Origin of the sequence: Bradyrhizobium sp. WSM3983 (assembly GCF_000473045.1) — a bacterium.
In the GTDB taxonomy this organism is placed as follows: domain Bacteria; phylum Pseudomonadota; class Alphaproteobacteria; order Rhizobiales; family Xanthobacteraceae; genus Bradyrhizobium.
In genome coordinates this window covers 171092-227804 of record NZ_AXAY01000011.1, presented here as the reverse complement: position 1 = coordinate 227804, position 56713 = coordinate 171092, and the positions used below count along the sequence as shown (strand labels likewise).

Genomic DNA, 56713 nt, shown 5'->3' with positions numbered 1-56713 from the left:
TCGAGGATGGCGCGTTGGATCAAACCGCACCTGTTCATTCACCGTTGTTATTTGCGACGCCGGCGCTATCGTGCGTATGCGGCGCAGCCGCGACATTCATCCGATAATTTCTAGTGACGGGAGAATCGCATGAAATTCATAACCACCTGGAGCGTACCCCAAGGAACCTTCAATGCAGCCGTCGCACGCTTTCTGGAGACCGGTGGCGCGCCACCCGAGGGCGTCAAGATGCTGGGTCGTTGGCATGGCATGAATGGACAGGGATTTGCGATCTCTGAATCCAGTGATCCAAAAGCCATGTATCGTTGGCTTGCGCAATGGTCTGACCTGCTCCCATTGACCGTCACGCCTTGCCTCGAGGACGGAGACGCGGGCGAGGTGATGGCGTCACTCCCCAAACGTTGACCATCAAGCGTTCATCATCGATACACACGTCACTGCCGCCGCCGAAACCGGCGGTAGTGACATGCTCACCATTGATGACGCCCTCACCAGTGATGACGTCGCCGCTAGCGCTCAGACGGGGACCGAAGCTTCCATTGCTCGAGGTGGTCGATCGACGCGTGCCGTTCGTGCTGGCCCATCCAAATCGTGAGGAGAACCAGCGCGCCGGGCGGCGGCGATGTGCCGCCCTTCAGCTCGGCAGTTGTGACTTTGCAGTCCGCGGTGCGACGGCTCGCGATGCGCGGACCGTCACTTCGCCTCCTTGTTCAGTTCGATCGCGACCTCCGACATCCAGGACCCCGGCGCCTCCATCAGGAACGATTGATGATTGGCTTTGGTCTGGATCGTCACCAGCGCAGCCACGGTGTTTCCGTCAATGCGCGCTTCAATCAAGCCGTCCTTGTTGGTGCCGTAGACCTTGCCGCCCTGCCGGTACTCGCTCTCGAACCAGTTGCCCGAGAGCTCGGTCCCGTTCTGATCGATATTCGCGGACAGGACCATCTTGTACGCATCGCTCGCACAACGCAGGTCAAGGCTCACGGAACGTCCGGGCTTGGTGATGGTATACCCCACCTTGCAACGGACCTTCTCACGCGGGCCGTCCGACGGCTTCATCGTGCCGGCGCCCGACCATGTGCCGCCCAGACTGTCGAACACCGGTTCCGCGCGCACGGGGTTGCTCACCAGCACCAGGCAGGCAGCACCTGCGCCGAGACGTGCCGCCAACAAAGAGTTCAGTCGCATTCTGCCAATCCTGATCCATAAAATCCGGGCCCCTCCTAGGCCGAGACCGGCGCAAGATGTTGGCGAAGATGTTGAGAGATGTTGCGGGAAATTGTCCCGGTGTTACCGATATTGCCGTTAGACTTCGTGGCCCAAACGTGGACAATGCGGCCCAAGCGCTTCGCGCGCGCAGTGCACACCAAGATGCGCCAGGGGAAACAAAATGCCGACTGCCTTCCCGTCGCCCGTACCCACCATTCCGACCGCTCCTTTGACCGCCGAAATGCGCGACGCGCTGCGCGCGATCGTGGGCGACAGAGGTTTCATCGAGGACGAGCACGGCAAGCAGCCGTTCGTTACGGACTGGCGCGGCCTGCTGGTCGGCGGGGCCGGCGCCGTCATACGTCCTGGCAGCACCGAGGAAGTCTCGAAAGTGGTTCGGCTTTGCCATGAACACGGCGTCGCGATCGTGCCACAGGGAGGCAACACCGGGCTGATGGGCGCCGCTACGCCCTGGCCTGCGCACACCGGCATCGTGCTGTCCCTCGGCCGCATGAACCGCGTGCTGGACGTCGATCCCGTTGGCTATGCGATGACGGTCGAGGCCGGCTGCGTTTTGCAGACGCTTCAGGAGACCGCGGCCGAACACGACAGGTTCCTGCCGCTCAGCCTTGGCGCCCAGGGCTCCTGCATGATCGGCGGCAATCTCTCGACCAACGCCGGCGGCGTGCAGGTGCTGCGCTATGGCAACGCGCGCAATCTCGTGCTCGGGCTCGAGGTCGTGTTGCCGAACGGCGACGTCTGGAACGGACTACGTGCGCTGAAGAAGGACAACACCGGCTACGACCTAAAACACCTCTTCATGGGCGCCGAGGGGACGCTCGGCATCATCACCAAGGCGGTCCTCAAGCTATGGCCGGCGCCCAAGGACGTCTGCACCGCGTGGCTGGCGATCCGCGATCCGCGCGCGGCGCTGGAGATCCTCTCCGAAGCGCATGCGGCCTCCGAAGACAATGTCGGCTCCTGCGAACTGCTGAGCCGCGCGGCCGTCGACCTTGTGATGCGCCACATTCCCGGCGTCCAGGATCCGCTCAAGGCGGATACGCCGTGGTACCTGCTGCTTGAATGGTCGTCCTCGCGCCCACGGCAGGACGGGGCCGATGGCATGTCGGAGAAGCTGGAGCAGTTTCTCGCCGATCAACTCGAGGCCGGTCGCGTGCTGGACGCGGTGATCGCGCAGACCGTCAGTCAATCGCGCAACATGTGGCGCATCCGCGAAGCCATGGCCGAGGCCTCCCGGGCCGAGGGACCGGGGATCAGCTACGACGTGTCGGTGGCGATCTCCAGGATTCCGGAGTTCATCGACAAGGGGCTCAAGGCCGTGCTCGATATCCTCCCGTCCATTCGCCCCTATCCGCTGGGCCATATCGGTGACGGCAATCTGCATTTTTCGTTCATGGGACCGAAGAACATGGATCAGCCGACGCTGAATCAACACACCGCTGCCATCACCCGCGCCGTGAACGATCTCATCACTTCCATGGGCGGCTCGATCTCGGCCGAGCACGGCATCGGCATCGAAAAGCTCGACGAGCTCAGCCACTACCGCTCGAAGACCGAGCTCGACATCATGCGCACCATCAAGCGCGCGCTCGATCCGCAGAACATCATGAATCCCGGCAAGGTGCTGCGGGTGTGATTGGCCGGTGGCGCCGCGCGCGCTCGACGCCGTCCCGGATGGTGCGCAACCGCACACCGAGGGCTAGATCGACGACGGAGTGTCAGTACGTTACAACAAACTCGTCATTGCGAGCGCAGCGAAGCAATCCAACTGTCTCCGTGGCGGGACTCTGGATTGCTTCGCTGCGCTCGCAATGACGGCCCGGGCTCGAACTGCGCGCGTGTGCCGCGAGTTCGAACCCCCTCTGCCGCGATCGGGCTTACAGGCCGGCCAGCGACTGCGCCGCAGCGAGCAGTTTGAGACCTTCCCCGATCAGCTGCCCGGAGTGTCCATTGGGGCCGAAGCGGGCTTCGTCGTGCTCGCCGCGGCCTTCCCCGATCGGTTGCGGGTCGAGCACGTCTTTCATCTGCTGGGCAAGTGCGTCGCGCTGCGTGGTCAACGCCTGGATCTTCTGCTCGGTGGACAGGTAGGTCGCATCGTCCGCCTTGATCGCGGCCGTCGAGGCGACAATCAGCGCGTGGGCGAACGCGCCGTAGGGTGCATTGAGCTGCTTGTAGATGTCACCCAGTTTCGCAAACAGCTCGCCGTTCCCGGCCCTCGCCACCGACGGATGGAGGATCTGTGTGATCACGCGCCCGTCCGCCTGATAATCCGGCCTCAGCCCGAGCAGGGTATTCACTGTCGGGACGATGTCCGTGTGATCGGTCCAGGTCGTGTCGTCGATCGCGCCGTTCTTCACGCCGGGGCCGGCCATTCCGAGCCAAGTCTGACCGATATCGTTCGAGTAGTCGCCGTGAATCCAGGCAAAGGCGTCGTTCAAACAGCCCTGACTCTTTCCCGGGCAGGGGCTGGACGTCTGGAAGTAGAAATCCGGCTTTGAGAACATCGTGAACGACATGGTCCGCTGCGGATCGGCGTTGATCATGTGCAGCGCCTTCAGCGTCGGCCCGTCCACGAGGTAGTTCGCAACCGGCGTCAGCTGCGTCGCGTCGACATAGGGATCGAACGCCTTCAGGCCCGCCGCTGCCTTCTCGAAGGCGCGCAGGACCGGGTTGACGACAACGTGCCCGCTGGCATCGACCGCCTGCGGCTGGCCGTAGATGTAGAAGCTCGGTGCCGAGTCAAACGAGATATCGTAGCCGGTGCCGTTGATCTTGGAACCGAGTAGCCAGAACATGCTGTAGCCGACCTCACCGACAAGCGGTCCGTTGCTGGCCGGCGGCCATGTCGACGGCCCGGTCCAGGTCGAGACGTCCTGGCCGCCGTTGGTCAAGTCGAACCGGCCATGGCGCGGGTTGCCGGAGACCGTGTTGTAGAGACACGGGGTCGTCACGCCGTCGCAGTTTTGCGCCTGCTGGCCGGCGAAGTGATCGTTCTCGTCCGCCGTCACGATAAACAGCGTGTTGCTCTTGTTGATGCCGGCCGCCGCGAGCCGGTCGAAGAATTTCGCGAATGCGTCATCATAGGTCTTCAGCGCCGCGACATAGTCGGCCTCGCCGGGTCCATAGGCACCGCCGCCGGCGTGGTTGTCATGCAGGTCCGAGATGTAGGCGTAGGTGACCGGAATGCCGGCCTCCTGCATCTGGGCCACATAGCCCAGCGTGATCGCCGCCGACATGCCGTCGAAGCCCGGGAAGCCCGGATGCCCGAACTGATCGGTAATCGGTGCGCCGTTGATGTCATTCACCGACGGCGAGCCATGCGTGATCACCGGGTTGACATACTTCGCCCCGAACAGAGCGCGGAAATTCCGATACCCGCCCGGCTCGTCCGGCAGCAGATCGGGCCGCGCGGTGGGAGCGGTCGCGCAGAGGCTTGACCCACCATTGCCGCAGTGCACTGCAATGCCGACGAAGTCGGTCGTTGCCTTCGCCGCCGCGGCCGAGCCGAATGGCGCTTCCTGCGAGTCGAGCGCTTCGAGCCATTCGGACGAGTTGGCGCCGAAGATCGTCGTGATGTCCCCGGTGCGGTCAATCGGATCCGCAGCGGGTTCCCAGACGCTCACGTTCTGCGCGTGGTCCTTGGCGAGCGGGCTCGTCAGGAACGTGAAGAAGCCGGAAAAATGGTCGATCGTGGCGGTCTCCTGATTGGCGCCCTGATCGATGACGATCGTGTCCCCGACGTTAAAACCCTTGCTGCTGAACAGGTCGATCTTGGTGTCGCCGGCCTTGGCCGCGGCGAAGAGATCGGTCGGACCGGCCTTGAACGCGCCGGCCACAGCGTTCTCGAGCACGGCATTCGCGGTCGGGACGTAGCCGACGTCGCACCCGGCCCGGGTGTAGGTCACCCACGGGGCGGGCGTGTTCTTGCCGCCGGTCGTGATCATGTTCGGGTGGGGGTCGACCAGCGAGGCGACCGGAGCGGTCCAATACTTGAACGCCGACGTGAAGGTCGGAATGCCGGTGGCGGGGTTGTAATAGTCGTAGGAGTTGGTGACCGTGAGCCCCATCCGGTCAGGATAGAGGCCGGTCAACGAGCTCGTGATGCCAGCGGTGGTATGCGAGATCAGCACGGTGTAGTGCTTGTTCAGGAGCGTGCCGTTGTCCTTCAGGAAATTGTAGAGATGCGGCATCTGCTCCAGATCGGAGGGAACGCCGGGGTTGTCCCGCGTGAGGTGCACGTTGTCGAACTGGAGATAGATAACGTGCTTAACCTCGTGTCCCGGAGATCCGAGGCGGCAGGATTTGCGGTCGTGCTCCTCGGCGCTCGCCGGCGTCAGCCACAACATTGTCGCGGCAATCGCCGCCACCCCATACAGCCGATTGTGCAGTGACGAAGTGTGATTCAGAAATCTGTTCACCGTTTCCTCCGCTTCTTAACAGGGCCATAGCAAGCCGTTCCCCTGACGCATGAACGTCAGAAGGTGTCGATCGGGCCGACTAAGCTCGTGCTGGACTCTCGCGGAGACACAATAAGTCACGCTATGTAACATTACGATAAACGATATATGATGCGGAGCTGTCCACGCTGGTTCCGCTCGACGTCATGCGACCTGGACCGCCAACAGCGGGAACAGCGACCGCGTCTTGCCCGGATCAATGATCTCCTCGACCCAGAATTTTTCGGCCGAGCGGAGCGGCGAACGCTGCTTGTTGAGCCGCTCCTGGATATCGTTGAGCTTGGCGGCCTTCTCGCAATTGCCTCAGCCGCGCGGGTTGACGACGGCGTAGCCCCTCAGCGAACGCGCATGCATGCGCGTGGCGTGACCGCCCGAATTGGCGTCATAGGCCATCCACATGTCGCCTCCCAGGTGCTGCTCCAGAACGAAGACGTGCCCGCGGCGCGCCGCAACCATTCCCGGTGCCGGCGAGGTCCGCGGAAAGCGCAGCCAGTTGGATGCGAGATTCAATTCGGGCACGACATGGCCGAACACACGTAGCGCCGCACCGCAGCCGCAGAAGGACGAGGGACAACCGGCCGGGCGACCGCCAATGACGCGATCGCCGGAGACGCTGATTGTCGTGGCGGTGTTACCCCCGTCCGTGACCGTCATTTGCGTTGCGCGATAGGCTTGCAATGACGGCCTGGGCGTCCGCTCGCGGCGCGGCTGCGCATACGAGAAGTCGCAGGGCATGGTGACGTTGCACTCAGACGCTTGAAAACTGCGAGAGGGCCGCGCTTCCGAGGCAACTGAACTAACGGCAACGAAGAAACACGCAGAAATTACTGGCTTGATCATTGCAGGACTCCAGCTGGAGGGCCTGCCCCGGCCGCGAGCTACCAATATCGGTTTGGCCGAAATGGGCCTGAAACGCGGCGGAAAGTGGCTGGATTTGGGCGGTCTTGACCTGGATTGCCCCTCCGGCAAGTAGAACGCACATCACGCAGCAACCGTCGTTGCGAGCGCAGCGAAGCAATCAGACTGTCTCCGCAGAAACAGCCTGGATTGCTTCGTCGCCAGCGCAAAATTGCTTCGCAATTTTGTCGCGAGCTCCTCGCAATGACCGCTCGGCGCTACGGCCTGGTCGTCATGTTCTCCGGCGGCCCTGCCTTGCGCAGCGGCTCGGCGAGGCGTGCGAATTCGCAGAGCAACGAGCGCGTCTTCCTGGGATCGATGATCTCCTCGACCCAGAATTTCTCGGCCGAGCGGAACGGCGAACGCAGCTTGTTGAGACGCTCCTGAATCTCGCTGAGCTTGGCGGCCTTGTCCTCGGCCGCGTCGATGTCGGCGCGGTAGGCGGCTTCGATGCCGCCTTCGAGCGGCAGCGAGCCCCAATAGGCCGACGGCCAGGCGTAGCGGATCGAGAAACGGTCGGCCGGCTGATGCACGACGCCGGCGACGCCGAAGGCGTTGCGCAGGATCACGGTGCACCAAGGCACGGTGGTCTGATTGACCGCGGCCATGGCGCGCACGCCGTGGCGGATGGTCGCCGCCTTCTCGGCGTCGAGACCGATCATGAAGCCCGGGCAGTCCATGAGATAGACGATCGGCAGATGGAAGGTCTCGGCGAAATCGACCCAGCGCACCACCTTCTGGCAGGCATCCGCCGTCCAGGAGCCGCCATAGTGGAAGCTGTCGCTGGCGAGCAGCATCACCGCCCTGCCCTCGAGCCGCGCCAGACCGACGATGATCGGCTTGCCGAAATTGGAGGCGACTTCGAAGAACGAGCCCTTGTCGACGACCTGCTCGATGATCGGCCGCATCTTGTAGACCTGCTTGCGGTTGCGCGGCACCGCATTCATCAGCGCTTCTTCGCTGCGCTCCGGATTGTCGATGCAGGGCAAGGTCGGCGGCAGCTCGTAGACCGATGACGGCAGATAGGACAGGAAGCGGCGCGCGCAGGCAAAAGCCTCCTCCTCGGTGTCGACGGCATGATCGACCGCGCCGGCCCTGGTCTGAATCTCGGCGCCGCCCAGTTCCTCCTTCGAGAGATTTTGGCCCAGCGCCTTCACCACCGGCGGGCCGGCGACGAACATCGCGGAGTTCCGGGTCATGATGGAATAGTGGCTGGCGGCCAGACGCGCGGCGCCCAGGCCCGCAACCGAACCGAGGCCGAGCGCGACCACCGGCACGCGCGACAGGTTCTCCGTCGTGAAGCGATACCAGCGCGTGCCGCCGATGCCGCCCGGCAGATTCGCCGCGCCCTTGGTCTCGATGGTCTTGACCGAGCCGCCGCCGCCGGAGCCTTCGATGATGCGGACGATGGGCAGACGGAAGTCGTGCGCCATCTCCTCCGCCATCAACGGTTTTGCGGAAATCGACGCATCCGCGGAGCCGCCGCGCACGGTGAAATCGTCGCCGACCACGACCAATGTGCGGCCGTCAACGCGCGCGCGGCCGAACACGCAGTTCGCCGGCGTCACGGTTTTGAGCTCACCGCTGGGATCATACTCACCGATGCCGGAGACGGCACCGATCTCGTGGAAGCTGCCCTTGTCGATCAGTTTGTCGATGCGTTCCCGAACAGTCAGCCGGCCCTGGTCATGCTGTCGCTTGACCTTGTCAACGCCGCCCATCTCCCGCGCGAAGGCTTCGCGCCGGGCGAGCTCGTCGAGTTCCGGCTTCCAGTTCATTCACTCCCTCCGAATTGATCGGCTTGTTATTGTTGTGCACGGCCATTGCGACCGGTTTGCGCGAGATGCGGTTGGTGAAGACGTCGCCTTCCGCGCCCTCCATCAGGCTGCCGAGCGAACGGCCGAGCGCGACCATGATTGGCGCGACTTCGGCATGCAGACGCTGCTCATCATACATCGCCGAGAGCAGCCCGATCGTGACGACCACGAAGGTCTGATACTGCGGCGACCAGATCGGCACTGCGAGCCCGTTGATGTGCGGGCTCCACAGGCCGCAGGCCACGACATAGCCGCGCTCGCGCAGCGACTGCCGGTTGGCCTCGATACGAGGCCGCAGGATTTTTGCAGCCTCGGGCGCTTCGCGCTCCATTTCCGCGATGTAGGCATCGCCGACTTCCGGCGACAGCGCCGCGGTGTAGGCCGCGCCCGCAGCGGTCGAGGCCATCGAGATGCGGCTGCCGGTCCCCTCGTGCAGACCAAGCGCAGAGGCCGAGCGCGCGAACTGGAGATAGACGAGATGGAAGCGATCGGGGACGACGAAGCCGACCGTGCCCGGCAATTGCTCGGCGACTTCCTGCAGCCGCTGGCGGATCATGCTGCGCAGCTGCGCGCCCTTCATCATCGAGGCGCTCATCGCCACCGCGCTCGGACCGATGCGATACTTCTGGTCACGCGGCAGATAGACCAGCTGGCCCATGCGCGTCAGCGTGTGCGTGAGCCGCGACACCGTCGAGCGCGGCAGGCCGCAGCGATTTGAAATTTCGAGATTGCCGAGCCTGCTATCGTGGCCCTCGAAGCATCGCAACACATCGAATGCGCGCGACACCACCTGGATGACATCACCTTCGCCGGCGTCGCCAGCGAGTGCACCTTGCCTACTCAACCGCTCTGAACGTCGTCCCATGTTCCCTACCAGTTGTTCCGCTGTGCGGAATTAAATTCCGCTTGCAGACGACGCTACCTCAGGCATTTTGCGACGACAACAAAAAGGCGATGGCATGCCAGAAATAAAGATCGTCACTGAAGTCGCTGGACGTATCTGCGCAACGCCCGTGCAAGTTGGAGGAACCGTGGCCGATGGCGATGAAATTGTGCTCGTCGAAGCCATGAAGATGGAGATACCGGTGGCCTCGCCTGCAGCCGGCACGCTCACATCACTGCTCGTGAAGATCGATGATCTCGTTGCCGAAGGCCAAGCCATCGCGATCGTCGCAAGCTGAGCACGCGCCGCCGCCCGCGGCTTCTCATCCGCGACAATCTGAAACACATGATACCGCGATGGCGCGCGACATCTTGCGTTCGGGCGTTACGACAAAGCCGGACGGGTTGCGCGTGCCTTGATTGCGTTGCACAAGGGAGGCGATGAAAGCGCAACCGCCGCCCGCCTCCGCCTGGACCCGCTCGAAGCCACCGCTGCTGCGGTTTCTCGACACTTGCCTGAATGAATTCTCCGCAGAGACCTCGGGCCAAGTCGCCGACTACATTCCCGAGCTGAGCAAGGCCGACCCTGCCTCTTTTGGCATCAGCCTCGCGACGCTCGACGGTCATGTCTACGAGGTCGGCGATAGCCGGGTGCCCTTCACCATCCAGTCGATGTCGAAGCCGTTCGTGTTCGCGCTGGCGCTGGATCTTCTGGGTGCAGGCAAGGTCGAGAGCGCGATCGGCGTGGAGCCCTCCGGCGATCCCTTCAATTCGATCCGGCTCAATGCCGAAAATCATCCGTTCAACCCGATGGTCAATGCCGGCGCGATCGCCTGCACCGGGCTGATCCATGCCAGCAAGAGCGCTGACGCTTTCGAGCAGATCCGCCTCGCGCTTAGCCGCTTTGCCGGGCGCGATCTCGCCGTGGACGAGGCCGTGTACACGTCGGAAAGCCAGACCGGCGACCGCAACCGCGCCATCGGCTATCTCCTCAAGACCAATGCGGTGATCTCGGACAATGTCGCCGGCGTGCTCGACGTCTATTTCCGGCAATGCGCCGTGCTGGTCACTGCGCGCGACATCGCGGTGATGGCGGCGACGCTCGCCAATCGCGGCGTCAATCCGGTCACAGGCGAGCAAGTCCTGAGCGCTTACGCGATCTCGCGCACGCTGTCGGTGATGACGTCGTCGGGCATGTACGACTATGCCGGCGAGTGGATCTACCGGATCGGCATCCCCGCCAAGAGCGGCGTCGGCGGCGGCATTCTGGCGGCGCTGCCCGCTCGCCTTGGGCTCGGCAGCTATTCGCCCAAACTGGATAAGCACGGCAACAGCGTGCGCGGCATCAAGGTCTGCGAGGCGCTGTCCTCGCATTACGACCTGCACATGCTCAACCGCAGCGACGACGCCCGCAACGCCGTGATCGCCGACTACGACATCGGAAAGAGCCCGTCACGCCGCGTCCGCCGTCAGCAGGAACGCGACATCCTCGCAGCGCACGAGCAGGAGGTGCGGGTCATCGAGCTGGTCGGGACGCTGTCGCTCTCGGCCGTCGACTACGTCTCGCGGCGGCTGGCCGAGCGGCCGCGGCCGCAATTCGTGATCTTCGATCTGCACCGCGTCACCGCCACCACGCGGGCCGGCGCGCGGCTGATCGCCGAAGCCTTCGAGGACCTCGCCGCACTCAACGTCACGGTGGTGATATCCGGCGTCCGCCGCGCCTCCAGGGAATGGAATACACTGCGGGAGTGGACTACCGAGCTGAAGAATGTGCGCGACTTCTACCTGCTCGACACCGCGATCGAATGGGCCGAAGACCAGATCGTCTACCGCTATGGCGGCTCGATCGATTTTCACGAGACCACCGAGCTGTCCGAACAGCCGCTGCTCGACGGCCTCAGTGCCGAAGAGCTGACGGATCTCGCCTCGATCTGCACGATCCGGACCTATCAGTCCGGCGCAAGGATCCTCACCACGGGCGATCCCGCCGATTCCCTGTTCTTCTTGCGGAGCGGCGCCGTGCATGTCACCCTGCCCGATGGCGTGCGGCTGGCGACGCTGACCGCCGGCATGGCCTTTGGCGAGATGGCGCTGATCGAGACCGCCCGCTCCGCCAATGTGTTCGCGGACATGGCGGCGACCGCCTTCGAAGTCCCGCTGAAACATTTCGAACGTTTTCGCAGGCAGCACCCGCGGGCCTCCGAGCGCATCATGCGCAACCTCGCGCAGTTATTGGCCGATCGCCTGATCGTCGCCAACACCAAGGTCGACATCCTGACGTCGCCGTGAGTGGGGCCTAGCGGCTCGCCGCCTCGCTGAGCCGCCGCTTGATCTTGGCGGCGCTGGCCTTGAGCAATTCGGATGGCTGCTGGCCCGTCGCGGCGCACAGGCAGGCCCAGTAGTAGATGACATCGCCGAGCTCGTCGACGAGACCCGCCTTGTCGAGCCAGTCGTCGCGCAGCAGCTTCTTGATGTGGTCGGCGACCTCGCCGGATTCACCGGCGAGGCCTAGCCCGAGATAGGACAGCCGCTCGTTCGAGGGATGCTCATCGACTTTCGCAATGGTCGCGGCCCAGGCCGCATATTCATCGATCGTCATGGCCATTCCTCGCAAGCCAAGCCTTGGATCAGCCCACCACTTCGGTGACGGGCTGGAGATCAATCTCAAAAGTCTCCAGGAACTTTGACGTCATGATGTAGAAGCCGACCGAGAGCTGCAGCTCGACGAGTGCGGCCGGCGTCAGTTTTGCGGCAATCGCCTTGAAGGTCGCATCCGTCGGCTTCTTCAGCCTCACGATCTCGTCGGTGAAGGCGAGCGCGGCGCGCTGGGTTTCGTCGAAACAGGTCGCAGCCTGCCAGTTCTCCAGCGCCTCGTTCTGTGCGTCGGTGACGCCGACATTCTTCCCGATGCGCTTGTGCGCGACGATCTCGTACGGGGCCTCGCACAATATGCCGGTGCGCGTGATCGCGAGCTCGCGCACGATCGGATCGAGCTCGCCCTTGTGACGGATGGCACCGCCAAGGCGACAGTACTGCTCAAAATAGCTCGGCGAATGCGACATCATGCGGAAGATGTTGGCATTGCGGTTCTTGTCGAGGATTTCGCGGGTGCGGTCAGACGCCTCGGACGGATCGCTGTAGTCGATGCGGGCCATGATTTACCTTGAGTTTTTCCCAGAGATTTTCCTGGAGCCTTTGATGCTTGTTGTCGTTGTCGGGCCAAGTTCCCCGAAACTGTATTCGCGCTCGACCGCAGGAGCAACATTATCGAGTCAAAATGCCGCCGCATTGCTGATCGACCTTGGCACAGTCGATATTCGCCGCGTGGGGACACATTGCAGCGAATACTCGAAGTGGGGTGTTCCGAGTAAAAGCAATTGGCCGTCGGGTGTGAGTAGCGCACAACGATGAGTCACGCCCAAGTCTAGGGAGAAAACGGCATGAAGGAAGCCACCAAGGGGGCGGCCTCGGGAGCGCTCGCGCAAATGCTGGCGGTGACAGCGATGCTCGTCATCGCCAGCATCTTGTTCTACGGGCATTGAAGTAGAGTTGTAAGAGTTTTCGTCATTCCGGGGTGGCTCTCGCACAGGCCAGGCTCAGAATACCCGTTCCAGGCTCGGTCCTCTGGACCGCCCCCGAATGACGAAATCCGATTGGAGTCTGGAGTCACTGAGGAGAGCAAGCATAGCGCGGACTGACGAGCCTCCGCCAATTCTACTCAGATCGCTTGCCCGCCAGAGACTTCGATTCGCTGCGCGTTGACCCAACGGTTATCTTCGGACAGCAAGCTTGCGATCATCGGCCCGACATCGTCCGGCAGGCCGACACGGGCCAAGGCGGTAAGGTCCGCAAACTGCTTGTTGATCTCCGGATTGTCGCGGACGAGGCCGCCGCCGAAATCGGTCTCGATCGCTCCCGGAGCCACAGCATTGACAGCAATCCCGCGACGGCCCAGCTCCTTGGCCATGTAAACGGTCAGCACCTCAACCGCGCCCTTCACCGCAGCGTAAGCCGCGAAACCGGGATAGGACACCCGCGTCAGCGCAGAGGACAGATTCACGATGCGGCCGCTGTCGGCGATCAGCGGCAGGAGCGTCTGGGTCAGAAAGTAGACGCCCTTGAAGTGGACGTCGACCAAGCCGTCGAATTGGGTCTCCGACGTCTGCCCGATCAGGGCGTAGTCGCCGTGACCGGCGTTGTTGATCAGGTGGTCGAAGGTCTCGCGGTGCCACCGCTCACGCAACGTCCCCCGCAGCAGGTCGGCGAAGTGCGGGAAAGTTGCGACCTTGCCAGCGTCGAGCTGGAGGGCAACGGCTTTCCGGCCCATGCCCTTGATCTCCGCGACGGCAGCTTGCGCCTGGTCGGCACGGCTCTGGTAAGTGAGGATCACATCACCGCCGTGGCGAGCAATGCTGAGCGCAGCGCTGCGGCCAAGGCCACGGCTGCCGCCGGTGACGAGGGCGATTTTGGTCATGAATTCAGCTCCTGTTGCATGACCGTCGTGATATCGGAGCACGGCGTCGCCCGTCTTTGCCGGAATGTCGACGATGCTTGCCTAATCCTCCAAAACGCCTTGCACGCGCGACGCATCGCGCTAGGCTCGGCATATGACCACGCTGCTCGAAGCTGTTCACCGATACACAGAGGCCCATGCGGATGCCGCCGGTCTTGCGCAAACCACGATTCCCGGCCTCAGCATGGTGCGCGCAACCGTGCCGAGCGGCCTCGTGTATGCGATTGTTCGTCCGCTCGTCTGCCTCGTCCTGCAGGGAAGCAAGCGGGTCGGCATGGGCAAGGAATGCTTCGCATTCTCTGGCGGTCAATCACTCGTGATCTCCGCCGATGTGCCGACGGTGAGCCAGATCATCCGCGCCACTGCATCAGTTCCCTATCTCGCACTGGTCCTGGAGCTGGATCCGGCCGTGATCGCGGAGCTGGTCATGCAGATGGATGCGGCGCCGGTCGCCAGCGCCCCCCTGCCGGTCGATCGGACAGACGCCGAAGTCGCCGACGCGGCGCTGCGGCTGTTGCGGCTGCTCGATCGTCCAGCCGCGACGCCGCTGCTGCAAGCGCCACTGCTGCGTGAATTGCACTACTGGCTGTTGGCTGGTGAGCACGCCGCAGCGATCCGGCGCTTGGGCTGGCCGGACAGCCACGCACAACGTGTGGCGCGTGCAGTTGCGGTGCTTCGGGCCGAGTTTATGCGGCCGGTGACGGTCGAGCGCCTCGCGGCAGTGGCCGGAATGAGCCCGTCCTCTTTCCACCAGCACTTTCGCGCCGTGACCTCGCTGTCGCCGCTGCAGTTCCAGAAGCAATTGCGGCTGATTGAGGCAAGGCGACTGATGGTGACGCAGGGCGCTAGCGCGAGCGGCGCCGCCTTCGCAGTCGGCTACGAGAGCGTGCCTCAGTTCACCCGGGAGTACGCAAGGATGTTCGGCGTGCCGCCCGCCCGCGACAAGGAGACAGTGAGAGGCAGGGCGCGGGCAGCTGCTCCTGCAAACGCGTCCCGGGAATGACTTGAGAGCGCTTCGTGGCTTTGAATTATTTCTTCTGGCGGGATTCGCGGATCTTGATGAGACGGTCGAGCTCGTCGTTCTGCTGATTGATGCGGTCGGCGATCCGCGACTCGTTCTGCTCGCCCGAGGCGGCGGCGGCCTGCTCGATCAGCTGGCGGATATTGTCCTCGAGGATCGCGATGCGATCGTTGAGTTGGTCAGTCGAGAGATAGTCGTAATCGCTGCTCATGGTGTCGTCCTAGCAATCAGGAGACGCAGGGTGGGCCAAGCGAAGCGGGCCCACCATGATCTGGCGCAAGGAAAGATGGTGGGCGCGGCGCATAGCGCCTTTGCCCACCCTACGAGACCTACTTCAGCGGCTCAAGGACGGAGACGTAATTGGCAACGGCGGCGCCGCCCATGTTGAAGATGCCGCCGAGTTTTGCGTTCTTGAGCTGCATGCCCTCGGGCGCTTGCCCTGCGAGCTGCATCGCGGTCATCACATGCATGGAGACGCCAGTGGCACCGATCGGGTGGCCCTTGGCCTTCAACCCGCCGGACGGATTGACCGGCAGCTTGCCGTCCTTGAGCGTCCAGCCTTCCTTGATGGCGCGGGCGCCCTGCCCCTTCGGCGTCAGGCCCATCGCTTCGTACTCGATCAATTCGGCGACCGTGAAGCAGTCATGGGTCTCGACGAAGGAGAGATCGGAGAGCGTCACGCCCGCCTGTTCCAGCGCGCGTTGCCAGGCGACCGTACAGCCCTCGAACTGAAGGATGTCGCGCTTGGACATCGGCAGGAAGTCCTGGGCGTGCGCGGTGGCGCGGAAGCCGATCGACTTGCCCATGCCCTTGGCGGTCTCGGCATCAGCCAGCACCAGCGCGGCCGCGCCGTCGGAGACCAGCGAGCAGTCGGTGCGCTTCAGGGGACCCGCGACATACGGGTTCTTCTCGCTCTCGGCGCGGCAGAAGTCGAAGCCAAAATCCTTGCGCATCTGGGCGAAGGGATTGGCGACGCCGTTCTTGTGGTTCTTGGCGGCGATCAGCGCCAGCGCATCGGACTGGTCGCCGTATTTCTGGAAGTAGGAGCTGGCGATCTTGCCGAACACGCCGGCGAAGCCGCCGACGGTGTCGCCGTCCTCAGGCAGATAGGATGCCTTGAGCAGGTTCTTGCCGATCTCCGGCCCCGGCGTGCGCGTCATCTGCTCGACGCCGACGACCAGCACGATCTTGGCCGCACCTGCGGCGATCGCGCGCAGGCCCTGGTGGACCGCGGCGGAGCCGGTGGCGCAGGCGTTCTCGACGCGGGTGGCCGGCTTGAAGCGCAGCTTCGGGTCGGCCTGGAGCACCAGCGAGGCGGTAAAATCCTGCGCCGAGAAGCCGGCGTTGAAATGGCCCAGCACGATTTCGTCGACGTCGGAGGCCGAGATGCCGGCATCGGCCATCGCCTCATTGGCGACACGGGTGACGAGGCTTTCGACGGTTTCGGTGTCAAACTTGCCGAACGGCGTATGCGCCCATCCGACGATGCTGGCGGTCATGGTCTTTTCTCCCTCGCGGTCTCTTACTGACCTAAGTCTTAGCCCAGGGATGGCAAGACTTCACGCAGGTTTAAGGGCCTGGAGGGTGCGCTGGCAGATGGCAGTTATGCCGGCCCAGTTCCCGGCCTTGATCTCGGCCATCGGGCACAGCCAGGAACCGCCGACCGCGACCACATTGGGCTCGGCAAGCCAGGTCGCCGCATTGGCCTCGCCGACCCCACCGGTCGGGCAGAACCGCACGTTCGGGAACGGCCCGCCAAGTGCGCGCAGGCCCTTGATGCCGCCGGCCTGCTCGGCCGGGAAGAACTTTGCGACGTCGAAGCCGTAGGACAGCGCCAGCATCAGCTCGGACGCGGTGGCGATGCCCGGTGCAAAAGGCAAGGAGCTGTGGGCGGCGGCCTTCAGGAGATCGGGGGTCATGCCCGGGCTGATGCCGAACGCGACGCCAAGCTTCTCGACACGGGTGAAGTCGGCCGGATTGAGAATCGTGCCGATGCCGACGATCGCCTCGGGGACTTCGGACATCATCGCCCGCGCTGCCTCGATCGCAACAGGGGTGCGCATGGTCACCTCCAGCGTGCGGACGCCGCCGGCGACCAGCGCGCGCGCCAGCGGCACAGCATCCTGGATACGCTCGATGGTAAGGACGGGAATAACGGTCGCAGCCTTGAACAGCGCGACGAGGTGGTTCTGTTGGGCGGTCGTGGTCATCTTGGCTTTCGTTTCACTTGGTCGCTTGGCGCGAGGTCGCCGGCCGGTGCCGCTTCTTCGGCGGCATGGCATAACCCGGAATGATGGCGCCGGGATAGCAGATCACGAGGCTGGCGAGGCGATGCCCGGCCTGGGCGGCCTCAACCGGATCGGAACCGCCGAGCCGGGCCGCGATATAGGCCGCGGCAAAGCTGTCGCCGGCCGCCGTGGTGTCAACGACCGGCTTGGTCATTGGTTCGGCGCGGACCTCGCTCGTGCCGCCAGGGAAGCGCAGCAGGCTGACGGGTTCGGCAAGCCGGAACACCAGCTCCGGCGTGGGGATGCGCGCCATCAATTGCTCGGGGCTCTCGCCGGAGTGGAGCGCGAGCAGATCCTCGGTCGAGGTCAGCACGATGTCTGCGGCCGCAAACGCCGCGGCAAACACCTCGCGCGCGACATCGCGATCGGGCCAGCCGCGTGCGCGAAAATTGGTGTCGAACACGAAACGGGTGCCGAGCAGCCGGGCGCGCTTGATCGCCGCGAACAGGCGATCGCGCCCGGCCGCGTCATAGAGCGAGAGCGTGATCGCGGAGAGATAGACGATGTCGTAGCTCATCAGCGAATTGAGCAGCTCGTCCGTCTCCGGCAGGCTCATCAGTTGCCGCGCCGCCGCACTGTCACGCCAGTGGAAGAACTGGCGCTCGCCTTTGGCGTCCAGCTGGATCATGTAGAGGCCGGGCAGCTTGCCCGGCAGCCGCACCACGCGCCGCGTGCCGACGCCCTCGGCATTCCAGGCCGCGATCATCTCCTCGCTCATGCCGTCGTCACCGAGCGCAGTGAGATAGTCGACCTTGACCTCAAGCCGCGCCAGATACACCGCCGTGTTGAGGGTGTCGCCGCCAAAGCCACGCGAGAACAGGCCGCCGCCCTGCCCGGCAGACTGCCCCGAGGAATGTCCTCCCTGGGCCTGCCGGAGCTCGACCATGCATTCACCGATGCAAGCCACGCTCGCCATCGTCATATCCACGCTGTTCATCTCTAACGATCAGGCGACGAAATTGCCGCCGAGCTCGTCGTCGATGTGAATGCGGATGATATCGTCGAAAGTCTTCTCTTCGGTGGTGAAGCCGAGCTCGCGCGCCCGCTTCGCCTCGAAATTGCGCGGCCAGCCGCCGACGATGCCAACGATGAAGGGATCCGGCTCCCGCTTGATGCGCGCTGCGACCTTTTCGCCCGCGACCCGCTTGAGCGCAGCGATCTGCTCACCGACCGTGGCCGACAGGCCCGGCATGGTCAAATTGCGGCGCGGACCGACCTTGGCGAGGTCCATGGTGCCTGCGTGGAGCAGGAAGCCGACAGCGGAGCGCGGCGTGGCGTGCCAGTGGCGGACGTCCTCGGACACCGGGAGCACCGCTTCCTTGCCGGCGAGCGGCTCGCGCAGGATGTTGGAGAAGAAGCCCGATGCCGCCTTGTTGGGCAGGCCGGGCCGGATGCAGATGGTCGGCAGGCGGATGCCGATGCCGTCGAGGAAGCCGCGGCGCGAATAATCCGCGAGCAGCAGCTCGCCGATCGCCTTCTGGGTGCCGTAGCTGAGCAGCGGCGTGTGGAAGAACTCGTCGCCGATCGCATCCGGGAACGGCGCGCCGAACACCGCGATCGAGGACGTGAACACCACGCGCGGCTTGTAACCGCCGCCAACGAGCCTGACAGCGTCGAGCAGCATCCGTGTGCCGTCGAGATTGATGCGGTAGCCCTTGTCGAAATCGAGCTCGGCTTCACCGGAGACGATCGCGGCGAGATGGAAGATCACGTCGGGGCGGCCGGCGATCAGCTTTTCGGCAGCACCGGGGACGGCGAAATCGCCCGAGACGGTCTCGACAGGGAAACCAGCCTTCTCCGGCTTCTTGGGTTCGACCACGTCATGCATGGTCAATTTGGTGATGTCGCTCTTGCCGAGCCGGCCGTCGCGCAAGAGACGTTCACACAATTTGCGGCCGACCATGCCGGCAGCGCCCAGAACCAGAATGTGCAAGAGCCTACTCCTTCTTATTGGCCGGAACGCACCGCTCTTGAAAGGTGCGGTGTGTTCTCAGGCAGGCCCCGCAATCATTCCTTCACGGCGCCGGTCATCGCCGACACATAGTACTCTACGAAGAAGGAATAAAGGATAACTACGGGGACCGAGCCGGTCAGGGCCGCCGCCATCAGGGCGCCCCAATGGTAGACGTCGCCATTGACGAGCTCGGTGATGGCGCCGACCGGAATCGTCTTGTTCTCCGAAGAGGAGATGAAGGTCAGCGCGTAGATGAACTCGTTCCAGGACAACGTGAAGGCGAAGATGCCCGCCGAGATCACCCCCGGCAGCGATAGCGGCAGCGTGATCTTGGTCAGGATCTGCAGCCGCGTCGCCCCGTCGATCAGCGCGCATTCCTCGAGCTCGTAAGGAATGGTGCGGAAATAGCCCATCAGGAGCCAGGTGCAGAACGGGATCAGGAAGGTCGGATAGGTCAGGATCAGCGCCAGATTGCCGTCGAACAGGCCGAGCTGGAACACGATCGCCGCCAGCGGAATGAACAGGATCGAGGGCGGGACAAGATAGCCGAGGAAGATCGCAAGGCCGACATAGCGCGAGCCCTTGTAGCGCAGACGCTCGATCGCATAGGCCGCGCAGACGCTGGCGAACAGCGAGATAAAGGTCGAGGACACCGAGACAATGACGGTGTTCCACATCCACAGCGGATAGTCGGTCTCGAAGAACAGCTTCTTGATGTGCTCGAGCGTCGGATGCGCGATCAGGAACGGATTGTACTTCTCGTAGTCGTACATCTCCGCGTCCGGCTTGAACGTCGTCACCGCCATCCAGTAGAACGGGAACAGCAGGAAGAAGATGATCAGGCCAAGCGGAAGGTAGACGCGAAGGAATTTCCGCGGAAAACTTTCCAGATAGTCCATTCCGACGCTTTGGTCGTCCATCGTGGTCATGGTCAGTCCCTCCCGCCCTGCTGCCAGCGGGAGCGCTGAAGCCCGAAGAAGCTCAACAGGATTGCCGCGACCAGGAACGGGATCATCGCGTTCGAGATCGCCGCGCCCTCGCCGAGATTGCCGCCGGTGATGGCGCGCTGGAACGACAGTGTCGCCATCAGATGCGTCGCGTTGATCGGCCCGCCGCGCGTGATGGTGTAGATCAGCTGGAAGTCGGTGAACGTCATCAGCACCGAGAACGTCATCACCACCGCGATGATCGGCGACAGCATCGGCAGCGTGATGTGGCGGAAGCGCTGCAGATTGGTGGCGCCATCGAGATTGGCGGCCTCGTAGAGCGAGGGCGAGATGGTCTGCAATCCCGCCAACAGCGTGATGGCGACAAAGGGCACGCCGCGCCAGATGTTGGCGAGCACGACCGACCAGCGCGCATTCCAGGGATCGCCGAGGAAATCGATGTAGTGGGTCAACAGGCCCGCCTTGATCAGCACCCAGGAGATGATCGAGAACTGGCTGTCATAGATCCACCAGAACGCGATCGCCGACAGCACGGTCGGCACCACGAAGGGCAAGAGCACGATGGCGCGGACCATCGACTTGAACGGCAGCCGCTCGTTGAGCAGCAAGGCCAGGTAAAGTCCGATCGCGAATTTCACGATGCTCGCGAACACCGTGTAGAAAATGGTGTTGAACACCGACAGCCAGAATACGGAGTCCTTGGAGAGCGAGATGAAGTTTGCGAAGCCGATGTAACGGCCGACGCCCCCGATCTTGGTGTCGGTCATGCCGAGCCAGAAGCCCAGCGCGAGCGGATAGGCCAGGAACAGGATCAGGATGGCGATGGCCGGCACCATGAACATGGCGCCGAGAAAATGTCGGCTTTCGAACGCCCTGGACCAGAGGCTGCTGCGCTTGAGAGGCGCGGCGACGGGCTCGGCCAAAACTGCCATGTCGGACTCTCCTCAACGAACGACAACGGCGGCGCCCAGCAAACCGGACGCCGCCGCTTGTGGCTGATCAGACCTGATAGTAGCGCTTGGCACGCTCGGCGGCGCGCTTCGCTGCTTCTTGCGGCGTCGTCTGTCCGGAGGCGGCCTCCGCGAACATGTCGACCACCACGAAATCGCCCATGACGGCGGCCGAGGCGTAGCCGAGATCGCCGGCATAGCCGTTGTCGCGGCAACGCTTCAGGCAGTCACGATACGGAGTGATCTTGGGATCGGAGGTCCAGACCGGGTTGTCGTTATAGGCCGGGAGCGGCGGCGAGACGTAGCCGTTGGAGGCGACCTCCCACGCGTCGTAGTTCTCCTTGTCCATCATGAACTTGATGTATTCCTTGACCGCCTTCGGATACTTCGAGTGCTTGTAGCCGTAGTAGACCAGGACGTTCTGCTGCTCGGTCGGCACGCCCACGGGCCCGATCGGCATCGGCGCGTGGTTCATGTCCTTGGCGATCTCCTGCTGCTTGGGATCGGTGGAGTTCTTGCCGACGGTCCAGATCGAGATGCCGTTCAGGGTCAGGCTGAGCTCGCCGTTGAGGAAAGCCTTGTTGTTGTTCGAGTCGTTCCACGACAGCACGCCCGGAATGAAGGTCGCGTAGAGCTGCTTGACGTATTCGAGCGCGGCGATCGTCTCCGGAGAATCGATCACGACCTCGTTCTTGTCGTTGACGACCTTGCCGCCGAACGCCCACAGCGCCCACTGGCACCAGCCGTTGGCATCGCCGGTGGCATGGCCGAGCGCGAAGCCGGCCGGTGTATTGTTCTTCTTCAAGGCCTGGCACAGCTTGAGGAAGCCGTCGGTGTCCTTGGGGAATTCGTCGAAGCCCGCGGCCTTCACGTGGCTGATGCGGTAGTTCAGGCAACCGCCGGTCGCGCCTTGCGGAATGGCGATCCAGCTGTTGCCCTTCTTGCCGTAGCGCTCGGCCACCGGGTACCAGCCGCCATATTGTTTGCCGAGATAATCGGCAACGTCGGTCACGTCGATCAGCTTCTCGGGGAATTTGAAGGGATCGTCGAGCGTGCCGATGATGAGATCGGGGCCCGCGCCGACATTGGCGGCGACCGCGGCCTTCGGCCGGATGTCTTCCCAGCTCTCGGCCTCGAGCTTCACCTTGATGCCGGTCTTCTCGGAGAACTTCTTGGTCTGCTCGGCGAACTTGTCGAACTCGGCCTGGATGAACTGCTTCCAGCGCAGCACGCGAATGGAGGCATTCGGCTCCGGCGTGTTGGTCCACTCCGCGGCACGCACCGGGACGATACCCGGGCCGGCAAGCAAAGCTGCGCCGCCCAGGCTGGCTTTAAGCACACTACGCCTGTCGAAATGGCTCATCATTCTCTCCCTGAGTTTTATATTTGTTTTTGGTCGTTTTACGTCACGAAACGCCGCTACATGCGTTTACCCGTCGCCTCGTCGAACAGATGCACCAGGGTCGGATCGGGCTTCAGCTTGACCCTGTCACCCGGGTTGAACTGGTGACGCTCGCGGAAAACCGCGACGACCTGCTCGCCACCGACCTTCGCGAACACCTGGGTCTCCGAGCCGGTCGGCTCGACCACGACGATCTCGGCGTCGGCACCATCGTCGGCAATCGTGAAATGCTCAGGGCGGACACCGTAGACCACTGGCTTGCCGTCCGACCCAGCCGGCGCGCTCTTGAGCGGCAGCTTGACGCCGTTCGGCCCCTCGAAGGTCGCAACGCCGTTGACCCGCACATGGCCCTTCAGGAAGTTCATGGCCGGCGAGCCGATGAAGCCCGCGACGAACTGGTTTTCCGGCTTGTCGTAGAGCTCGAGTGGCGTGCCCATCTGCTCGACGATGCCGTCATGCATCACGACGATCTTGTCGGCCATGGTCATGGCCTCGATCTGGTCGTGGGTGACGTAGACGGTCGTGGTCTTGAGCCGCTGATGCAGCTCCTTGATCTCGGTGCGCATGGCGACGCGCAGCTTGGCGTCCAGGTTCGACAAGGGTTCGTCGAACAGAAACACCTGGGGATCGCGCACGATGGCGCGGCCCATGGCGACGCGCTGGCGCTGGCCGCCGGAGAGCTGGCGCGGATAGCGTTCGAGCAGCGGCGACAGCGCGAGGATCTCCGCGGCGCGCTTGACGCGCTTGTTGATCTCGTCGGAGCCGGCGTTGCGCAGCTTCAGAGAGAAGCCCATGTTCTCACCGACCGTCATGTGCGGGTAGAGGGCGTAGTTCTGGAACACCATCGCAATGTCCCGCTCCTTGGGCTGGACATTGTTGACGACGCGGTCGCCGATCGAGATCGTGCCGGAGGTGATGTTCTCGAGGCCTGCGAGCATGCGCAGTAGCGTCGACTTGCCGCAGCCGGAGGGGCCAACCAGGACGACGAATTGGCCGTCCTCGATCGGGATCGACACGCCGTGCAGGACTTCAAAATTGCCGAACGATTTCCGCACGTCGCGGATTTGCACAGACGACATCTAGCTCCCTCCTCCGACTTAGACGGCGCAACTGTCGCGCCGCCACCGTCTTGTTTTTCTGAACTTCGCCGACCCGAAGTCCCTCTATAACAGGCGACATTGTCGGCAGTTTATGCGGCTTTGGCAATTTGTCTTTGGTTAGTCGTTGCTGGTAGCGCTGTCAACGATCCTTTGTTTGCGGGAGTGGCTGTGTTAAGAGCAACAAATGGGTCGAAAGCGCACCAAGTCGGGCAAGATTCGATTGGCGGAAGTCGCCGAGCTCGCCGGCGTCAGCCCGATTACGGCGTCCCGCTTCTTCCGTAATCCCGAGGCGCTGTCGGTCGCCAAGCGGACGCGGGTCGAAAGCGCGGCCCGGGAGCTCGGCTATGTGCCCAACCTTGCGGCACGCGCGCTGGCCTCGCAGCGCACCGAGGTGATCGGTGTCTTGATTCCGTCACTGACCAACAACGTGTTCTCCGATGTGCTGCGCGGCATCTATGACGCCTCCGAGAACAGCCGTTACTCGATCCAGTTGTCCAACACACGCTACAGTATTCTCCAGGAGGAGAAGCTGCTGCGCCTTTTTCTGGCGCAGAAACCGGCGGGACTGATCGTCACAGGCATCGACCAGACCACGGAATCGCGCGCGATGCTGGAGGCGGCCGATTGCCCGATCGTGCAGATCATGGAGATCGGTCCCAACCCGGTCGACATGATGATCGGCTTTTCCCATTTTGATGCAGCGCGCGCGGCGATTGCTCATTTGTTCGCGCAGGGCCACCGCAAGATCGGCTTCGTTGGCGCGCGCATGGACCCGCGGGTGCAGCGCCGGCTCGACGGCTATGTCGCGGCCATGAAGGACGCGGGCCTCCACGACCAAAGGCTGATCGTGACGACGGCGACGCCGACCTCTGTGACGCTCGGCGGGGCGCTGTTCGCCGATTTGCTCGCGCGCGAGTCCGGCATCGACTCGGTGTTCTGTGCCAATGACGACCTCGCGCTCGGCGTGCTCTTCGAATGCCGACGCCGGGAGATCGCGGTCCCCGAACAGATCGCGATCATCGGCTTCAACGACCTCGAATTCATGGCCTCCTCGGTGCCGACGCTGACGAGCGTGCGGACCAACCGTTACGAGATGGGCAGCACTGCAGCCGCGATGCTGATCGAGGCGATCGAAGGCAAGCGACCGGAAGAGCCCGTGCTCGATCTCGGCTTTACCGTGATCGAGCGGCAGAGCTCGCAGGCACAGCGGGCCGCAGCCAGCTCCCGTGCGCCGGAATGGGCGCCAGCCGTACAAAATGATAGCGTTACCAACGACCCATGAGTAGTATCGCACTTGTGAGGAAACGTTCGCCAGCAGGCGGGCCGTCATTACATGCTCGCGCTGCCGGGCATCGCACCGTTCGACATCCCGGACGTCGATCCGTGCGTTTGCATTGAAGGAGAAACCAGTGACAGAAAAGCCAACCAATGGGCATGCGCCCTCCGGTAACGGCACCCGCCGCCACCTTCGCTCGCAGGAATGGTTCAACAACCCGCATAATCCGGGCATGACAGCGCTCTATATGGAGCGCTACCTGAACTACGGCCTCACCCGCGCCGAACTGCAGTCCGGCAAGCCGATCATCGGCATCGCCCAGACCGGCAACGACCTCTCCCCCTGCAACCGCCACCACATCGAACTCGCCCACCGCGTCCGCGAAGGTATCCGCGAGGCCGGCGGCATTGCGATGGAATTCCCGACTCATCCGATCCAGGAGACCGGCAAGCGCCCGACCGCGGCGCTCGACCGCAACCTCGCCTATCTCGGCCTGGTCGAGATCCTCTATGGCTATCCGCTCGACGGCGTGGTGCTGACCACCGGCTGCGACAAGACCACCCCGGCCTGCATGATGGCGGCGGCGACTGTAAACCTGCCCGCAATCGTGCTGTCGGGCGGCCCGATGCTCAATGGCTGGCATGCCGGCGAGCGCACCGGCTCCGGCACCATCGTCTGGAAGTCGCGCGAGCGGCTTGCCGCCGGCGAGATCGACTATGAAGAGTTCATGGAGATCGTGGCGTCCTCGGCGCCCTCGGTCGGCCATTGCAACACCATGGGCACGGCGTCGACCATGAACGGGCTCGCAGAAGCGCTCGGCTTCTCGCTGCCGGGCTGCGCGGCTATTCCCGCGCCCTACCGCGAGCGCGGCCAGATCTCCTATGAGACCGGCAAGCGCATCGTCGAGATGGTCTGGGAAGACCTCAAGCCGTCGGACATCCTCACCCGCAAGGCGTTCGAGAACTGCATCGTGATCAATTCGGCGATCGGCGGCTCGACCAACGCGCCGATCCACATCAACGCGCTGGCCCGCCATATCGGCGTGGAGCTGTCGATCGACGACTGGCAGAAATTCGGCCACGACGTGCCGCTGCTGGTGAACATGCAGCCGGCCGGCTTCTATCTCGGCGAGGAATTCCACCGCGCCGGCGGCGTGCCGGCCGTGGTGCGCGAATTGATGAAGCACAAGCGCATCCATGAGGACGCGGTCACGGTGAACGGCCGCGGCATCGGCGACAATTGCAAGGATGCGCCCAAGCCCGACAACGACGTGATCTGGGCCTACGACAAGCCGCTGGTGAAGGACGCCGGCTTCCTGGTGCTGAAGGGCAATCTGTTCGATTCCGCGATCATGAAGACCAGCGTGATCTCCAAGGAATTCCGCGACCGCTATCTCAGCAACCCGAAGGACCTCAACGCCTTCGAGGGCCGCGCCATCGTGTTCGAGGGTCCTGAGGATTATCACGCGCGGATCGACGATGCCTCGCTCGATATCGACGAGCATTGCGTGCTGTTCATCCGCGGCGCCGGGCCGATCGGCTATCCCGGCGGCGCCGAGGTCGTGAACATGCAGCCGCCGGCCGCGCTGATCAAACGCGGCATCCTCGCCCTGCCCTGCATCGGCGACGGCCGCCAGTCCGGCACCTCGGGCTCGCCCTCGATCCTGAATGCCTCGCCCGAAGCCGCCGCCAATGGCGGGCTGGCGATCCTCAAGACCGGCGACAAGGTGCGCATCGACCTCAACAAGGGCAGCGCCAACATCCTGATCTCGGACGACGAGGTCAAGAAGCGCCACGCCGAGCTCAAGGCCAATGGCGGCTTCAAGCATCCGCCGAACCAGACGCCGTGGCAGGAGATCTACCGCAACACTGTCGGCCAGCAGTCGACCGGCGCCTGCATGGAGCTCGCCACGCGCTACCAGAACGTTGCCGGCGCGTTTGGCGTCGCGCGGGATAATCACTGACAACAGGTGTCATTCCGGGATGCGCCGACAGGCGCAGACCCGGAATCCATCAGGCCATAGGACGCGTCGCACAATGGATTCCGGGCTCGCGCCAAGAGGCGCGCCCCGGAATGACGAATTCAAGGTGAGGAGAACAAGAACATGGCAGACCGCCTCAAGGGTAAGCGCGCCGTCATCACGGCTGCAGCCGCTGGCATCGGGCGCGCATGCGCTCTCGCATTTGCGCGCGAAGGCGCAACCGTCATCGCCACCGACATCAACGAGGCCGGCATCGCGGGCCTGACCAAGGAAGGCATCGCCGAGGTCGCAAAGCTCGATGTCCGCAACACCGCCGACGTCAACGCCTTCGCCAAGCGCATCGGCAAGATCGACATCCTGCTCAATGCCGCCGGCTTCGTGCATCACGGCACCATCCTGGAGTGCTCGGAAGAGGATTTTGATTTCTCGTTCGACCTCAACGTCAAATCGATGCACCGGACCATCAGGGCGTTCCTGCCCGATATGCTGGCCGGTGGCGGCGGCAGCATCGTCAACATCTCGTCCTGCGCGGCACTGCGCCCGCCGGCCAATCGTTATGTCTACAGCTCCTCGAAAGCTGCGGTGTCGCTGCTGACGCGCGCGGTCGCGCTCGACTTCATCACCAAGGGCATCCGCTGCAACTCGATCTGCCCCGGCACGGTCGAGACCCCCTCGATGCTCGACCGCGCCGCCGCGCAAGGGCCGCAGGGCAAGGAGATGTTCGTCTCCCGCCAGAAGATGGGCCGGCTCGGCACCGCCGACGAGATCGCCAACATGGCGATCTATCTCGGCAGCGACGAGAGCGCGTTCACCACCGGCGTCGACCTCGTCGTTGACGGCGGTTACATGCTCTGACGCCCAAGGGATCGAACCGGATCACATCTCATGAACAAGATTGATCTCAACGGCCGCGTCGCTGTCGTCACCGGCGGCGCGCAGGGTTTTGGCCGTGCCATCACCGAGCGCTTTGTTGCCTCCGGCGCCAAGGTCGCGATCTGGGATTTCGATGCCCCGCTGGCCGAGAAGACCGCAAAAGAGATCGGCGACAACGTCCGCGTCTTCAAGGTCGACGTCACCGACACCGCCGGCGTCGAGCAGGCGCGCGATGCGACCTTGGCTGCGTTCGGCAAGATCGACATCCTCGTCAACAATGCCGGTATCGCCGGCGTCAACAAGCCGGTCTGGGAGACCGATCTCGAGGAATGGCGCAAGGTGCTCCGCATCAACCTCGACGGCCCCTTCATCGTCTGCAAGGCGATCGTGCCCACGATGCTCAAGCAGAAATACGGACGGATCGTGAACATCGCTTCGATCGCCGGCAAGGAAGGCAATCCGAACGCCTCACACTATTCGGCGTCCAAGGCCGGCCTGATCGCGCTGACGAAGTCGCTCGGCAAGGAGCTCGCCGCGCATGACATTCTCGTGAATGCGGTGACGCCGGCAGCGGCGAAGACCGCGATCTTCGACCAGATGACGCAGCAGCATATCGATTTCATGCTGTCGAAAATCCCCAAGGCACGTTTCGTGCTGGTGGAAGAGCTCGCCGCGATGGCCGCGTGGCTTGCATCCGAAGATTGTGCCTTCTCCACCGGCGCGGTCTTTGATATTTCCGGGGGCCGGGCGACCTACTGAAGCATTGGCCGCCCGAGGAGGCGAACCATGTCCCTCGGACGTCGGGATTTTGTAAAGCTCGCAGCGAGCGCAGGCGCGCTGCCTTTGTTTTCGCACGGTGCGCTGGCGCAGCTCGCGCCCAACCCGCCGAACATCCGCCCGCCCTCGCCGGCCGAACGCACCGCGATGGGCCGGCTGGCGCAGACCCTCATGGACAAGTTCGGGGTGCCCGCGCTGTCCTTTGCGATCGGCTATGCGGGTGCGATCGTCCATCAGGCCGCCTTTGGCGTTGCCGATCGCGAGCAGAACGAAGCCGCGACGCCGCAGCATCTGTTTCGCATCGCCAGTATCAGCAAGATGATCACCTCGGTCACGCTGTTTCGGCTGATCGAGGAGAACCGCGTCAAGCTCACCGACCGCGTGTTCGGCCCCGGCGCGCTGCTCGGCACGGATTACGGCGCGCCGCCCTACTCGCCCGGCATTGACCAGATCACGCTCGAGCATCTCCTGACGCATACCAGCGGCGGCTGGACCAACGACAACCGCGATCCCATGTTCACCCATCCGCACATGGACCACGCTCAGCTGATAACTTGGACGCTGGCGAACCGGCCGCTGGACCGTCCGCCGGGCCAGCACTACGCCTACTCCAATTTCGGCTATTGCGTGCTGGGCCGGGTCATCGAGAAGCTCACCGGCCAGCGCTACGCCGAGCACGTCCGCACCGAGGTGCTCGGCCGTTGCGGCGTCACCGACATGACGATCGCCGGCAACACAAGCGATCAGCGCCAGGCCGGCGAAGTCGCCTATTACTGCAAGGTCGAAAGTCCCTACGAGATGAACGTCCGGCGGATGGATTCCCATGGCGGATGGATCGCGACGCCGACGGACCTCGTGCAATTCCTGATGCATGTCGACGGCTATGCGCGGCCTGCCAACATCTTGCGTCAGCGCAGCATCCAGATCATGACCACGGCACCAAGCTACAGCCCGGACTACGCCAAGGGTTTTTGCATCAATAAATCAGGCAATTGGTGGCACAATGGCAGCCTACCCGGCACCAGCACCATTGCGGTCAGAACCCATGGCGGCTTCTGCTGGGCCGCCTTCACCAATGTCAGCCGGCCGAATACCAAGATGGATGACGAACTCGATGAGCTCAATTGGAACATGGCGCGCCAGGTCAGCGAATGGCGGGTGGCCTGAGCCATGACCCGGGAAGGTGGATGCCTGTGCGGCGCGGTGCGGTTCAAGGCGGAGGGCGAGCCGCTGAACGTGCGCATCTGTCATTGCCGCATGTGCCAGAAGGCGATGGGCTCGCCGTACTTCGCCCGCGCCCAGTTCGACCAGAAAGCACTGACCGTCGAGGGTGACATCGGCCGCTATGCATCGTCCGAAAACATCGATCGCGTGTTCTGCAAGAATTGCGGCACGCGGCTGTTCTCCTGGCGGCGCAACGGCACGCTGGCGGGCGTGGCGCTCACGACCTTCGACGACCGCAATGCCTTCGTGCCGACCGAGCACATCTGGGTCTCGGAAAAGCTCGCCTGGCTGAGGCTCGACGACGGCCTGCTGCAATACGAGACGACCATCCCGACGTGAGGTCAGGGCTGATTTGAAACGGTCATGCTGGCGGCCTGAAGCGCCGTCCCGCCGTCGTGGCCAACCAGATCCCGGCGGACACCGCGACGATGCCGGCCGCGAGATTCCAGCGCAGCGGCTCGTTCAGCAGCCAGGCGCCGACCAGCGATGCCGTGATCGGATTGACCGTCACCGAGATCGCCACGCGCGTCGGCGTGGTCCGCTCCAGCGCGAAGGCCCAGAGATAGAAGGTCAACGCCGCGCCGAAAGCGCCCAGATAAAGCGCCGCCAGCCATTGCGGCGTGCCGAAATTTGCGACGGGCGCGAAGCTGCCTCGGAAACACGAGAGCAGGATGAGGCAGGCAGCACCCGCTGCCATGCTCATGGTGGTGAAGGCGATCGGGCTGGAGCGTCGGATCAGCGGCTTCGACCAGATGCCGTACAGCGCCATGCACAGCGCAGCCGCCATCATCAGGAGATCGCCGCGCCAGGCGCCTGACGGCGCCGAACTCAAATCGGTAAGCAGCGCGACGGCAACGCCAAGCGTTGCCACCACGACGCCGATCGATTTGCGCCAGCTCAGGGCCTCGCTGCCGAGCGCCGCGCCGATCACCAGCGTCAACAGCGGCAGCGTCGACAGCGCGAGCGCGCCGCGCGCGGCTGTCGTGAAGATCAGCGACGCGTTGAACAGGATCGGAAACAGCGCAAAGAACAGGATGCCGAGCCCGATAGCAGCAGCCCAGTCGCCGCGCCCCGGCCAGCGATCTCCACGCAGCAAGGTCAGCGGCAGCAGCAGGAGAAAGCCGATCCCGAACCGGAACGAGCCGATCGCCAGCGGATCGATGCTTGTCACGAGATAACGCGTGGCACCGATCGAGCTGCCGCCCAGCGCGCTCGACAGCACCGCAGCCAAAACGCCAAGAATCTCGCCCACCACCTCTCCCGTCGAACGCCTGGGTGTGAACAGCATACGGGCCGTGCCGAAACTGGGAATGGAATTTCCGTCATGCTGGGATAACGTTTGGTGATGACCGCGCCCGACCTCGATCCCGATCTGCTCAAGGCCTTTCTGGCCGTCGCCGAGCACCGCTCGTTCACGCGCGCGGCGGATCAGCTCAACCGGACCCAGTCGGCCATGAGCGTGCAGGTCAGGCGCCTCGAGGAGCGGCTCGGTACAAAACTGTTTCAGCGCGGCCGGGCTGGCGTCGTGCTGACCGCCGCAGGCCATGAGTTGCGCGCCTACGCGCAGCGCATCTTGGCTCTCCATGCGGAAGCGGTCGGCGCGCTGCGTGGGCGCAAGCCGGAGGCCGTCATCCGCCTCGGCGTGATGGACGATTATGGCACGATCGTCGTTCCGCCGCTGCTCGCGAGCTTTGCCAAAAACCATCCGACGGTGCGTGTCGAGATCGATACCGGGCTGACCGCGACCATGCCGGCCCGGCTGGGCGAGGCCTATGACCTCGTCATCGCCATGCATCCGCAGGGACGCGGCGACGGCGAGCTGTTGCGGCGCGAGCAAGCCGTCTGGGCGGCCGCCGCCTCTTGCCGCGCCACGCAAGAGCACACCCTGCCCGTCGCGCTCTACCCGCCCGGCTGCCTGTTTCGCCAATGGGCCGCGGAGGCACTTGATCGCGCCGGCCGGCCGTGGCGGCTGGCCTTTGTCAGCCGGACTCTGGCGGCGGTGGAATCGATCGCCGCGCAGGGCCTCGCGGTCACTGTGGTCAAGGCCGGCACCCTGCCGCCTCGCCTGCGCCCTCTCGGCCCGCGCGACGGGCTGCCGCCGCTGCCCGTGGCGGACATCCGCCTCCACCGCACGCGCGACCTGTCGCGCCCGGCGGCACTGCTCGCCGATCATTTGCAGCGTGGCATTTCGGAACCGGCCACCCTATGTTGAGCTGAAGCGTTGCTGCACCGCCGGTTCGGCCAGGTCGTCTGCAAGGCGACAGGCAAAACCGGGACAGATGCGACGTGAACATTTCCTACTATGACCTCTCGGTGTGGGTGCTGCCGCTGGTGCTCGCCATCACCTTTCACGAGGCCGCGCACGGCTTCGTCGCGCACCGGCTCGGCGACAACACCGCCTGGCAGCTTGGCCGCGTCAGCTTCAATCCGCTCCGGCATATCGACCCGTTCGGCACCCTGATCCTCCCGGCGATGCTGCTATTTGCGCACGCGCCGTTCCTGTTCGGCTACGCCAAGCCGGTGCCGGTGAATTTTCGCAACCTCAACAATCCGAAGCTGGACATGGTCTGGGTCGCCTTGGCCGGCCCCGTCACCAACATCCTGCTGGCGCTCGTCGCGGGCCTCGCCCTCCATGCCCTGCCCTGGGCGCCTGCCAATTCGGCGCAATGGATATTCGACAACCTCAAGAATGCCCTGCTGATCAACGCCGTGCTGGCGGTCTTCAACATGATGCCGATCCCGCCGCTCGACGGCGGTCGGGTCGCGGTCGGGCTGCTGCCCCGGCCGCTCGCCCTGCCCCTGTCACGGCTTGAGCCGTTCGGCATGATGATCCTGATTGCGCTGTTGATCCTTCTGCCGCTGGCGGGTTCTCAGTTCGGTCTAAATCTTGATGTTATTTCAGCAATACTGCGAACGTTGACCGGTTATGTGATTCAAGCTGTTCTCTTGCTGACCGGCAATGCGTAGTTGAAGCCGTACCCTTCAAGATTCCGCACCTTGAAGATCCTGCATTTGAAGACAAAGCCGAAGGGCCAGAGGCCAACTTGGTCAAAGCTGCCGATATGCTGATCGCGCGACGCGCCGACACCCGTGCCCGCGCCGATTTCGCCACCTGGAAGATGATGGCCAAGCTGAATGGGTTGTCGGCGCTGCCTCCGGACGCACAGGGCTTCCTCGACGGCTACAAGAAGCTACTGGAGCGGATGAGCGAGGGCGAGGCGGCCGAGGCTACGATCGCCGAGGTCTACAAATCCTATTATCTGGAGATGGGCGGCGCCGGGAACCCGCCCGATGTGCGCACGCGGCCGGCTGAGCCGGCGGCGGACAATGTTACCGCCTTCCGGCGCCCGGCCCCCAAGCCGAAGAAGGCCGCCATGTTCGGGGCGACGATGTTCGGTGGAACCGAGAAGCGCCCGCTCCCGGTGGCGCTGATCTTCGCCTGCCTGGTCGTGGTCTACGTCTCGATCAAGTTCTACTGGCGCTGACGACCACGCCGCTTATTTCGACGGCTTCTTGAAATTCACCGGCAGGCTGAAGGCGAACTGATCGTCCGTGAGGTCGGCCGGCGGGACCGGCACGGGATCCGAGCGGCGCACCATTGATATGGCCGCATCGTCGAAGGCGGGATCGCCTGAGGACTCGGCGACGTCGACGGACACGACATTGCCGCGGCGGTTCAGGACCAGGCTGAGCTTGACCGTCGTCGTCTTGGTCTTGTCCTTGGGATAGCGCTTGTGAAGCTCGAAATAGGCGCTGATCCGCTTGCCCCATTCGGCCGTCAGCTTGCGAAGGTCCTTGCCGATGCCCTGGTGGGGGGCGGCCGCCTTCTCGTCCTCACGCGCGTTCTCGTCCAACGCCTGCCGCGCAGACTCCTGCGCATTGGGCATTTCCTCGACCGCCTGGGTTTCGACCTTGGCCACCTTCGTGGTGTCCTCGACCGGCTTCTTGGAGTCGTTCTCGGTGACGAGGCGGTCTGGATCTTCGGCTTCCTGAGGTAATTCCTTCGGCAGATCGGTCTCTTTCACCTCAGCCTGCTGCTGCATCTGCTGCGGCTGGAACTGCGACGCTTCGCTGTCCGGTCCCGGCGGCAGATCCGTCTCTGGGAGCTTCGGCGAGGTCATTTCGACGGCGTATTCGGCGCCGTTGGCGCCGAGGCCATCGTCACCGTCGTCAGCACGAAGGTTGGCAAGCGCCAGCGCGGCCCCGCCAAGATGCAGGCCAATCGCGGCAATCGCGGCCAGAATCCAGAGCCGCCGGGACGGTTTCGCGTCGATCACAGGGTCGGACATCGCGCTGCCATCAGGGTTGGACTGCCCCCTGCGCCGGCCCAGCCGCCGCGGGAGGTGCTTCGAGCGCCACCAGCTTGATCCGAGAATAGCCGCCGGACCGCAGGATTTCCATGACGCCCATCAACTCGCCGTAAGGCACAGCCTTGTCGGCGCGCAGGAACACGTATTTGTCCTTGCTCATGTCGGCGATCCCGTCGAGCGAGCTGACCAGGTCGGTTCGCTTGACCGCGTTTTCGCCGATCGCAAGCGTCAGATCGGGCTTGATGCTGACATAGGTCGGCTTGTCCGGCTTTTTCTGCGGCATCGCGCTCGACGTCGGCAGGTCGATCGGCAGATCGACCGTCGACAGCGGTGCAGCGACCATGAAGATGATCAGCAGCACCAGGATGACGTCGATGAACGGCGTGACGTTGATGTCATGCGTTTCCGAGAAGTCGTCGTCGTCATCGTTGTCTGTGAGCGAAACAGCCATGGCCTACTCCGCCGCGCGCGAATGCGCGCTGCCGTGGCTGCGATCGAGATCGCGCGACAACAGCCGGGCCGCCGCACCCGAGGCGCGGCTGACGAGCTCGAGATAGCTCTTCGTCACGCGCGAGAAGTGATTGTAGATGATGACGGCGGGGATCGCCGCAACGAGGCCGATTGCCGTGGCGAGCAGCGCCTCGGCGATGCCGGGCGCCACCACGGCGAGGTTCGTGGTCTGCGACTTCGAGATGCCGATGAAGCTGTTCATGATGCCCCAGACCGTGCCGAACAGGCCGACGAAGGGCGACGTCGAGCCGATGGTCGCAAGCACACCCATGCCGATGCGGATGCGCCGTGCCTCCGCACGCACGATCTCGGCGAAGCTCGATGCCGCACGCTCCTTGATGCCGCTGTCGCTGGACAGGCCAGCCGACATCCGCGCCTCACGCAGCGCGGCCGCCAGGAACGACGGCAGGATGCCCTCCTTGCTGCCGAGCGCCATCTGCGCTTCCGCGAGCGAGCGCACCTCGGAGATCTTCTTCAACGCCGAACGCAGCTTGGCGGAAGCGACCGACAGCTCGATCGACTTCGCGATGAAGACGGTCCAGGTCACGAGCGAGGCGAAGGCAAGACCGATCATCACCGCCTTCACGATGATGTCCGCGGACATGAACATCACCCAGGGCGACAATTCCTTCATGGCCGGTGCAATGCCGGCCTTCGGCGCCGCGTCAGATGCCGGGGCCACGACGGCCTCGGTCGCGGGCGCGCTGGGCGCGGCGGCCACAGGCGCAGCAGCCGCGGTCGATGGCGCGGGTGCCGCGACGGCCGGAGCAGCCAAAGGCGCCGGTGCCGCAACAGGCCGGGCCGGCGCGGCCGGCTGGGTTTGCGTCTGGGCAGAAACAGGAACTGCGAGCCAGGCGGCCGCCAGCAGCACGGCTGCAGCGAGGCTTGCTTGGAAAGATGTGATCTTCATACTTCGGCCCAGGTGCGAATGAGGTTGTGATAGATACCCGTCAATTTGACCGTTTCGGGATCGTCACGCCCGAGCCGGGCCACCAATGCCTGAATGGCGGTGTCGAGGTCAAAGATCATGCTGCGGGCTTGATCGTTTCGTATCATGCTCTGAAGCCAGAAGAAAGACGCAACCCGCGCCCCCCTTGTCACCGGGGTGACCAGATGCAGGCTGGTCGAGGGATAGAGCACGCAGTCCCCGGCTGGCAACCTGACTTCGTGCGAGCCGTAGGTGTCCTCGATCACAAGTTCGCCACCGTCGTAATCCTCGGGCTCGCTGAGGAACAGCGTGACCGAAAGATCCGTGCGGATGCGAAGGCCGGTCAGCCGGTCGCCGCGGATCGCGTTGTCGACGTGCAAGCCGAAATGATGGCCGCTGTCTGCCGCGTAGCGGTTGAACAGCGGCGGAAAGATCTGGAGCGGGATGGCGGCCGCCAGAAATCGCGGGTTCGCCGTCAACGCCGAGATGATACGATTGCCGAGCTTGCGCACGACCTCGCTATCCGGCGGCAACTGCTCGTTGCGCTTGACCATTGCTGACTGCGCGCCCGCGGTGGAACGGCCGTCTTCCCATTCGCTGGCGTCCATGATGCGGCGGAACTCCGCCACATCATCCTTGCTCAGAACGCCTTCTATGCATGTCAGCATGGCACCTCGTCAGTTCTCCATCAGTAGCGCGCCGAGATCACCAGATAGGCGGCGCGGCCCGGTGCTTCCAGCACGAACGGCGCAGCGCTCTGGTACAACGCGTCGTAGTAGCGTTTATCGAAGATGTTGTTGACGAACAGCTTCACCTGCCAGTTCTTGTTGATCTTGGCTTCCGCGAACGCGTCAAATCGCCAATAGCCCGGGATCGACGTGCCCTGGTTGGCCGCGAGCAAGGTGCCGCCATAAATTTGCGAGCGGTACACCGCCTGCCCGCCCAGTTCCCAGATATCGTTGACCTGATACTTCGAGAGCAAGCTGAACGATTGATGCGCGATGTTGGCGAGCGGCCGCCCGACATTGGTCGGATAAAGCGCCTTATTGGGCGACGGCGCCAGCGACTTGGTAACCTCCGACTGCATCAAAACGAGGCCGCCGAACAGGCTCCACTTGTCGGTGATATTGCCGCCCACGCCGAGATCGATTCCGCGGATGCGGTATGCGGCGCCGGCCGTGATGCACGATACAGTGGTCGCGGGAGCCACGGGAGCGAAGGTGCAGCCAAGTGGCGCTGCGACAGCTGCACTACCGACATTCTGCGCCTCTCGCGCGTTTTCCTTCTCGGTCTGGAACAGCGCCGCCGTAACCAGCAAGTGACGGTCGAACAGCTCCCATTTGGTGCCGAGCTCGATCGCCTTGTTCTTCTCCGGCCCGAAGATCTGGGTGTTACCGCCAGCCAAAGTGGGATTGATGCCGCCATAGGCCGTACTGGTGCCGTCGAACTCGGCGCCGACGGGATTCGAAGACGTGGCATAGGCCACGTAGACGCTGCCGTTCGGCAAAGGCTTCAACGTGAGCCCGAGATTGAAGCTTGGGATCAGGAATTCCGCCGATTGCTGACCAGGGGCGCCAGTCGTCGAGTATCCGGACGTCTTGATGCTGTAGTCGTCATAGCGAAAGCCACCGTTGAGGATCAGCACATCGCGGTAGTTGGCGGAATCAACCACGTATCCGCTCGTGGTGTCGATGCCGATCCTGGTTGGCCTGCCTGTGAGGCCATTCGGGATCGGGAACGGATTGTCGGTGGCTTGCGGATAAAAGACGCTGACGCCGGACGTCGATCCGCCGCCCGTGAAAGGCGTGGTCCCCGTCGTGATCTCGGAGCTAAGCCCGGTGTAGCTATCGATCGACGATCGTTCCCTGTCGTATTCGATGCCGCCAAGCAGGGTGTGCTTGAAGCCGGCGACATCGTTGAACTTGTACGTCGCCTCGGTCTGATTGGCGAACACGTCGGTGGCCTGGTAGCGGCTCTGCGGGTTGGCGGTGAGCGTATAGGCCGTGAACGGAGCTCCCGCGGCAAGCGTCGGCGACTCCGGCAGTGTGCCGATATAGTTCTGCGTGGAGTGCGACTCCCGAATCTTGTTGCTGAGCATCAGGTCGGGCGTGATCTGGACCTCGGCGTTGATCGTGCCGATGTCCTGGCCGGTTCTAAAGAAGTCGCGATTAACGAAGCCGTAGAAATTGTTGCGGTTCACGCCAAAGTCCGGGAACGGACCACCTGATGTCGACGACGTGCTCGGCCGATAGTACGGCACGCCAAAATCCGGAATACCGGTCTGTTCGGTATGGATGTAATTGCTCGTAATCTTGATCGTATCGGTCGGCTTCCAGGTAGTCGCCACGAAGGCACCATCGCGATTGTCGGTAACCCGGTCCCGGCCCGCAACCTTGGCATCCTGGAACAGGCCGACGGCGCGAATCGCGAATGTGGGATCGACGACCTGGTTGACGTCCAACGTCACACGCTTGGTCTGGTCGGTGCCAAACGTGGTGTCCATGTTGTAGAAGCTCTTCTCCGTCACCGCCTGCTTGGTGACGATGTTGATCGCGCCACCTGCCGTGCCGCGGCCGGCGAAGGAAGATGCCGGGCCGCGCAGGATCTCGACCTGCTCGGTGAAGAAGTTCTCTCGAACGCTGACGCCGGCATCCCGCATGCCGTCGATGAAGATGTCGTTACGCGCATCGAAGCCGCGAATGAAGAAGCGGTCGCCGAAGGCATTACCGCCCTCGCCGGTGCCGAGCGTGACGCCCGCGGTGCTCAGGATCGCCTGCTTCAACGACGTGGCGCCCTTGTCTTCGAGCACCTCTTTCGAGAGCACCGTCATCGATCGCGGCGTATCGACCAGCTTCTCCGGAAATTTTCCGGAGGCCTGCATGTGATCGACCTTGTACGGTGCGGCGGGATCCGCATAGGGATCGCGGTCGGGAGCACCCGGGCTCGGGTTGACCACCGGCGCTGTTGCAGCCTGCTGACGCTGGGCGGCGCGACGCAGCGCGTTGCGAGCGCGGATCTGCTCCGGCGTCGGCTTGGCGGCGGTGGAGCGCGGCCGCTCCTTGGGCGCGTCGACGTTCACGGGGGGCAGAGTCGATTGTTGTGCCTGCACGCCGGTCGAGACGGACGCGACCGCAATCAGACTCGCAACAGTGGAAACAGTCTTGCCGGCGGCAATATCGAAATTGCTGCCCAATGCTTGCCGTGCCGCGGTCGACCGCAACGACCGCGGAGCGCTCACCATACCCATCCGACGCCCCATTCCGTTTCTGCAATGTGTCGCATTGCGACAATGCGACACATTGGTCGTATCGAGCGTGGTAAAGTGGGTCAACGCAATCACGGCTGTCGCATCCTTGAATCGGTCCAGATCAAAACGATTCTAAACTCGAGCTTGAAATGGTTCTAAACTCGAGTTTGTAAGCGTTCTAAACTGGCCTCGATATCTCTCGTCGATACCGCGCATCGCGATCGGTTAGGAGTAGCGGGATGCCTGCCGTGGCAAGCATCCCCGATTTGGATCGGCGCAATCAGAACCTAATCAGAACTTGGCGGTCGTGATCAGATAGAACGCCCGCCCCGGCGCGACCGCGACGAACGGCACGGCGCTGCGATAGAGCGTGTCGTAGTAGAGCTTGTTGGTGAGGTTCTGGGCGTAGAATTTCATGGTCCAGTTCTTGTCGATCTTCTTCTCGACGAACGCATCGAAGCGCCAGTAGCTCGGCAGCTCGTTGCCGGTGTTGGCCGCGAACGTGCCGCCATAGACCTTGGAGCGGTACACCGCCTGCCCACCGACTTCCCAGTCGCCGTCGAACTTGTACTTGGTCAGCATGCTGAACGACTGGTGCGCGACGTTGGCGAGCTGAAGGCCAATATTGGAGGCGATGTTGCTCTGCGTGACCTTCGACTGCATCAGTACCAGGCCGCCAAAAATGCTCCAGCGATCCGTGATCTTGCCCTCGGCCTCGATGTCGATGCCCTGGATGCGGTAGGCTGCGTTCGAGGTGAGCAGGCCCGCAGCGTTGGTCTCGCGCGCGTTGTCTTTCGTCGTCTGGAACAGCGCCGCGCTGACCAGCAGGTGACGATCGGCGAGCTCCCATTTGGTGCCGAGTTCGGCCGCCTTGTTGCGCTCGGGTCCGAGCAGAACGGTCGTGTTGGCGGGAACGCCGCCGTAATCGGTGCCGGTCGCGTCAAGCTCCGAGCCGAATGGATTGGCCGAGGTCGCATAGGCCGCATAGATGCTGCCGATCGACGTCGGCTTGTAGACCAGGCCGACATTGTAGTTGACCAGATCGGAATTCATTTTCAGATAGGCCGAGTTGCTCGACGAGCTCATGTTATAGCCGTCATAGCGGATGCCGCCATTGACGATGACGGTGTCCTGCCAGTTCGCGGTGTCCATGACGTAGACGCTGCTGGTGTTGACGCCATAACGCGTCGGATTGCCCGTCAGCGACGGTGTACCGAAGCCACCGACATAAGTGGACTGAGGGGAGTAGAGATTGATTCCCGAGAGAGCCCCGTTGCTCGTGAAGCCGGAGCCGGCCAGCTCCGATGCCAGACCCGAATAACGGTCGATCGAGATGTTCTCGTTGGTGTATTCGACGCCGAACACCGCGGTGTGCTTGACCCCGCCGGTGTCGAGCTTGAACGTGGCCTCGTTCTGGTTGGCCCAGACGTCCACGGTCTGGTAGCGGCTCTGCGCGCTGGCCGTCGTGGTCCAGAGCAGCGGATTGATGTTGGTCGTCACCGGGTTCTGCGGCAGCGTGCCGATATAGTTGAGCAGCGAATGCTCGCCGCGCACCTTGCTGCTCAGGGTGATGGCCTCGTTGACCTTGTACTCCGCAGTCGCAGTACCGAAATCCTGCCGCGCGGTCTGGAAGTCGCGGTTGAGGAAGCCGTACCAGGTCCCGCGCGGAATCCCGGCCGACGTCACCGGAACGTTGCCCCGCTTGTAATAGGGCACGCCGAAATCCGGCAGGCCGCTGAGATCGGTGTGGACGTAGTTCGTCGTGATCTTGATGTCGTTGGTCGGGGTGTACCTGGTCGACAGGAACGCGCCCCAGCGATCGTCGGTCACGTAGTTGCGGCCGGCGACATTGGCGTCCTGGAACAGGCCGCCGGTGCGCACCGAGAACGAGGGATCGACGACCTGGTTGACGTCAAGCGTGACGCGCTTGGTCCTGTCGGTGCCGAACTCGGTATCCATCCGCTTGAAGTTCACGTCGCCGGCCTGCTTGGTGACGATGTTGATGGCGCCGCCGGCCGTGCCGCGGCCGGCATAGGACGATGCCGGCCCGCGCAGAATCTCGATCTGCTCGGTGAAGAAGTTCTCGCGGATCGACACGGCGGGATCGCGGATGCCGTCGATGAAGACGTCGTTGCGCGCATCGAAGCCGCGAATGAAGAACCGGTCGCCGAAGGCGTTGCCGCCCTCGCCCGACCCCAGCGTCACGCCGGCGGTGGAGCGGCCGATCTCCTTCAGCGTCGTTGCGTTCTTGTCCTCGAGCACTTCCTTGCTGAGCACCGTGATCGTCTTCGGCGTGTTCAGCATCGGCTCGGGAAACTTGCCGGACGCCTGGACGTGGTCGACCTTGTAGGGCGCGGCCGGATCGGCATAGGGATTGCGATCGACGGCGCCGGCTGGCGCCGATGCGGCGGCGGCAGCCTGCTGCTGCGCCTGCTGGCGCTGCGCGGCACGGCGAAGCGCGTTGCGCGCGCGGACCTGCTCCGGCGTCGGCTTCGAGGCTGCCGGACGCGGGCGCTCGACCGGCGCGTCGACATTCACCGGCGGCAGGCTCGACTGCTGCGCTTGCGCACCGCTCGACACCGACGCCACTGCAATCAGCCCGGCGACGGCCGACACCGCCTTGCCGGAATTGCCGTCGAGTTCAAATGAATTTCTTGCCGCGATCGCACGCAACGATCGCGGAGTCACCGCCAGCCCCATTGCAACACCCCATTCCAAATTCGTCGATCCGCAACATGCGCGACGAACGATGAGGCGGTGCTATCGATCGCAAAAAATCAGGTCAATGCGCGGAGGCCTGCGCAACCACTTGAATTGCTCTAGTTCAAACCGATTCTAATATTACGAATTTTAAATTGCCGAAATGTCGCGCGACACATTGAAGCAGTCGGATACAGCAGCGCTTGTTCTCGCGCATCATTTTGCGCAGCACGTCAGTCGCTGCTCGGCGGCTTCATCAGCGAGAACAATTCGTCGATAGTGCGCTGCGCGGTGGCTCGCACGCGATCGGAATTGTCCATGCCGGCGATGTTGACGCCGTTGACGACGGCTTTGATCTCGTCGCGAAAGTCGGTGAGGAAGCGCAGGGGATCGCGCTGTTCATTGGCGACGCGCGCGATCAACCCCGTGATCAGAATCTGACACGCGATCAGCTTGCCGTTCAGTTCGTCCATTCCGCACTCCCATTGTGGCGCGCCGATATGACCGATGCTGATTTTGCTGACAACCGAAACGCTGCATTGCGGATTTAGAACCGTTCTCGCGGAGGTTAATCCACTCCCTCGCGCAGCGCTTCGGCTCGCGCCTCGCGCCGGCGCCCACGCCACCTGCGAGCATTTCCCGTCTCTTGCACGCTCCTCGTTAAGGTCGGGAAAATGCAGCACTGCACACCGCGGCATCACCCGTTGCCTACGGGGTGCAAAGCTTTCCAATTGTTTAGGATTCTCAACTGATAGTGCTGTTTACACTGGAACTTGGCGTGTATTATACAAGCCCTGCTGGAACTCTTTGATAGCCCCGCAATTCGTTGTTTTGGGCATAAAGCCGATACGCTCACATATGAAAAAGTCACGGCCGATCCTGTGGATTCTCATCATCGCAGCTGTGGCCGGTGGCGGCTATTACGGCTGGCAGCGATTCTCGGCATCTGAGGCCGCGAAAACCCAGGCCGCGCAGAAGGGTGCGCCGCGGGTCGCCGCCGTGCCCGTCAGCATCGCGCCGGTCCAGAAGGCCGACTTCCCGGTCTACCTGACCGGTCTCGGCACCGTGCAGGGCTTCAACACCGTACAAGTCCGGACCCGGGTGGACGGCCAGATCGACAAGATCGCCTTCACCGAGGGCCAAATGGTCAACCAAGGCGATCTCCTGGTCGAGATCGATCCGCGCCCGTTCCAGGCCGTCCTCGATCAGGCCAAGGCCAAGAAGGCGCAGGACGAGGCCAATCTCGCCAACGCCAATCTCGATCTTCAGCGCTACACCAAGCTCGGTGAATTCGCGACGCGGCAGCAGACCGATACGCAACGCTCCACCGTTGCCCAGCTCACCGCCCAGATCGCCGCCGACGAAGCCGCGATCTCCAACGCCCAGACCCAGCTCGACTACACCCAGGTCAAGTCGCCGATCACCGGCGTCGCCGGCCTGCGTCAGGTCGACATCGGCAACATCGTCAACGCCTCGTCCCAGACCGGCGTCGTCACCATCGCGCAGGTCGAGCCGATCACGGTGATCTTCACCGCGCCGGAAGACCAGCTGCCTTATATCAGCGAGGGCCAGAAGTCCGGCGCGCTCAAGGTGATCGCATTCACCACCGACGGCAAGAAGACGCTGGCCGAGGGCAAGCTCGCCGTCATCAACAACCAGGTTGATACGACCAGCGGGACTATTCGGCTCAAGGCGGTGTTCGACAACAAGGAGCACACGCTGTGGCCGGGACAATCGGTGTCGACGCGCCTCTTGGTGCGAACCCTGAAGGATGCGACCATCGTCCCCGATGACGCAGTGCTGCATTCGACCAACGGCCTCTACGCCTATACCGTCGGCCAGGACAACAAGGCGGAGGTTCGCAAGCTCAAGGTCAGCTATTCCATCGACGGCCGTTCGGTTGTCGATGAAGGTTTGAGCGCCGGTCAGCAGGTGATCACCGGCGGTCAGTACAAAGTGCAGCCCGGCAGTCTCGTCTCGACGGCCGTGGCGAGTTCGGATCCGGTTCAGAAAAACAAGGTTAAGCAGGAATGACCGAAGGCGGGATTTCGGCACCTTTCATCCGTTATCCCATCGGCACGTCGCTGCTGATGGCCGGCATTCTTTTTGTCGGTCTCGTCGCCTATCCCCTGCTGCCGGTCGCCCCGCTGCCGCAGGTGGACTTCCCGACCATCCAGATCACGGCTAATCTGCCGGGCGGCAGCCCGGAGACCATGGCCTCGTCGGTCGCGCAGCCGCTGGAGCGACAGTTCGCCCAGATTCCCGGCATCGCGCAGATGACTTCGACGAGCTATCTGGGCACCGCCTCGATCACCATCCAGTTCGACCTCAACCGCAGCATCGATGGCGCCGCCAATGACGTGCAGGGCGCCATCAACGCGGCAAGCGGCCAGTTGCCGAAGAACCTGCCCTCGCCGCCGACCTACCGCAAGGTCAACCCGGCGGACTCGCCGATCCTGCTGCTGTCGGCGACCTCAGACACGCTGCCGCTGACCACCGTCAGCGATTCCATCGACGCCCAGCTCGCCCAGCAGATCAGCCAGATATCCGGCGTCGCGCAGGTGTTCATCGGCGGCCAGCAGAAGCCCTCGGTCCGCGTCCAGATTGATCCGGCGAAACTCGTGGCCAAGGGCCTGTCGCTGGAAGACGTGCGCAGCGCGATCGGGATCACCACGGTTGACAGCCCCAAAGGCAATATCGACGGCGACAAGCGGGCCTACACGATCTACGCCAACGACCAATTGTTGCAGTCCAAGGACTGGAACGACGTCATTATCGCCTACCGCAACGGCGGACCCTTGCGGATCAAGGACATCGGCCAGGCGGTCACCGGTCCTGAAGACGCCAAGCAGGCGGCCTGGGCCAACGGCAAGCGCGGCGTGTTCCTGGTGGTGTTCAAGCAGCCGGGCGCCAACGTGATCGAGACCGTCGACCGGATCAAGGCGACCCTGCCCCGCCTCGTTGCGGCGATTCCGCCCGCAGTCAAGATCGAGGTCATCAGCGACCGCACCACGACCATCCGCGCCGCAGTCGAGGACGTGCAGTTCACGCTGCTCCTGACCATTGCGTTGGTGGTCATGGTCATCTTCGTCTTCCTGCGGAGCTTCTGGGCGACGGTGATTCCCGCCATCACGGTTCCGCTGGCGCTGCTCGGCGCCTGCGCCCTGATGTGGGTGTTCGGCTACTCGCTCGACAATCTGTCCCTGATGGCGCTCACGATCGCGGTTGGCTTCGTCGTGGACGACGCCATCGTGATGCTCGAGAACATCACGCGCTACATCGAGGAAGGCGAGAAACCGCTCGCCGCCGCCTTCAGAGGTTCCAAGGAAATCGGCTTTACCATCGTGTCGATCAGCGTCTCGCTGGTCGCGGTGCTGATCCCGCTGCTGCTGATGGGTGGCATCATCGGCCGCCTGTTCCGCGAATTCGCGGTCGTGCTGGCGATGACCATCTTCGTCTCGATGTTCGTGTCGCTGACCCTGACCCCGATGATGGCCTCGCGCTTCCTGCGCGCCCATGGCGAGGTTACCCACGGCAAGTTCTACCAGTGGAGCGAGAGCGCCTTCGACGCGATGCTGCGTGGCTATGAACATGTGCTCGACCACGCGCTCAACTGGCGCCGCACCACGCTGGTGATCTTCTTCGCCACCCTCGCTTTGTCGGTCTATCTCTTCATCCTGATCCCGAAGGGCTTCTTCCCGCAGCAGGACGTCGGCCTGATCACCGCGACCTCGGAAGCCTCGCAGGACATCTCGTTCGCCGAGATGCAACGTCGTCAGGTCGACCTTGGCCAAATCGTAATGGCGGATCCCGACGTCGCTTCGGTAGCGATGAACATCGGCGGCAGCGGCCGCGCCGGCAATAACGGCAACATGTTCATCACCCTGAAGCCACGCAACGAGCGCGAGGCGTCCGCGCAGCAGATCATCGCGCGGCTGCGTCCCAAGCTCGAGAAGGTCGCCGGCGCCCGCCTCTATATGCAGGCGGCCCAGGACGTCCGCCTCGGTGGCCGTCCGACGCGCACCCAGTTCGAGTTCACCTTGCAGGACGCCGATCTCGGCGAGCTCAATTCGTGGGCGCCCAAGATTCTCGCCAAGATGCAGACGCTGCCGGAGCTGCGCGACGTCGCGACGGACCAGCAGACCCAGGGCACCACGGTCCAGCTCAAGATCAACCGCGACACCGCCTCACGCTACGGCATCCAGCCGCAGCTGATCGACGACACGCTCTACGACGCCTTCGGCCAGCGCCAGGTCGCGCAGTATTTCACGCAGCTCAACAGCTATCACGTGATCCTGGAAATCCTGCCGGAGATGCAGGGCAACCTCGATTCCCTGAACAAGCTCTATCTGAAATCGCCGCTGACCGGCGATCAGGTGCCGCTGTCGACCTTTGCGACCTGGTCCACCGATCCGGTCCGGTCGCTCTCGATCAGCCATCAGGGCCAGTTCCCGGCGATCACGATCAGCTTCAACCTCGCCCAGGGCGTTGCGCTCGGCCAGGCCACGGAGGCCGTGCAGAAGGCGATGGCCGATCTCGGCGCGCCGGCAACGCTGAACTCGAGCTTCCAGGGCACCGCGCAAGCATTCCAGCAGTCACTCGGCACCGTGCCGCTCCTGATCCTCGCGGCGCTGGTCGTGGTCTATCTGATCCTCGGCATTCTCTACGAGAGCTACATCCATCCCATCACGATTCTCTCGACCCTGCCCTCGGCCGGCGTCGGCGCGCTCGCGATCCTGATGGCGGCCGGCTTCGAGTTCAGCCTGATCGCGCTGATTGGCGTCATCTTGCTGATCGGCATCGTGAAGAAGAACGGCATCATGATGGTCGACTTCGCCATCGCCGCCGAACGCGATGGGAAGTCGCCGGAAGAATCGATCCGCCAGGCCGCGCTGCTCCGTTTCCGCCCGATCATGATGACGACGATGGCAGCGCTGCTCGGCGGCGTGCCACTGATGCTCGGCCACGGCACCGGCGCCGAGATTCGCCAGCCGCTCGGTTACGCCATGGTCGGCGGCCTGATCGTCAGCCAGGCGCTGACGCTGTTCACCACGCCGGTGGTCTATCTCTATCTCGACAAGTTCTCGAACCTGTTCAAGAGCCATTCGGCCGAGGACGAAGGGCACGATGCGACCGGGCACGGCACCGTCAAGGAAGCCGCCGAGTAAGCTTGCGCCGCGGCTCCCGCGACGCTACAGCGAGGCCCTCGGTTCACGCCAACGCGGTCTCGCCATGCTCATGCAATCCAGACTTGTCGCTCTCGCCGCCGCTGCGCTGTTGTTCACGGGTGCCGCGTATGCCCAGCAGGGCGCCAAGAAGAACGCAGCTCCCCCTGCCACGCAGCCCGCGCCCGCACCGACCCAGCCGCAGGCCGAGGGCGCTCCGGCGCAGCCCGGCTGGATCGCGCGCTGCACCAGCGCGAGCCGCGACGCGCCGCTCGAATGCGCGATCGAGCAGAACGCGGTGCTGACCAAGACCGGCCAGACCATCGTGCTAGTTAACATCCGCATCGCCCCCGACACCCGCACGCCGGTGGCGTTGCTGCAATTGCCGCTCGGCCTCAATCTGCCGGTCGGTGCGAAACTCCAGGTCGACGAGGGCAAGACGGTCGATCTCCAGATCCAGACCTGCGAGAACCGCGGCTGCTACGCCTCGACGCCGATCGCGCCGGATCTGCTGGCGAGCCTGAAGTCGGGCAAGCAGTTGAAGGTCTCCTTCCAGAACATGGCCAAGGAGACGATTGCAATCCCGATGCCGCTGAACGATTTCGCGGCGGCCTACGACAAGATCAAGTAGCTCGCGGCCATCCTTCGAGACGCCCGCTTTCGCGGGCTCCTCAGGATGAGGTTCTGCTCTGCGGCACGACCTTAGACCGCCATGGTGAGGAGCCCGCGCGAGCGGGCGTCCCGGAACAACCCCCGAGCGGCGGACGCACATTCGCGATCTCGCGGCATGTTTTCGCCCGAGTCTTGCACGTCTCACGCCGCCCTCCCGAGAAAGGGCGCAGGGAAGACCGGGCGCCGGCTGGCACCCATAAAACCCCCATGCGAAAATGATGCACACGCAATGCACAGGGGAGACACAGGGCAACCGAAACTCGGCCTTCCCTGCGCAGTGGTCTGACGGCTTATGCGCGCTCTCCTCGGAGACGAGTTCCTTTTGCCTCCGTCACCTTCGCGAAATTCACCGCACCACGCCGGTTGACGTGATGAGGCCTTCGCAAATGCTTGACCGTAGCAACGACGGCCAGGACCACACGGTTTCGCCGTACGCGAGCGTCCTTCCTGCTTCGCCCCAAGGAGCTTCGCAGGACCTCGAGCGCCGTTCGTACAACGCGGCTCGAATGTGGCTCACAGGGCTCGGCTCAATCCACTGCCCCGCCCTGCCACACCCCTCCGCGACGGCGCCGCCCGCGTCCACCGCAATTCCAGCCCGCGTTCGTGACGACGTACGACCGCCCCTTTGGTGGGCTGGGATGCGCCACCCATACGATAAATCCGAATTTCGGTAAAGTGGAATATTTTTGTTTGACGGGATTGACGGCTCTTTCGCGTGTTTTGCCCGACGGCAGCACTAGGGATTGTGGCCCAGTAGAGCCGCCTAGCCTGTAGCGCAAATGCGCAGGCTGGGTGAGTCAGCCGAAGGCGTAACTCACCACGTCCCTTTCCGCGGACACAAAGGTGGTGGATTACGCTTCGCTAATCCACCCTACGAAGCACGTTCAGCCGACCACGTCGCTCGCCCGCAGCAGCGCGATGAAGCCGCCATAGATCATGCGCTTGCCGTCGAACGGCATGTCGGAGCCCTTCAGCCGCGGATCGGCCATCACCTTGGCATTGACAGCATCGCGGCTCGCGCGATCGCGGTAGACGATCCACGAGAACACCACGACTTCATCCTCCGTCGCCATCACCGCGCGTGGAAAGGATGTGAGCTCGCCATAGGGCACGTCATCGCCGATGCATTCGACATAATCGAGCGCGCCATGCTCCATCCACACCGCGCAAGCCGTTCGGGCCAGCGCCTTGTAGGCCTCGATCTTGTCCTTCGCCACAGCCAGCACGAAACCATCGACATAAGGCATCACGGATCTCCTTGGGTTGTGTGACCCAAGGACGATCGGACACACGCCGATCCGACCGGCGAATTGCAATGTCGGATGAGGCAAACCGTCGCGAGGGACGGCACGGCGGGCCGCCGGATAACGGCGATTCAGAGCTTAGGAAAGCGCCTCAGAATTGGCTGGGGAACTAGGATTCGAACCTAGACAAACAGAGTCAGAGTCTGTTGTGCTACCGTTACACCATTCCCCAACGGAATAGTCGAACAAATTCAATATCTTACTGATCTGTCCGACTGCGGCCGGATGCGCGTTTGGCGCAAATCACGGCTCAGGCGTGGCAGGGTTCTACCTGCTCGGCCCTAGGCTGGCAAGCGCGGCTGTGCACGGATCACAGCGCAGCCGCCCTCACCTCAAACACACGCCCCGCCCCCTACTCCATCTTGATATTCGCGGCCTCGATCACCTTCTTCCACCGCTCGGTCTCGGAGGCAATGTAGGCGGCGAACGGCTCGGAATCGACTGCGACTGCCGTGGCACCGAGCTCGGCCATCTTCTGCACCGTCTCGGGCTGCTGCATGTAGGCACGGATTTCGGCCGAGAGCTTTTCGATGATCGGCTTCGGCGTGCTGGCCGGAACGAAGAAGCCGTGCCAAGCGACCGCCTCGAAGCTGGGCAGGAATTCGGCAACGGCCGGCACTTCCGGATCGAAGGCGGCCCGCTTCGGCGTCGCGGTGGCGAGCATCGCGAGCTGGCCGGTCTTCACCTGCGGCAGCAGCAGCGGCACGTTGTCGAAAGCGAGATCGATCTGGCCGCTCAGCAGATCCGTCAGCATCTGGCTCGAACCCTTGTAGGGCACGTGCACCATCCTGGTGCCGGTCATCTGCTGAAACAGCTCGCCGGCGAGATGCTGCGAGGTGCCGACGCCGGCCGAGCCGAACGAGACCTTGTCCGGGTTCGCCTTCAGATAGGCGATCAACTCCGGCACGGTGCGCGCCTTGATCTTGTCGGGGTTGACGACGAGCACGTTGGGCACGACGCTGATCTGGGCGACCGGCGCCAGATCCCTGTCGGGCTGGTAGCTGAGCTTCGGCCCGTACAGCGACGGGTTGATCGCGAGCGCCGACGTGCTGGCGAGACCGAGCGTAATGCCGTCGGGGGCCGACTTGGCGAGCCGCGTCACGCCGAGGATGGAGCCGGCGCCGCCGACATTCTCGACCACGAACGGCTTGCCGAGCTTCATCTGCAGATGGTTCGACACCATGCGCGCAAGGATGTCCGCGGTGCCACCGGCCGCGAAGGGCACGATCACCGTCACCTGCTTGGACGGATAAGTATCCTGCGCACTCGCCGGCGACATCGCCAGCAGAATTGCCGAGGCAAGGCCAAGCCACATCGATCTCATCGAAGTTTCCCCTACTTTTACAGTGTTATTGTTGAGTCGCCGCGAGCGCGCCGCGGAGATGGCTAGAACGCGACCTCGTACATCTCCAGGATCGCATCCCGGCTCAGATCGCGCGGATTGTTGTCGAGCAGGCGGCGAATGGCGTGCGCCTCATCGGCCATCACGCCGAGATCATTCTTGGGCACGCCGAGCGCCGACAACCGCATCTCGACGCCTAGGTTTTTGCAGAAGGCGTAGGTCGCATCGAATGCAAGCTTCGGATCGCGTTGCTCTTGCAGGCCGAGCGCCCCGAGCACGGCGACAGTCTTCGCCTCGACCGCCGGCATGTTGAACGCCAGCGTGTGCGGAAAGATCACCGCACAGGCGAGACCGTGGGCGACGTGATGGCGCGTGCCGAGCGGATAGGCCACGGCGTGGCCGGCGGTGGTGTTCACCGGCCCCAGGCAATAGCCGCCATACAGCGAGGCGAGCGAAAGACCAGCGCGCGCGTCGCGATCGCCGCCATCGGCCACCGCGCGCTTCAGATAGCGTCCGACCAGCCGCGCGCCCTCGAGCGCATAGATGTCGATCGCCGGATGCGCCTTGCGGCTGGTATAGGCCTCGACGCAATGCGCCAGCGCATCGACGCCGGTGGCAGCCGTGATTTCCTTCGGCACGGTCATCGTCAGATCGGGGTCGACGATGGCGATATCGGCCAGCATGAAACGGCTCTGCACCGCCTGCTTGTTCTGGCTGACGGGATCGGTGATCAGCGCGCGGGTGCCGGCCTCGCTGCCGGTGCCAGACGTGGTCGGGATCTGCATCAGCGCAACGCTGCGGCCGGCCATCTTCTCCGGTCCGACGATATCGGCAAAGGCGACGTCACTGGTGGACATCACGGCGACCAGCTTGGCGAGATCCATCGCGCTGCCGCCGCCAAAGCCGACGACGAGATCGGGCTTGACGTCGCGCGCCATAGCGACCGCCTTCTCGAGATTGGGCAGATCCGGCTCGGGCTTCACCTCGCCGAACACTTTGACTGCGCCCGGCAGCGCCAGCGTGTCGACGCGACGCGCGTTGAAGGGATCGGAGATCACCAGCGGCCGCTTGGCACCGATCCGTTCGGCGAAGCGCGCTGCAGCGGTGATCGTGCCGTTGCCGAACTCCAGGATGGTGGGGCGGAGGATTTCGATGGGCGTGAAGGCGTTGGTCATCGTGGGCTCGATCTCAAGACTTGGATGCGGAGGCGCCGGCGGCCAGCCGCTCGGCATAGTCGATGGCCTCGATCAGGCTGTGTTCGTTGGCGATGCCCTTGCCGGCAATGTCGAAGGCAGTGCCGTGATCGACGGAGGTGCGGATGATCGGCAGGCCGAGCGTGATGTTGACGCCGGAAAGCTCCTGCCAGCGGCCGGTGGCGGGATCGACCTGGAAGCCGAGCAGCTTGACCGGGATGTGCCCCTGGTCGTGATACATCGCGACCGCGGCATCGTACTGGCCGGCGCGCAACTTGACGAAGATGGTGTCGCCGGGCACGGGACCGACCACGTCGAGACCGTCGGCGACTGCTCGCGCAATCGTGGGCGCGGAGACGTCGATATCCTGCCGGCCGAACAGACCGCCCTCACCGGCATGCGGGTTGAGCGCGGCGATTGCGATCTTGGGTTTTGCGATGCCGAGCCGGCGCAGTGCATCGTCGGTGAGATCGATCACCATGCGCAGCCGCTCCGGCGTCAGACGCTTCGGCACGTCCTCCAGCGCCACATGGGTCGAGACATGGCTGACGCGCATGTTACCGTGAGCGAGCAGCATCACCGAACCGCGCACGCCGGTGAGATGCGCGAGCATCTCAGTATGCCCTGGAAAATGATAGCCGGCCTTGTTGAGGGCTTCCTTGTTGAGCGGCGCCGTGACAATGGCTCCGGTTCGGCCTGCCTGCGTGAGACGCACGCCCTGCTCGATCGCCTTGTAGGCGAAGCGGCCGCCATCGGCGCTGAGCACGCCGGGCTTGATCGGGTCGCCTTCGGCGTCGGCTTGCAGGTAACAGAGGTTGGGCCAGTCGCGATCGTCGGCCGTCACCTGCGGGATCGCGATATTGGTACCAAGCGCGGCCTTCGCGCTGTCCAGCGCCGCGCCGCTGCCGATGATCAGCAGGCGCAGATCGCCGGTCGCGATCCGGTCCTTCAATCCGACACAGGCCTTGACGATGATCTCAGGCCCGATCCCGGCGGGATCGCCCATGGTGATGGCAAGATGCCGAGAGGTCATGACGGACTCCCCATAGTGAGCAATTGATTTTCCCGGAGCAGATCGCGCCACAGCTCGCGCGCGCCGAACGCTCCGGATTTCGAGATGACGTCGACGCCGGCCCAGCGGCCGCCTTGCAGCACCGAGCGCGGCAGTCCGGGTACGATGCGCCCCGTGACCTGGAGCGCATGCGCGCCGAGTGCAAGGCATACGGCCTTCAGCGTCTCTCCACCAGCAACGATCAAGGTTCCGGGTGGGTCGAGCGTTGCGGTCAGCGCCGTCAATTCGCGCGCGATCCGTTGCGCCGCTCCTGCGCGCGACAGGCCATCGGGAAGGGCGAATTTCACCAAGGCGACGCCGTCGTCCGCCAGCTTGCGCTGAACACTGACGCCGCCCTCACCCTCGGCGACCGCAATCGTGGCGTCGCCACATACGTCGAGCTGAGAGGCAGTGGCGGCCTGGTCTGAGCCGAACAGGCCCAGCACCGGGCGCTTCAATTTCGAAAGTGCATCTGCGCGGTGGCCACGCGCGAGCGCACCGGCCAGCCCGCCACTGCCGCACCACAGCACCGGCCCGGGCATCCGCCGCGCCATCTCGACGACGCGATCGAGATCGAGGTCGCTCTCGGCATCGAAGACCTGAACGCCGCCTTGCGCCAGCGTGTCGGCGCCGCCGCGCCGCGCCGCGATGCCATCCCGTCGCAACTGGTCCAGCAGATTGTCGCCGACGCGATGCCAGTCGCCCTCCACCGTGCGCGCATATTGCTGGGCATCGACGGTGCGGCGTCCCTGATAGTCGAAGGCAGGCGCGACCACGCATGACGCCCAGTGGCCGGTGCTCAGGCAGGCGCCGAGCTCGGCCGCCCAAGCGCCACGGAGAAGGCTGTCGACCTTCTTGTAGGCGATCGCGCCGTCGCGAAGCAGCGGCGCCAGCCGGCCAACGATCGCGACGCTCTCGTCTTTGGAACGCTCCCTTGTGCCGCTGTCGATCGCCAGGCTCGGGGAGCCTGTTGCCGCGGGCGTGTCCTGCCAGATGACGTCGAACGGTCCGCACAGGCCGACGAACTCCGCCGCGGTATCGAGCGCGCCGGTCAGGTCGTCGGCAAGCAGGCGGATGCTGGTCATCGTCATGCCGCTCCCGCGCCAAAGATCTTGCCGGGATTTACCAGCGCGTCCTGAAGGGAGTCAGGCATCGGATCGCCTCGTCGTCCGCGTCCGCCTTAAGCGGCGGCCGCGAATGCCGCGGCATTCGCGAGCAGCTCTTTCAATTGAGCCGCCGGCAACGTCTCCAGCGGCGGCCGCAGGCGCTGCCAGCCGGCGTGACCGGTGCGCTCGGCCATCAACGCCTTCAGGGACGGCATCTGCGCAAAGCGCGAGACCAGCTCACGCGCCTTCACGATGCGCGCCTGCGCAGCCGCGAGGCTTGCGTCGTCATCGCTGTCGCGGAAATGCTTGAAGACATAGGCGAGATCGCGCGCGACGAGGTTCGAGGTCGCGGTGATGCAGCCCCCACCGCCCTTGCGCAGCAGCGGCAGCAGCAGAGGATCGGCGCCGGTCAGCACCGAGAAGCCCGGAAACCGCGCGACCATCGCAGTCATGTTGGCGAAGTCGCCCGACGAATCCTTGATTCCGACGATGGTCGACGGATAGGCCGCGCGCAACCGTTCGATCAGCGCGTGCGAGATCGGCTGCATCGACATTTGCGGGATGTGATAGAGCACGATTCTGAGGCGCTTATCGCCGATGCGCTGGATGATCTCGCTATAGGCGGCATAGACACCGTCATCGCTGACGTTCTTGTAGTAGAACGGCGGCAGCATCACCACGGTCTCGACGCCGACCGACAGCGCATGCCGCGTCAACGCGATGGTGTCGGTGAATGCGGCGACGCCGGTGCCCGGCAGCAATTGGTTCGGCTTGATGCCGCCGGCGATCACGGCCTCCAGCAGCGCGGTGCGCTCGGAGACCGAGAACGAGTTCGCCTCCCCCGTCGTGCCAAGCATCGCAATGGCATCACAGCCTTCGTTCAGCAGGTAGCGGCAATGCGCGATGAAGCGCGCATGATCGGGCGCGAGCTCGGCGTCGAGCGGCGTCAACGCGGCGCAGAACACGCCATGTGGGTGCAGCGATGATGTCGACAAAGCTTCCTCCGATCGTCAGATCGATGTTGTTCGGAATGCGAACATTTGTTATAATCTGACCCGTTGGTAAGATCAGGCTGCCGCCGCGTCAAGGGCTGGCTGTCATGGCAGGGCATACAGGCATGGCCAAGGTCGAGAAGAAGGCGGCGAAACGCGCACCGGAAGCTACACCGAAAAATCCCAAGAATCATGTCGCGTCCGTCGGCAAGGCCTTCGCCGTGCTCAAGAGTTTCACCAGCGAGGCCTTCGAACTGACGCTGAGTGAAGTTGCCGCACGCGCCGATCTCGATCGCGGCACGGCGTTCCGGCTGATCCAGACCCTGATCGAACTCGGCTATCTCCAGGCGGTGCCGCAGAGCCGCCGGTTCCGTCTCGGCGTCGCCTGCCTCGACCTCGGCTACACCGTGCTGTCGCACGGATCGTTGCGCACCATCGTCGAGCCCTTGTTGCGCGACCTCGTGCCCGAGGTCGGCGATGCGGCCTCGCTCGGCATCCTCGATGGCGGCGATGTGATCTATCTCGCGCGCGTCGGCGCTGGCCTCGACCGCCACAAGATGGACCGTCGGCCGGGCACGCGTATCCCCGCCTATAGCGCCGCGCTCGGCCATGCGATGCTGGCACATCTTCAGCGCAACGAGCAGATCGAGCGGCTGGAGTCACGGCCCCGCGTCAAGCTGTCGGAGCGAACGCTGACCGATCTCGACGCGCTGCTCGCCCGGCTCGATCAGGTGAAGAAGAAAGGCCATGCCGTCTCCGACGGCGAGAACGCCTATGGCCTGCGCACGCTGGCGATGCCGATCCTGGACGCGCAGGGTTTTGTGATCGCCGGACTGAGCGTCACCGTGGATGCGATGCGCATGGACATGCCGACCTTTCGCGATCAGGCGCTGCCGAAGCTGATCCGGCTGACGAGCACGGTGCAGGAGATCACGATCAAGTCGGGCCTGTTGAGCTGAGCGCGCGGTCGACCGAAGCGCGATCGCCCAAGACAGCTATTCCGGGACGAGCGTCGCAAGTCCGGCTTCGATGATGGTGATTTCCTCGCTCACCTGCGCGATGGAGCGCTGCGGGTCGACGCCGGTCACGGCCACCAGCTGCCGCAGCAGGTCCTGGCGATGCGCCAAAATATCTTCCAGCGCATCGCGATCATTCAGCCGCACATAACCCTCAACGATCAATTCAACGGAACGAGACATGGTACTCTCAATACACAACTGATTTCTGATCCTTCGAAAATACCGCGCTGGCGCGCGGCTGCGGGAATGAAGTCGCGTAAACCTTGACAGGTAAGATTAATGGCCGGGCAACGCAGCGCCTAAACGGTGATACGATCGAAGTCTGCGGCGATCCGGACGTCCGGGAAGATCTTTGCCGCCTCAGCCAGGATCTCCTCGTCCTCATAGCGGCCCGACAGATGGGTCAGCACGAGTTGCCGGACGCTATTCGCGGCCGCGAAGGTGGCAGCCTCCGCCGCGGTGAGATGGCCGTAATCCCGGGCAGTCGGCGAATCGCGATCCAGGAACGTCGCCTCGATCACCAGCAGGTCCGCACCCGCGACATGTTTCGATAGGCCCTCGGTGGTCTCGGTGTCGCCGATCACGACCAGCTTCTTGCCACTGTTCGGCGCGCCCAGGACATCCTCCGGATCGATCGTCCGGCCACCTTCAATCGTGACCGACCGACCTGCGGCCAGCTCGCCGCGCATGGGACCATCGGGCACACCGAGCGCAGAGAGGCGGTCAGACAAGAGATGGCGGCGCGCAGGACTTTGGAAAACGAAGCCAAAACTGTCGGTATCGCGATGGCGAACCGGAAAACAGTCGATCGTGAACTCGCCGGCGTCGACGACCGGCCCTTCAGACAGCGGCGCGAACTCTATTGCGATCGGCGCCCGGCCCTCGCCCCATAGGCCGGCGAGCATGCGGATGACGATATCGAGCGTACCCGGCCCGCCATGGATGGTCATCAGGTCGGAGGTCTGCCGCAGCCCCAATGTCGAGAACAGACCGGGGATGCCGAGCACGTGGTCGAGATGCCCGTGCGTCAGCAGAATGCGATCGAGCCGCCGAAAGCCGGCGCCGCTTCGCAGCAACTGTCGCTGCGTGCCCTCGCCGCAATCGATGAGGATGCGCTCGCCCGCGGCCTCCAGGAGAAGCGCCGGATGGTTGCGCTCTGCGGATGGGACGCTGGCCGAGGTGCCTAGCAATGTCAGGGCGAACATTATTGACTCTTGTCGGGGTCGCAGGGCTGATTCCTTCGGAGCCTTACCCGTGCGCCGACTGCGCCTCAACCGCCTGCACCGCCACGCTCGCCACCTGCCGCAACGCCTCGCGGTCGGAACCTGAGGACGCCATCACGCCCATGCCGACAGACACCGCCGAGACATAGCGCGCGAGCGCTGCGGGATCCGAGGTCGGCTTGAGATCGCCTTCAGCCTTGGCGCGAACAAAACGCTCGCGGAGCTGATCTTCGTTCTCGGCGCGGCGGGCGGCAAGTTCAAACGGGACGTTCTCGGAGCCGGTGCCGCAAGCGATGCCGCCTTGCACCAGCAGGCAACCGGGTGGATTAGCGGGATCGGTCTGCTTCTCGGCGATGCCCATC

53 protein-coding genes and 1 tRNA gene (1 of these 54 only partly in view) are annotated in these 56713 nt (G+C 63.8%); 19 read left to right on the top strand and 35 right to left on the bottom strand.

Translation table 11 applies throughout. The features are described from left to right. Positions 1–129: 129 nt before the first annotated feature. Positions 130–405: a DUF3303 domain-containing protein gene (locus YUA_RS0120125; protein ID WP_018319867.1), complete on the top strand. Its 276-nt coding sequence runs from the start codon at positions 130–132 to the stop codon at positions 403–405. 288 nt (positions 406–693) lie between these two features. Here YUA_RS0120125 and YUA_RS0120120 read toward each other — a convergent pair whose 3' ends face one another. Next, positions 694–1188 (bottom strand): hypothetical protein, encoded by a 495-nt coding sequence (locus tag YUA_RS0120120; RefSeq protein ID WP_027532328.1) that lies wholly within the window; start codon positions 1186–1188, stop codon positions 694–696. Positions 1189–1390: 202 nt separating this feature from the next. On the opposite strand from YUA_RS0120120, the gene YUA_RS0120115 reads away from it, so the two are divergent. Next, positions 1391–2866, top strand: a complete 1476-nt coding sequence (locus YUA_RS0120115; RefSeq protein ID WP_027532327.1) for an FAD-binding oxidoreductase — start codon at positions 1391–1393, stop codon at positions 2864–2866. Between the two features lie 241 nt (positions 2867–3107). Here YUA_RS0120115 and YUA_RS46965 read toward each other — a convergent pair whose 3' ends face one another. From YUA_RS46965 to YUA_RS0120095, 4 genes are all read right to left on the bottom strand, one after another. Next, positions 3108–5648, bottom strand: coding sequence for a hypothetical protein (locus tag YUA_RS46965; protein WP_156947175.1), 2541 nt, complete (start codon positions 5646–5648; stop codon positions 3108–3110). 342 nt (positions 5649–5990) lie between these two features. After that, on the bottom strand, positions 5991–6341 hold the full coding sequence (locus tag YUA_RS0120105) for a hypothetical protein (protein WP_371259899.1): 351 nt from the start codon (positions 6339–6341) through the stop codon (positions 5991–5993). A 461-nt stretch (positions 6342–6802) separates the two neighbouring features. Continuing rightward, complete coding sequence (locus YUA_RS0120100) at positions 6803–8362, bottom strand: acyl-CoA carboxylase subunit beta (RefSeq protein ID WP_027532324.1); 1560 nt, start codon at positions 8360–8362, stop codon at positions 6803–6805. Further along, positions 8292–9266, bottom strand: coding sequence for an IclR family transcriptional regulator (locus YUA_RS0120095; protein ID WP_027532323.1), 975 nt, complete (start codon positions 9264–9266; stop codon positions 8292–8294). Before YUA_RS0120095 ends, YUA_RS0120100 begins: the two co-directional genes overlap by 71 nt. Positions 9267–9360: 94 nt before the next feature. Here YUA_RS0120095 and YUA_RS0120090 point away from each other — a divergent pair, with 94 nt between their 5' ends. Next, the gene (locus YUA_RS0120090) at positions 9361–9582 is read left to right on the top strand and encodes an acetyl-CoA carboxylase biotin carboxyl carrier protein subunit (protein ID WP_027532322.1); all 222 of its coding nucleotides are present in this window, start codon (positions 9361–9363) and stop codon (positions 9580–9582) included. A gap of 142 nt (positions 9583–9724) precedes the next feature. Next, a complete protein-coding gene (gene glsA / locus YUA_RS0120085; RefSeq protein WP_027532321.1) occupies positions 9725–11572 on the top strand; it encodes a glutaminase A in 1848 nt (615 codons plus the stop codon). A 7-nt stretch (positions 11573–11579) separates the two neighbouring features. Here glsA and YUA_RS0120080 read toward each other — a convergent pair whose 3' ends face one another. Both YUA_RS0120080 and YUA_RS0120075 read right to left on the bottom strand, forming a co-directional pair. Further along, positions 11580–11882, bottom strand: a complete 303-nt coding sequence (locus YUA_RS0120080; protein ID WP_027532320.1) for a nucleoside triphosphate pyrophosphohydrolase family protein — start codon at positions 11880–11882, stop codon at positions 11580–11582. A 28-nt stretch (positions 11883–11910) separates the two neighbouring features. After that, on the bottom strand, positions 11911–12438 hold the full coding sequence (locus YUA_RS0120075; RefSeq protein ID WP_027532319.1) for a carboxymuconolactone decarboxylase family protein: 528 nt from the start codon (positions 12436–12438) through the stop codon (positions 11911–11913). On the opposite strand from YUA_RS0120075, the gene YUA_RS51475 reads away from it, so the two are divergent. After that, complete coding sequence (locus YUA_RS51475; RefSeq protein WP_210164567.1) at positions 12437–12694, top strand: hypothetical protein; 258 nt, start codon at positions 12437–12439, stop codon at positions 12692–12694. The genes YUA_RS0120075 and YUA_RS51475 overlap by 2 nt on opposite strands. A 307-nt stretch (positions 12695–13001) precedes the next feature. Here YUA_RS51475 and YUA_RS0120065 read toward each other — a convergent pair whose 3' ends face one another. Beyond that, positions 13002–13757 (bottom strand): SDR family NAD(P)-dependent oxidoreductase, encoded by a 756-nt coding sequence (locus tag YUA_RS0120065; protein ID WP_027532318.1) that lies wholly within the window; start codon positions 13755–13757, stop codon positions 13002–13004. Between the two features lie 133 nt (positions 13758–13890). Between YUA_RS0120065 and YUA_RS0120060 the strand changes: the two genes are divergently transcribed. Beyond that, complete coding sequence (locus YUA_RS0120060; protein WP_027532317.1) at positions 13891–14799, top strand: AraC family transcriptional regulator; 909 nt, start codon at positions 13891–13893, stop codon at positions 14797–14799. Between the two features lie 25 nt (positions 14800–14824). Here the strand turns inward: YUA_RS0120060 and YUA_RS0120055 are convergent, their stop codons facing one another. The 9 genes from YUA_RS0120055 to YUA_RS0120015 all read right to left on the bottom strand — a co-directional run bounded on the left by YUA_RS0120055 (position 14825) and on the right by YUA_RS0120015 (position 23437). Further along, positions 14825–15028 carry a hypothetical protein gene (locus tag YUA_RS0120055; RefSeq protein ID WP_027532316.1) on the bottom strand — a complete coding sequence of 68 codons (204 nt, stop codon included), beginning with the start codon at positions 15026–15028 and terminating at the stop codon, positions 14825–14827. Between the two features lie 118 nt (positions 15029–15146). Beyond that, positions 15147–16316 (bottom strand): acetyl-CoA acetyltransferase, encoded by a 1170-nt coding sequence (locus YUA_RS0120050; protein ID WP_027532315.1) that lies wholly within the window; start codon positions 16314–16316, stop codon positions 15147–15149. A gap of 60 nt (positions 16317–16376) precedes the next feature. Beyond that, on the bottom strand, positions 16377–17027 hold the full coding sequence (gene eda, locus YUA_RS0120045) for a bifunctional 4-hydroxy-2-oxoglutarate aldolase/2-dehydro-3-deoxy-phosphogluconate aldolase (protein ID WP_027532314.1): 651 nt from the start codon (positions 17025–17027) through the stop codon (positions 16377–16379). 13 nt (positions 17028–17040) lie between these two features. Beyond that, on the bottom strand, positions 17041–18021 hold the full coding sequence (locus tag YUA_RS0120040; RefSeq protein ID WP_027532313.1) for a sugar kinase: 981 nt from the start codon (positions 18019–18021) through the stop codon (positions 17041–17043). Between the two features lie 30 nt (positions 18022–18051). Continuing rightward, positions 18052–19038 carry a D-erythronate dehydrogenase gene (denD, locus tag YUA_RS0120035; RefSeq protein ID WP_027532312.1) on the bottom strand — a complete coding sequence of 329 codons (987 nt, stop codon included), beginning with the start codon at positions 19036–19038 and terminating at the stop codon, positions 18052–18054. A 74-nt stretch (positions 19039–19112) separates the two neighbouring features. Beyond that, positions 19113–19988 carry a carbohydrate ABC transporter permease gene (locus YUA_RS0120030; protein WP_027532311.1) on the bottom strand — a complete coding sequence of 292 codons (876 nt, stop codon included), beginning with the start codon at positions 19986–19988 and terminating at the stop codon, positions 19113–19115. Between the two features lie 2 nt (positions 19989–19990). Beyond that, positions 19991–20938: a carbohydrate ABC transporter permease gene (locus YUA_RS0120025; protein ID WP_027532310.1), complete on the bottom strand. Its 948-nt coding sequence runs from the start codon at positions 20936–20938 to the stop codon at positions 19991–19993. Positions 20939–21005: 67 nt separating this feature from the next. Next, entirely contained in the window at positions 21006–22319 is a 1314-nt protein-coding gene (locus tag YUA_RS0120020; protein ID WP_027532309.1) for an ABC transporter substrate-binding protein, read from the bottom strand. A gap of 56 nt (positions 22320–22375) precedes the next feature. Continuing rightward, on the bottom strand, positions 22376–23437 hold the full coding sequence (locus YUA_RS0120015; protein ID WP_027532308.1) for an ABC transporter ATP-binding protein: 1062 nt from the start codon (positions 23435–23437) through the stop codon (positions 22376–22378). A gap of 205 nt (positions 23438–23642) precedes the next feature. Here YUA_RS0120015 and YUA_RS44475 point away from each other — a divergent pair, with 205 nt between their 5' ends. From YUA_RS44475 to YUA_RS0119985, 6 genes are all read left to right on the top strand, one after another. Beyond that, positions 23643–24740, top strand: a complete 1098-nt coding sequence (locus YUA_RS44475; RefSeq protein ID WP_051383276.1) for a LacI family DNA-binding transcriptional regulator — start codon at positions 23643–23645, stop codon at positions 24738–24740. A gap of 127 nt (positions 24741–24867) precedes the next feature. After that, complete coding sequence (locus tag YUA_RS0120005) at positions 24868–26697, top strand: IlvD/Edd family dehydratase (protein WP_027532307.1); 1830 nt, start codon at positions 24868–24870, stop codon at positions 26695–26697. Positions 26698–26838: 141 nt separating this feature from the next. Next, positions 26839–27570, top strand: a complete 732-nt coding sequence (locus tag YUA_RS0120000; RefSeq protein WP_027532306.1) for an SDR family oxidoreductase — start codon at positions 26839–26841, stop codon at positions 27568–27570. 30 nt (positions 27571–27600) lie between these two features. Continuing rightward, entirely contained in the window at positions 27601–28347 is a 747-nt protein-coding gene (locus YUA_RS0119995) for an SDR family NAD(P)-dependent oxidoreductase (protein ID WP_027532305.1), read from the top strand. Between the two features lie 27 nt (positions 28348–28374). Beyond that, complete coding sequence (locus YUA_RS0119990; protein ID WP_027532304.1) at positions 28375–29532, top strand: serine hydrolase; 1158 nt, start codon at positions 28375–28377, stop codon at positions 29530–29532. 3 nt (positions 29533–29535) lie between these two features. Next, positions 29536–29928, top strand: a complete 393-nt coding sequence (locus tag YUA_RS0119985) for a GFA family protein (RefSeq protein WP_027532303.1) — start codon at positions 29536–29538, stop codon at positions 29926–29928. Between the two features lie 22 nt (positions 29929–29950). Here YUA_RS0119985 and YUA_RS0119980 read toward each other — a convergent pair whose 3' ends face one another. Beyond that, positions 29951–30841, bottom strand: a complete 891-nt coding sequence (locus YUA_RS0119980; protein WP_027532302.1) for a DMT family transporter — start codon at positions 30839–30841, stop codon at positions 29951–29953. Between the two features lie 93 nt (positions 30842–30934). Here YUA_RS0119980 and YUA_RS0119975 point away from each other — a divergent pair, with 93 nt between their 5' ends. The 3 genes from YUA_RS0119975 (at position 30935) to YUA_RS0119965 (ending at position 33074) form a co-directional block, all read left to right on the top strand. Next, on the top strand, positions 30935–31801 hold the full coding sequence (locus YUA_RS0119975) for a LysR family transcriptional regulator (RefSeq protein ID WP_027532301.1): 867 nt from the start codon (positions 30935–30937) through the stop codon (positions 31799–31801). A gap of 74 nt (positions 31802–31875) precedes the next feature. Further along, positions 31876–32556 (top strand): site-2 protease family protein, encoded by a 681-nt coding sequence (locus tag YUA_RS0119970; RefSeq protein WP_027532300.1) that lies wholly within the window; start codon positions 31876–31878, stop codon positions 32554–32556. Positions 32557–32651: 95 nt separating this feature from the next. Beyond that, on the top strand, positions 32652–33074 hold the full coding sequence (locus YUA_RS0119965; RefSeq protein WP_084292723.1) for a hypothetical protein: 423 nt from the start codon (positions 32652–32654) through the stop codon (positions 33072–33074). A gap of 12 nt (positions 33075–33086) precedes the next feature. Here the strand turns inward: YUA_RS0119965 and YUA_RS0119960 are convergent, their stop codons facing one another. The 7 genes from YUA_RS0119960 to YUA_RS0119930 all read right to left on the bottom strand — a co-directional run bounded on the left by YUA_RS0119960 (position 33087) and on the right by YUA_RS0119930 (position 41757). Beyond that, positions 33087–33878: a TonB family protein gene (locus tag YUA_RS0119960; protein ID WP_027532298.1), complete on the bottom strand. Its 792-nt coding sequence runs from the start codon at positions 33876–33878 to the stop codon at positions 33087–33089. 10 nt (positions 33879–33888) lie between these two features. Beyond that, complete coding sequence (exbD, locus tag YUA_RS0119955) at positions 33889–34350, bottom strand: TonB system transport protein ExbD (protein WP_027532297.1); 462 nt, start codon at positions 34348–34350, stop codon at positions 33889–33891. Between the two features lie 3 nt (positions 34351–34353). Further along, positions 34354–35319, bottom strand: a complete 966-nt coding sequence (gene exbB, locus YUA_RS0119950) for a tonB-system energizer ExbB (RefSeq protein WP_027532296.1) — start codon at positions 35317–35319, stop codon at positions 34354–34356. After that, on the bottom strand, positions 35316–36005 hold the full coding sequence (locus YUA_RS0119945) for a Fe2+-dependent dioxygenase (RefSeq protein WP_027532295.1): 690 nt from the start codon (positions 36003–36005) through the stop codon (positions 35316–35318). The genes exbB and YUA_RS0119945 overlap by 4 nt, the downstream gene beginning before the upstream one ends. A gap of 20 nt (positions 36006–36025) precedes the next feature. Beyond that, positions 36026–38584 (bottom strand): TonB-dependent siderophore receptor, encoded by a 2559-nt coding sequence (locus tag YUA_RS0119940; protein WP_027532294.1) that lies wholly within the window; start codon positions 38582–38584, stop codon positions 36026–36028. 291 nt (positions 38585–38875) lie between these two features. Next, on the bottom strand, positions 38876–41284 hold the full coding sequence (locus YUA_RS0119935) for a TonB-dependent siderophore receptor (protein WP_027532293.1): 2409 nt from the start codon (positions 41282–41284) through the stop codon (positions 38876–38878). A gap of 233 nt (positions 41285–41517) precedes the next feature. Then, positions 41518–41757 carry a hypothetical protein gene (locus YUA_RS0119930; RefSeq protein WP_027532292.1) on the bottom strand — a complete coding sequence of 80 codons (240 nt, stop codon included), beginning with the start codon at positions 41755–41757 and terminating at the stop codon, positions 41518–41520. 385 nt (positions 41758–42142) lie between these two features. On the opposite strand from YUA_RS0119930, the gene YUA_RS0119925 reads away from it, so the two are divergent. From YUA_RS0119925 to YUA_RS0119915, 3 genes are all read left to right on the top strand, one after another. Further along, positions 42143–43318, top strand: a complete 1176-nt coding sequence (locus YUA_RS0119925) for an efflux RND transporter periplasmic adaptor subunit (RefSeq protein WP_027532291.1) — start codon at positions 42143–42145, stop codon at positions 43316–43318. Next, complete coding sequence (locus YUA_RS0119920; protein WP_027532290.1) at positions 43315–46452, top strand: multidrug efflux RND transporter permease subunit; 3138 nt, start codon at positions 43315–43317, stop codon at positions 46450–46452. The genes YUA_RS0119925 and YUA_RS0119920 overlap by 4 nt, the downstream gene beginning before the upstream one ends. 64 nt (positions 46453–46516) lie before the next feature. Further along, a complete protein-coding gene (locus YUA_RS0119915; protein ID WP_027532289.1) occupies positions 46517–47080 on the top strand; it encodes an invasion associated locus B family protein in 564 nt (187 codons plus the stop codon). Positions 47081–48005: 925 nt separating this feature from the next. On the opposite strand, the gene YUA_RS0119910 is transcribed toward YUA_RS0119915, so the two are convergent. The 7 genes from YUA_RS0119910 to YUA_RS0119875 form a co-directional block, all read right to left on the bottom strand. Continuing rightward, positions 48006–48368: a DUF1428 domain-containing protein gene (locus YUA_RS0119910; protein WP_027532288.1), complete on the bottom strand. Its 363-nt coding sequence runs from the start codon at positions 48366–48368 to the stop codon at positions 48006–48008. Between the two features lie 155 nt (positions 48369–48523). After that, positions 48524–48597: transfer RNA gene (locus YUA_RS0119900), tRNA-Gln, on the bottom strand. 180 nt (positions 48598–48777) lie between these two features. Continuing rightward, positions 48778–49749: a tripartite tricarboxylate transporter substrate binding protein gene (locus YUA_RS0119895; protein WP_027532287.1), complete on the bottom strand. Its 972-nt coding sequence runs from the start codon at positions 49747–49749 to the stop codon at positions 48778–48780. A gap of 62 nt (positions 49750–49811) precedes the next feature. Then, positions 49812–50942 carry an iron-containing alcohol dehydrogenase gene (locus tag YUA_RS0119890; RefSeq protein WP_027532286.1) on the bottom strand — a complete coding sequence of 377 codons (1131 nt, stop codon included), beginning with the start codon at positions 50940–50942 and terminating at the stop codon, positions 49812–49814. Between the two features lie 13 nt (positions 50943–50955). Continuing rightward, a complete protein-coding gene (gene pdxA / locus YUA_RS0119885; RefSeq protein WP_027532285.1) occupies positions 50956–51993 on the bottom strand; it encodes a 4-hydroxythreonine-4-phosphate dehydrogenase PdxA in 1038 nt (345 codons plus the stop codon). Further along, complete coding sequence (locus tag YUA_RS0119880; protein WP_027532284.1) at positions 51990–53096, bottom strand: four-carbon acid sugar kinase family protein; 1107 nt, start codon at positions 53094–53096, stop codon at positions 51990–51992. Before YUA_RS0119880 ends, pdxA begins: the two co-directional genes overlap by 4 nt. A 95-nt stretch (positions 53097–53191) precedes the next feature. Then, positions 53192–54112, bottom strand: coding sequence for a dihydrodipicolinate synthase family protein (locus YUA_RS0119875; protein ID WP_027532283.1), 921 nt, complete (start codon positions 54110–54112; stop codon positions 53192–53194). Between the two features lie 104 nt (positions 54113–54216). On the opposite strand from YUA_RS0119875, the gene YUA_RS0119870 reads away from it, so the two are divergent. Continuing rightward, complete coding sequence (locus YUA_RS0119870) at positions 54217–55068, top strand: IclR family transcriptional regulator (protein WP_245285204.1); 852 nt, start codon at positions 54217–54219, stop codon at positions 55066–55068. A 36-nt stretch (positions 55069–55104) separates the two neighbouring features. Here YUA_RS0119870 and YUA_RS0119865 read toward each other — a convergent pair whose 3' ends face one another. The 3 genes from YUA_RS0119865 to YUA_RS0119855 form a co-directional block, all read right to left on the bottom strand. Continuing rightward, entirely contained in the window at positions 55105–55308 is a 204-nt protein-coding gene (locus YUA_RS0119865) for a hypothetical protein (RefSeq protein ID WP_027532281.1), read from the bottom strand. Positions 55309–55427: 119 nt separating this feature from the next. Beyond that, complete coding sequence (gene rnz / locus YUA_RS0119860; protein ID WP_027532280.1) at positions 55428–56333, bottom strand: ribonuclease Z; 906 nt, start codon at positions 56331–56333, stop codon at positions 55428–55430. Positions 56334–56376: 43 nt separating this feature from the next. After that, positions 56377–56713 carry the 3' portion of a TetR/AcrR family transcriptional regulator gene (locus YUA_RS0119855; RefSeq protein WP_027532279.1) on the bottom strand. The gene runs 266 nt beyond the window's last position, so 337 of the gene's 603 nt are visible here — the last part of the coding sequence; the start codon falls outside the window, past its right edge; its stop codon occupies positions 56377–56379.

Bases quoted from the DNA above. Each gene is read 5' to 3' on its own strand.
- YUA_RS0120125 (WP_018319867.1), top strand. From the start codon at position 130: ATGAAATTCATAACCACCTGGAGCGTACCCCAAGGAACCTTCAATGCA.
- YUA_RS0120120 (WP_027532328.1), bottom strand. From the start codon at position 1,188: ATGCGACTGAACTCTTTGTTGGCGGCACGTCTCGGCGCAGGTGCTGCC.
- YUA_RS0120115 (WP_027532327.1), top strand. From the start codon at position 1,391: ATGCCGACTGCCTTCCCGTCGCCCGTACCCACCATTCCGACCGCTCCT.
- YUA_RS0120105 (WP_371259899.1), bottom strand. From the start codon at position 6,341: ATGACGGTCACGGACGGGGGTAACACCGCCACGACAATCAGCGTCTCC.
- YUA_RS0120100 (WP_027532324.1), bottom strand. From the start codon at position 8,362: ATGAACTGGAAGCCGGAACTCGACGAGCTCGCCCGGCGCGAAGCCTTC.
- YUA_RS0120095 (WP_027532323.1), bottom strand. From the start codon at position 9,266: ATGGGACGACGTTCAGAGCGGTTGAGTAGGCAAGGTGCACTCGCTGGC.
- YUA_RS0120090 (WP_027532322.1), top strand. From the start codon at position 9,361: ATGCCAGAAATAAAGATCGTCACTGAAGTCGCTGGACGTATCTGCGCA.
- glsA (WP_027532321.1), top strand. From the start codon at position 9,725: ATGAAAGCGCAACCGCCGCCCGCCTCCGCCTGGACCCGCTCGAAGCCA.
- YUA_RS0120080 (WP_027532320.1), bottom strand. From the start codon at position 11,882: ATGACGATCGATGAATATGCGGCCTGGGCCGCGACCATTGCGAAAGTC.
- YUA_RS51475 (WP_210164567.1), top strand. From the start codon at position 12,437: ATGATTTACCTTGAGTTTTTCCCAGAGATTTTCCTGGAGCCTTTGATG.
- YUA_RS0120075 (WP_027532319.1), bottom strand. From the start codon at position 12,438: ATGGCCCGCATCGACTACAGCGATCCGTCCGAGGCGTCTGACCGCACC.
- YUA_RS0120065 (WP_027532318.1), bottom strand. From the start codon at position 13,757: ATGACCAAAATCGCCCTCGTCACCGGCGGCAGCCGTGGCCTTGGCCGC.
- YUA_RS0120060 (WP_027532317.1), top strand. From the start codon at position 13,891: ATGACCACGCTGCTCGAAGCTGTTCACCGATACACAGAGGCCCATGCG.
- YUA_RS0120055 (WP_027532316.1), bottom strand. From the start codon at position 15,028: ATGAGCAGCGATTACGACTATCTCTCGACTGACCAACTCAACGATCGC.
- YUA_RS0120050 (WP_027532315.1), bottom strand. From the start codon at position 16,316: ATGACCGCCAGCATCGTCGGATGGGCGCATACGCCGTTCGGCAAGTTT.
- eda (WP_027532314.1), bottom strand. From the start codon at position 17,027: ATGACCACGACCGCCCAACAGAACCACCTCGTCGCGCTGTTCAAGGCT.
- YUA_RS0120040 (WP_027532313.1), bottom strand. From the start codon at position 18,021: ATGGCGAGCGTGGCTTGCATCGGTGAATGCATGGTCGAGCTCCGGCAG.
- YUA_RS0120030 (WP_027532311.1), bottom strand. From the start codon at position 19,988: ATGACCACGATGGACGACCAAAGCGTCGGAATGGACTATCTGGAAAGT.
- YUA_RS0120025 (WP_027532310.1), bottom strand. From the start codon at position 20,938: ATGGCAGTTTTGGCCGAGCCCGTCGCCGCGCCTCTCAAGCGCAGCAGC.
- YUA_RS0120020 (WP_027532309.1), bottom strand. From the start codon at position 22,319: ATGAGCCATTTCGACAGGCGTAGTGTGCTTAAAGCCAGCCTGGGCGGC.
- YUA_RS0120015 (WP_027532308.1), bottom strand. From the start codon at position 23,437: ATGTCGTCTGTGCAAATCCGCGACGTGCGGAAATCGTTCGGCAATTTT.
- YUA_RS44475 (WP_051383276.1), top strand. From the start codon at position 23,643: ATGGGTCGAAAGCGCACCAAGTCGGGCAAGATTCGATTGGCGGAAGTC.
- YUA_RS0120000 (WP_027532306.1), top strand. From the start codon at position 26,839: ATGGCAGACCGCCTCAAGGGTAAGCGCGCCGTCATCACGGCTGCAGCC.
- YUA_RS0119995 (WP_027532305.1), top strand. From the start codon at position 27,601: ATGAACAAGATTGATCTCAACGGCCGCGTCGCTGTCGTCACCGGCGGC.
- YUA_RS0119990 (WP_027532304.1), top strand. From the start codon at position 28,375: ATGTCCCTCGGACGTCGGGATTTTGTAAAGCTCGCAGCGAGCGCAGGC.
- YUA_RS0119985 (WP_027532303.1), top strand. From the start codon at position 29,536: ATGACCCGGGAAGGTGGATGCCTGTGCGGCGCGGTGCGGTTCAAGGCG.
- YUA_RS0119975 (WP_027532301.1), top strand. From the start codon at position 30,935: ATGACCGCGCCCGACCTCGATCCCGATCTGCTCAAGGCCTTTCTGGCC.
- YUA_RS0119965 (WP_084292723.1), top strand. From the start codon at position 32,652: ATGCTGATCGCGCGACGCGCCGACACCCGTGCCCGCGCCGATTTCGCC.
- YUA_RS0119960 (WP_027532298.1), bottom strand. From the start codon at position 33,878: ATGTCCGACCCTGTGATCGACGCGAAACCGTCCCGGCGGCTCTGGATT.
- exbD (WP_027532297.1), bottom strand. From the start codon at position 34,350: ATGGCTGTTTCGCTCACAGACAACGATGACGACGACGACTTCTCGGAA.
- exbB (WP_027532296.1), bottom strand. From the start codon at position 35,319: ATGAAGATCACATCTTTCCAAGCAAGCCTCGCTGCAGCCGTGCTGCTG.
- YUA_RS0119945 (WP_027532295.1), bottom strand. From the start codon at position 36,005: ATGCTGACATGCATAGAAGGCGTTCTGAGCAAGGATGATGTGGCGGAG.
- YUA_RS0119940 (WP_027532294.1), bottom strand. From the start codon at position 38,584: ATGGGTATGGTGAGCGCTCCGCGGTCGTTGCGGTCGACCGCGGCACGG.
- YUA_RS0119935 (WP_027532293.1), bottom strand. From the start codon at position 41,284: ATGGGGCTGGCGGTGACTCCGCGATCGTTGCGTGCGATCGCGGCAAGA.
- YUA_RS0119930 (WP_027532292.1), bottom strand. From the start codon at position 41,757: ATGGACGAACTGAACGGCAAGCTGATCGCGTGTCAGATTCTGATCACG.
- YUA_RS0119925 (WP_027532291.1), top strand. From the start codon at position 42,143: ATGAAAAAGTCACGGCCGATCCTGTGGATTCTCATCATCGCAGCTGTG.
- YUA_RS0119920 (WP_027532290.1), top strand. From the start codon at position 43,315: ATGACCGAAGGCGGGATTTCGGCACCTTTCATCCGTTATCCCATCGGC.
- YUA_RS0119915 (WP_027532289.1), top strand. From the start codon at position 46,517: ATGCTCATGCAATCCAGACTTGTCGCTCTCGCCGCCGCTGCGCTGTTG.
- YUA_RS0119910 (WP_027532288.1), bottom strand. From the start codon at position 48,368: ATGCCTTATGTCGATGGTTTCGTGCTGGCTGTGGCGAAGGACAAGATC.
- YUA_RS0119895 (WP_027532287.1), bottom strand. From the start codon at position 49,749: ATGAGATCGATGTGGCTTGGCCTTGCCTCGGCAATTCTGCTGGCGATG.
- YUA_RS0119890 (WP_027532286.1), bottom strand. From the start codon at position 50,942: ATGACCAACGCCTTCACGCCCATCGAAATCCTCCGCCCCACCATCCTG.
- pdxA (WP_027532285.1), bottom strand. From the start codon at position 51,993: ATGACCTCTCGGCATCTTGCCATCACCATGGGCGATCCCGCCGGGATC.
- YUA_RS0119880 (WP_027532284.1), bottom strand. From the start codon at position 53,096: ATGACCAGCATCCGCCTGCTTGCCGACGACCTGACCGGCGCGCTCGAT.
- YUA_RS0119870 (WP_245285204.1), top strand. From the start codon at position 54,217: ATGGCAGGGCATACAGGCATGGCCAAGGTCGAGAAGAAGGCGGCGAAA.
- YUA_RS0119865 (WP_027532281.1), bottom strand. From the start codon at position 55,308: ATGTCTCGTTCCGTTGAATTGATCGTTGAGGGTTATGTGCGGCTGAAT.
- rnz (WP_027532280.1), bottom strand. From the start codon at position 56,333: ATGTTCGCCCTGACATTGCTAGGCACCTCGGCCAGCGTCCCATCCGCA.